We start from the raw sequence: 57,186 nt of genomic DNA, 5'->3' as shown, positions 1-57,186 counted from the left end.
AGCCCTTGATGACGTAACGCTGCAGCACCAGGAACACCAGGACGATCGGCAGCGCGCCCAGCACCAGGCCGGCGAAGACCAGGCCGTGCTGGGAGACGTACTGGCCGACGTAGGCGAAGACGCTGACCGGGACCGTCTCGAAGCCGGAGCCGCCGAGGTAGATGAGCGGCGTGAAGAAGTCGTTCCAGATGAAGACCGCGTTGAGGATCAGCACCGTGCCGGTGATGGGGCGCAGCAGCGGGAAGACGACCCGGGTGAACGCCACCAGGTGCGAGGCGCCGTCGATCTGGGCGGCGCTGGCGTACTCGCGGGGCAGCGCCCGGATGAAGCCGGTGTAGAGGAAGACCGTGAACGGCAGCTGGATGCCGGTGTAGAAGAGGATCATCCCGGCGTGCGTGCCGATCAGGCCGAGGTCGGTGACCAGCTGGTAGAGCGGGATCATGCCGAGCTGGAACGGCAGCACGATGCCTAGCAGGAAGAGGATGTAGAGCCCGTACCCGAGGCGCGTCTTCACCCGGGCCAGGAAGTACGACGCGAACGAGCCGAGCGCGATGAGCGCCAGCAGGCTGACGACCGTGATGACCGTGCTGTTCATCAGCGACGGGCCGAGCGCCGCGGCGGTCCACGCGCTGGCGAAGTTGTCGGATGTGGGCGGGTTCGGCAGGGCCAGCGGCGCCTGCGAGATCTGCGCCGGGTTCTTCAGCGACAGCGAGACCAGCGTGTAGACGGGGAACATGAAGGCGACCGCCACCGCGATCATGACGAGTTCGAGGAGGAAGGTCCTTCTCACACCGTCACCTCCCGGTTGCGCAGGTAGTAGACCTGGACGAGCGAGACGGCCGCCACGAACAGGGCGAGCACCAGCGCGATCGCGGTGCTGTAGCCGAACTTGCCGAACACGAACGCCTGCTTGTAGAGCACCGTGGAAAGCGTCTCCGTGGCGTAGCCGGGGCCGCCGTTGGTCGCGGCGAAGACCTGGTCGAACAGCTTGAGCCCGCCGATCGTCGACAGCATGAGGTTGATCGTCACGGCCGGGGCGAGCAGCGGCCAGGTGACGTACCGGAACCGCTGCCAGGTGCCCGCGCCGTCGATCATGGCGGCCTCGTGGAGCTCCTTGGGGACGCCCTCCAGCCCGGCCAGGAAGATGACCATGGAGTATCCGGCGTACTGCCACACGACCATGCCGGCGATCGACCAGAGCGCCACCGACGGGTCGCCGAGCCAGTCGACGCGCAGCCCGAGCAGGCCGTTGAGCCCGGCGGACGGGTCGGGGTTGTAGATGTACTTCCACAGGAACGCCACCATGACCGGGCTGACCACGACCGGCGCGAAGAAGATCACCCGGAGCAGCGCCCGGCTCTTCAGCTTCGCGTGCACGCCGAGGGCCAGCAGCAGGCCGACGACGTTCTGCACGACCACGATGGCCACGGTGAGCAGCAACGTGTTGCCGATGGAGCCGAGCGCCTGGTCGTCGCCGAGCAGGGCGCGGAAGTTGGCCAGGCCCACGAAGGACCTGTCCTGGCCGATCCCGCTCCAGTCGGTGAAGGCGTAGACCACGCCGCTCGCCGCCGGGTAGAGCACGACCAGCGCGTACACCACGAGCGCGGGCACGGCGAAGAGCCAGGGCGGGGCGTCGGCGCTGACCCGCCGCCCCGTGACGCGGGCGATCAGGGGGGTCACTTCCGGTACGCCTCGTCCATCTTCTTCAGCGCCTCGTCGATCGTCGACTTGCCGGCCAGCAGCTCCTGGATCACCGCGAAGTGCACCGGCTGCACCTCGGCGTTGGGCCAGCGCTGGTCCATGAACGGCACCGCGCGGTCCTTGGTGAACGGCAGGAACGACTCGACCGCCGGGTCGATCTTGGAGGAGGCGTCCTGGGTGAGCGGGATGGCGGCGATCGCCTCGGCCCAGGCGTTGATGTTCTCCTGCTTGCCGAGGAAGTCGATGAACGCCTTGGCCTGCTCGACGTTCCGGCCCTTGGCGCTCGCGCCGAGCCCGACCACGACCCCCGCCGGGATCCACACCTCGGCCGCCTGGTCGGCGCCCGGCAGCGGGAACATCGACAGGTCGTCGGGCGTCGAGGCGGCCTTGCGGAAGTCGGGCAGCACGGCCGACACCTGGATCGCCATGGCGGCCTTGCCCGAGGCGACCATGGAGGTCTGCTGCTCGAACGTGGTGCCGTTGGGGTTGTCGTTGAAGAAGCCGCGCTTCTGCAGCTCCAGGTACATCTCCATGGCCTGGCGCCAGCCGGAGTCGGCGAACGTGGCCTGCCCGGCGAGCTGCTTGTCGTCGAAGGTCGGGTCCTTGGCGTAGACGGTGGAGGGCACCAGCGCGTAGGTGATGAGCTGGGTGACCCACGGGGTCTGCGCGCCGAGCGCGATGGGCACCACGCCGGCCTTCTTCAGCTTGTCGCAGACCGACAGGAACTCACTCCAGGTGGTGGGCGGCTCCTCGACGCCGGCCTTCTGGAACGCCTTCTTGTTGTAGACCGCCCCGATGACCGACGAGCCCGCCGAGTAGATGTAGGTCTTGCCGTCGAGCTGCAAGGCGGGCTTGAAGCCGGTGGGGATGGTCTGCGTCCACGCCTGGGCCGACAGGTCGGCCAGCAGCCCGGCCTGGGCGATCTGGCTCATCGACATCGCGCTGCCGTTGCCGGGGTACACGACGTACAGGTCGGGCGCGTTCCCGGCGCCGAGCTGGGTGCGCACGGACGTCTGCACCTGGTCGGTGGGGGCGTACGAGGGAGTGATCCGGACCGACGGCTGGACCTTCTGGTAGGCGGCCACGAGCTTGTCCATGGGCGCCTTCTGGTCGGACACGCCGATGAACTTGAGCTCGGTGGTGCTCTGGCCGCCTGTCGTGACCGTGGTCTCGGGCCGCGTCGAGCAGGCGGTGGCGAGCGTGGCGGCGGCCAGGCCGCCCATCATGCGCAGGAACTGGCCCCGGCTCAGCCGGGCCTCGCGCAGCAGGTCGGTCATTGTCTCTCCTCGGTCGTGCGGAAGGTGTGATCCCCCGGGAGAATCCGGTCGTGCGGATGCGCGTTCCGGACGGATGGCGATGCGAACGTTTTAATGGCGGCGCTGACAAACCCGGAGGTCAGGGCCCCGACGACCTCCGCGCCGGCGGTCCGGACGGCACTCATCGCGCCACCTCCCAAGGAAGAGTTTGTTAACTTCGCAATCAAACTTGTTAAATTTGTGAGATGCCGGGAGACTACGAGTCGCCCAAGATGGGTGTCAAGAGTAGAATTCGCAGCCCTCCGAGCAGGTGGAGACTCAGGTGAAACCGCGGCCCCACACCTCCAGCAGGTCGGCGCGATGGCAGGGCATGGCCGAGCACATCGTGCGGCAGGGCTCCGTCTCCGTGACCGAGCTCGCCGAGAGCTTCGGCATCAGCGTGATGACCGTCCATCGCGACCTCGACGAGCTCGAGCGCCAGGGCATGGTGCGCAAGGTCCGCGGCGGGGCCACGGCCCAGGCGAGCAACGTGTGGGAGAGCAACATCGCCTACCGGCTCAAGGCCCACACGGCGGAGAAGGACGCCATCGCCCGCGTGGTGGCCGGCATGATCGAACCGGGCAGCTCGGTCATGCTCGACGACTCCACCACGGCGCTCGCGGTGGCCCGCCAGCTCCCCGAGCTGGCGCCGCTGACCGTGGTGACCAACTTCCTGGAGGCCATCAGGCGCCTGGCCGGCCACCCCGACATCCGGCTCATCGCGCTCGGCGGCGAATATCACGCGACCCATGACTCTTTTCTCGGTCTCGGCTGCGTCGACGCCGTGGCGGCGGTGAGCACCGACGTGGTGGTGGTCTCCACCTCGGCCATCTCCGAGAGCTACGCCTTCCACCAGGAGCAGGAGATCGTGCTGGTCAAGCGGGCGATGCTGCGCTCGGCCACCCGGCGCATCCTGGCCGTCGACGGCTCCAAGCTGGCCCGGGTCGCGCTCCACCGGGTGGCCCCGCTGGACGACTTCGACGTGGTCGTGGTCGACGCGAACGCCCCCGCCGACCTCCTCCAGCGGCTCCGCGACCACCATCCACGGGTCGAGGTGGCCCAGTTATAACGCGATGAGCTGTTACTTTTAACTCGCTCCTTGTTAAAACGTTTGCATCTTGCTACAAAGTGAGGGCGTTCGCCCCACCTCAGGAAGCAGGATGCACCGCCCCTCGCGACGTTCTTCCCCCGGGCCCGGCGGCTCCGCCCACATCGACGCCAAGGGCCTGAAGCCGGGCCGCGAGCACGGCTACCGCTTCCGCACCGGCGGCGAGGTCGAAGTCCGTCAACGAAGGAGGCTCGCATGAGCACGTTCACGCGCATCACCCCGCCGCGCGTCAAGGTGGGACTGGTCGCCGGAGGGCTGGGAGCCTACTGGCCGCAGTTCCCCGACCTCCTCCCCCAGCTCCAGCGCTCGGCCGCGCGCGTGTCGGAGCGGATGGGCGCGTTCGACGCCGAGATCGTCGACGTCGGCTTCATCTCGGACGCCCAGGAAGGCGCGGCCGCGGCCGAGAAACTCAGGGCCGCCGACTGTGACCTCATCGTCGGCTTCCTCACCACGTACATGACGGCCACCATGCTGGCCCCGATCGCGCAGCGCAGCGGCGCCCCGATGCTGCTGATCAACCTGCAGCCGACCGAGTCGATGGACCACGCCACCTTCGACACCGGCCAGTGGCTCGCCTACTGCGGCGCGTGCCCGCTGCCGGAGATGGCCAACGCGTTCACCCGGCTCGGCATCCCGTTCCGCTCGGTCTCGGGCTACCTGGAGGACGAGCGCGCATGGGAGAAGATCGGCCGCTGGGTGCGGGCGGCCGGGGTGCGCGCCGCGCTGCGCCGGGGCCGGCACGGCCTCATGGGCCACCTCTACCCCGGCATGCTGGACGTCGCCACCGACCTCACCCTGGTCACCGCGAACCTCGGCGGGCACGTCGAGGTGCTGGAGTTCGACGACCTGCGGGTCCGCGTCGAGAAGGTCACCGACGGCGAGGCGGAGGCCCGCGTCGAGCTCGCCCGCGAGGTGTTCGAGCTGGACGCCTCCGTCGACGGCGAGGACCTGGCGTGGGCGGCCCGCGTGTCCGTCGGCCTGGACCGGCTGGTCGACGACTTCGAGCTGGACAGCCTCGCCTACTACCACCGCGGCCTCGACGGCGAGATCCACGAACGGCTCGGCGCGGGCATGATCCTCGGCTCGTCCCTGCTCACCGCCCGCGGCGTCCCGGCCGCCGGCGAGTACGAGCTGCGCACCAGCCTGGCCATGCTCATCATGGACCGGCTCGGGGCCGGCGGCTCCTTCACCGAACTGCAGGCGCTCGACTTCCACCGCGGCCACGTCGAGATGGGCCACGACGGGCCCGCCCACCTGGCGATCAGCGCCCGCAAGCCGCTGCTGCGCGGGCTCGGCGTCTACCACGGCAAGCGGGGGTGGGGCGTGTCGGTCGAGTTCGACGTCCGGCACGGCCCGGTCACCGTCTTCGGGCTGCGCCAGGCGCGGGACGGCGGCTACGGGTTCGTCGTCTCGGAGGGCGAGGTCGTGGACGGGCCGCTGCTGCGGATCGGCAACACCACCTCCCGGGTGGACTTCGGCTGCGACCCCGGCGAATGGACGGACGCGTGGAGCGCCTCGGGCATCTCCCACCACTGGGCCCTCGGCACCGGCCACCGCGCCGCCGACCTCCGCGCCACCGCCGACCTCCTGGGCCTGGACCTGACCCACATCCAGCCCCCACGCGCCCTCGTCTGACCTTCTCGGGGGGAGAGACCCCCACCCCGCCGCTGGGGCGCCCGCTTCCGTACGATCGCCCCTTCGTGGGGCGGGCACCACCCATCGCCCCTTCGTAGAGCCCGCCTCGCGGCCCCCGTCCCCATGTCACCGGTCGCGGGCCGCCTTCGTACGGCCACACGCTCGTGACATATATCTCTTAATGTCCGTTTAATATGCCTTTGTCGGCTTTTGGTGACTAAAGTGCATCGACGTCACAGGGGACACCCCCGTCCCCGCGTTCCCCCGGCCGACGCACCCCCGCCACTCACCCGTACGGCCACCGATTCCGACGAGGACCGTGGTCGACCTTGGGCCAGCATTCCACCCCCACCCGCAAGAACTCCGGCAAGCGCCGCTGGACCGCCATCGCCGCGGGCGGCGTCACCATCGCCGTCGCCGCCACCGCCTGGGCGTTCTCGCAGCAGGACGCCGACGGAGGCACCGCCGCCCTGCTCGTCGCCGCACATCCGTCGACCTCCCCCACCGGGACCACGACGGAACCCCCACCCGAGACCACGACGGAACCCCAGCCCGAGACCACCCCGACACCCAAGGTCTCCACCACCCCGAAGCCCGCCACCAAGGCACCCGCGGCCACGCCCACGCCCACGCCCACGCCTACGCCGAAGAAGGCCAAGCCCAAGGTCCGCGTCGTCTCGTCGGGCTCGTGCGGCGCCTCGTATTACCACGAGAGCCAGATGACAGCCAGCGGCGAGCGCTTCAACCCGTCAGCCATGACCGCAGCGCACAAGACGCTCCGCCTCGGCAGCAAGGTACGGGTCACGAACCCGGTCACCGGGAAGTCGGTCACGGTCCGCATCAACGACCGCGGCCCGTACATCGGCGGCCGCTGCCTCGACCTCTCACGCGCCGCCTTCGCCAAAATCGGCAACCTGAACGCCGGGGTCATGAGGGTCAAGTACGAGGTCCTCGCCACCTGACGCACGATGGCCGAACATCAGCCCACTTCCCCGTACCTGACGCACGACATGCCGGGCGTCAGCCCACCTCCCACCTCACCTGACGCCCTCACAGCCGCGGGCGTCAGTCCACCTCCACGTCGTCGAGGAGCCGGAGAAGGCTGGACAGCACGCGGAGACAGGCGTCGACATCCTCACCGGTCACGTGACCGGTGACCGGCTCCAGCATCGCGCGCTCGCGATCGTTCACGGCGGTGATCGCGTCCCGGCCCGCCGCGGTCAACTGAACCAGCGAGGACCGCTTGTGCGCGGGGTTGGCGACGAACTCCACCAGCCCCCGCGCCGCCGCTTCATTGCTCATGCGCTGTACGAACTGCCGACTCAGCGCCTGCGCCCGACCCATCTGCGGGACGGTCATGGGCCCGTGTTCGCGCAGCATGTTGAGCACCGCCCGAACCCCGACCGACAGCCCCTCGATGGGCGCCTCCTGCTCCACCTTGCGATAGGCCCGCCGGTAGAGCGGCCCCACGAGGTCGAACACCTCGTTGAGCCGGTCGGCCAGGTCCCCGGAGGCGGAGTCGAGATCTGTGTCACCCACCCCCTCATGATGACACCTCAGTTGCCATGCTCACGTACGAAATTGACACCTCAGTTGCCATCCTGACGCGAGAATGACACCCTAGTTGTCATGAATGACCTGTTCTGGCTTGACATCGGCAGCGGCCGGCCCGTCGTACTGCTGCATGGCGGGTTCCTGGACCACCGGATGTGGGACGACCAGATCCCGGCCTTCGCCGCCGGACACCGCGTCATCGTGCCGGACGCACGCGGCCACGGCCGATCCGCCAACGCCACCGCGCCCTACCGGCTCACCGACGACCTCGCCGCCCTGCTGCGCCACCTCGACACCGGGCCAGCGATCCTGGTGGGCCTCTCGATGGGAGGAAGCCTCGCGATCGACACCGCGCTCGAACATCCCGACCTCGTCAGCGCGGTCGTCGTCAGCGGTGCGGGCACGAGCGAGCCGTACTTCACCGATCCCTGGACCACCCGTGCCACGGCCACATGGCACGCCGCGATGGGCGCCGGCGACCTCGACGCCTCGATCCAAGGCTTCATGCTCTTCGCGGCCGGCCCGCACCGCAGCCTGGACGACGTCGACCGCCAGGTCGCGAACCGCCTGCGCACCATGGCCAGGGACACCATGACCAAGCACCACGCCGGCGAACCCAACCATCTCATCCCCGTGACCGATACCTGGGAACGCCTCGCCTCGATCACCGTCCCCGTCCTGGCCGTCAACGGCGCCCTCGACTCACCGGACCACCTCGGCATGGCAGAACGCCTGACCAACGCGGTCCCCAACGGCCACACCACCTCCATCGACGGCACCGCCCACTACCCCAACATGGAACACCCGGAAACCTTCAACAAGATCGTCGAAGGCTTCCTCCACACCGTGTAAGCCCCGGCGCCCTCCCTCGAACGAGCCCCCGCGAACCCGGAAGCCCCGGGCACTCCCGAACTTCGGTGAACCCAGAAACCCCGGAACCCCCGGGACTGCAGGACCGGTACTCCGAGACAACGGGACCCCAAGACAACGGAACCCCGAGACAGAACCCCGAAACAGCGGCATCCCGAGGCAGCAGGACCCCGAGACGGCGAGACCGGAACTCCGGAAGCCTCAGGGACCCCGAGAACTACCCGAACACCTCACGGCCCTGAACGCCCCCAGGAACCCAGACCCAGGAAAACCCTGGAACTCCAGCCGGAATCGCCGACATGTCCGGTAACTCCAGCAGAACCGATAACTCCCCAGGAGCTCCGCAAGATCCATCGAGCTTCAGCCCGCTCCAGCGGCGCAAGAGGTTCCGAACCGGCGTCCACCCCGACGTGCATGTGACGACGGCGGCACGACAGTTCACCAGGGTCAACGAGAAGAAGAAGCCTCGCACGACGATAACCCGCCTTCATATGAAGGCGGGTCACTCCCCGGGCGACACTCTGCGTCCAGGACGAGAGTCACCCGGTGCGTGGCTACTTCACCAGACGAAGCGTCATCGGGTAGCGGTAGTCGTCACCGCCCGACAGGGCCGAGACACCCGCCACCACGGACAGGACGACAGCGACCACCCAGATGACCGGCACCAGCACCACACCGATGAGCGTAAACGGAAGCAGGATGGACGCGCCCATGACCGTGAGCTGGAAGTTCAGCGCCTCCACCGAGTGACGGCGGATGTGGGGAGAGGTCTTGCCGGCCGTCAGCATCAGGATGAGCGGCCCGATGATCGGAAAACCGAGCAGGGTGAGCAGGTGAGCGGCGGAGGCACCGAGACGCTCGTTGCTCTCCGGCTCGGCCCGGAAGCGGGGCGCGGTGGCCTGCGGCGCCGCCAGACGCGGCACGGCATCCGGGCCGTAGAGCTCCGTCATGATCGGCATGAGATCACCGTGCGTGCGCGCCGTCATCGCGCGCTCCAGCCTGTCGTCGAACTCCAACTTGTCGAAGCGGCCCTCGGCATAGGCGGCTTTGACATGCTCGACGACGTGCTCGCGGTCCTGGTTGGTGACGCGCAGCCCAGCCGGCGGCTGACCTTGTCTCAAAGGTGTGGGTACTCCGGCCATCATGGTCGCGCGGAGGAGACCGTCAGCCGACGGGTAGATCCGCGCTCCCTCCCTCCGCATCCTGTCGGCATCCGCCGATACTGTGGTGAATTCATTACTTTCCGTACGTGGAGGCGAAGGCACTCCGGTCGTCCCCATCCCTGCCATCCCTTACCAGCGAGCACCCCACCCCGCCACACCCCACCATCGCCCCGGCACCCCGACAGACGACCGCCCCCCACATCCCTGCCGAGCCCAGTCTCACAACGAAGTCCCGCATCCCGGCCAAGCCCAGCTTCCCGACCGAGCCCCACGACACTGCCAGACCGGGGAGCAACGAGCGTCGTGGCCCCTCCCGCCCGCACATCCAGTACGAGCACCCCACGCCCGAGGGCCCCATCAGCCTGGCAGACCTCGCCCACACGACCTACTGCGCTGGTAGACCTGCCCTCACCCGCATAGCTTGCTTCGCTGGCACACCTACCCCCACCCGAGCCAAGCGTGCCGCCAGAACGGCCGGCGTCACGGGCATGGCCTGTCCGGACTTCGCTCGCTTCGACATGAACGCCCCCGTCGACACCCTGGAGGCAAGGCTCGTCCTCCGCGGCGCTGCGCAAGCGGCTCGGCGTGCTGCCACCACCTGCAGGGAGCGAAGGAATCACAGCGGCCAAGCCTCTTCCCTGGTGAGACGAACGGTCTTTACCCATACTGCGCGACAGGAGCCCACAGTGGGCATCCGGAGAATCCCGGAGGTATCCCCGAGATCTTCCCCGACGCGCCGGAGCGTTTGACGGTATAAAAAGGACTCATGAGATGGCGAGACCGCTACGGCCTCCGGCGGCTGCGTGGCAACAAAATCGCGAAGTTCGATCGCGAGGCCACCGACGCCGACATCGAAGCGCTCATCGCCTTCGCCAAATCCCGGCGCGGCGTTGAGTTCTACGTCGAGCCCGAGACTTTCGCGACCGACACCACCGCGGTCGCCGTCGCCGACGACGGCGAGTGGACGCGCCGCCGTGTCGGGTCACCCGCAGTGATCCACAAAGTGGCCCGCGACCTGGCATTACCGGTATACGACGTGCAACTGACGGGCTACCCGCCCCGCATGCGCGCCTACAACGAACGCCGCCGCCGCGAAGGCGGCGAGCAACTCTAGACCACTCTAGACCTGCGGCAACACCACCCAACACGGCCAACGCCACCCAACGCGACGGTCAACCCACACCGCCGGCCGGGGCGAACACGGTCAACCCTCACCGCCAGCCGCGAACGTGGGTAGCAGGAGGTTGCGTCCACGGACGTGACCTGGCAGAAGCACCGCTGTCACCGGCCCGCACGGACCCCGTCACCCGACACTGTCACCAGCACCGCACGTCCGGCGCGACAAGGCGGAGGTACTCAAGGGTGGCGGCGCGGCATTTACAGGGCGCCTCCTGACGCCGGGTGACATGGGGCCATGACGCTCGGCGGGAGGGTACGCGAACCGTTCGTAACCAGCTCCGAGGCTGACGGCTGCCTCACCCCTCCGCACAACGGGCGTCCGGCGAGGGCCTCCACGGTGACCCTCAAGGCCAGTAGCCAGCATGCGCGCCGCAACGCTGATCGCACCGGGGGCGGCCGTAGGTGACACGCTGACCGGCTCTGGTGAGGGCCGGGTGAGGGCCTCATGGTGCCTCGCCAAGGGGCCGATTGGGGTCGAGGTCGTGGTCGATCAGGGGGCGGAGGGGTGTGAGCCAGGAGGACTGTGGTTTGCCCATGGCGGCGTCGAGTTCGTCGGGTGAGGGCATGCGGTCCTTGAGCACGGCCGGAGGCAGCAGGTGCTGCAGGGCGTGCATGAGCAGGTTGCCCATCGAGTAGTGGGGGTCGAGCGCGAGGGCTCGCTCCAGGGCGATCGTGGCCAGGATGCTGTCACCCGCCCGCCAACTCGCCATGGCCAGGAGGGACGCCACCGGGGGGACGAAGGCGGGCTCCAGGCGGCGGGTGAGGTCCTTCCAGAGGGCGATGTGGGAGTCGTCCATCAAGGTCCAGGCTTCGTCGCGGATCCTGATGACCGACAGGTCGAGGCCCAGCTGGGCGGCTTCGGCGTCGTCCAGCCGGTCGCCGGTGGCCGCGCGCGTCAGGACTGCCCGGACCCGGGCGAGACCGCGTGTGACGAAGGCCCCGGCGAAGGCGTCGGGATCGGAGGCGCCGGCCAGGGCCGTACGCAGGTCGTGGACCGCCTCGGCCGTCGCCCGGCGCATCGCCAGGCGTACGGGGCCGGTGAGCGGGGCGATCGTGCGCTGGAGGGCCTGGCGGTCGGGCAGGGCGACGAGGCCGCGCACGGTCGCCTCGGCGGCCACGCGGCTGCTCAGCGGGTCGTACGGGGTGCCGTCGGGGGGACAGCAGGTGCCGCTGTCGCACACGTAGGACCAGTAGCGGCCGTCGTGGGCGCGGAGCGCTTCGGCCACCTCCACGCTCGCTCGGGAGGCCATGGCGGTGGCCTCGTCGACGGCAGGGGTGACGGCCTCCCCCGGGCCGTAGCCGACGATGACGACCTGGGTCACCGCCTCCCGTTCGAACAGCGGGACCAGAGGCGCGAGGGTGCCTGGCGGCATGGGGACGTCCCATCTGGCGGCCACCTTGGCCTGGCTCCCGGTGAGGCCGACCACGATGAGGCTGTCGGACGGGTGGAAGCCGACGAGGTAGGGCACGGCGGCGAGGATGTCGGCCGGGCTGGTGAGGGTGAGGCAGGAGGCGGAGATGTCGGTCGTCATGGGCAGCGAGATTGCCGTGTGGCTGGTCCCGTACGAGGGCCCGAAAGCGGTTCTGTGGACGAGCGACGCGCGAACTGCGCCCCCTGTGGAGAACTCGACCGAACACATGCCTGCGATGGACGGCGCCCTCAGAAACAGGTCTGCCCGGAAGCAGATCCGCTCAGGAACACACCCGCTCAGGAACAGGTTCGCTCAGAAGCAAATCTGCTCAGGAACAGGTCCGCTCAAGAACAGGTCCGCTCAAGAACAGGCCCGCTCAGAAGCAGGCCCGCTCAGAAGCAGGCCCGCGCAGGCAGAGGCCAGCGCATGAGGCCAGCAACGGGAAGGCCAGCGCAGGAAAGCCAGCACAGCGCAGAGGCATGTCAGGAGAGGGGGCCGCCGCGCCAGGTTGGTGGCCCCTGGTGACCGACCGCCACCTCGAAAGCCGCACGGGCCAGCAAGCGCGTCGAGTCGAGCGTCGGCAGCGGCGACACGTCGGGCGTCACCAGCAGCGGGATCTCCGTGCACACCAGCGCCACCGCGTCGCACCCGCGCTCCGCCAGCCCGCCGATGATCCGCGCGTACTCCTGTCGGGCCCGTTCGGTGAAGACGCCGTTGACCAGTTCCTCGAAGATGACGCGGTTGACGATCTCGCGGTCCGCCGGCTCGGGGACCTCGAAGCCCATCCCGCGCGCGGCCAGCACCCGGGGGTAGACGGGGCCGTCCATGAGGTAGCGGGTGCCGAGGACGCCGACCCGTTCGCGCTCGTCGCGGGCGGCCCGGTCGGCGACGACCTCGGCGATGTGCAGGCCCGGCAGTTCCAGGTCCTCGCCCGGCAGCTCCAGGGCCAGGTGGGCGGTGTTGTCGGGGCAGACGAAGAAGTCGGCGCCCGCCCGTGCCAGCCGCCGCACCGACTCGGCGAGGATGGCGCGGATGGCCTCGTGGTCGCCGGTGTCCCAGGCGGGCATGCTGCGCGCCAGCGGGATGCAGTCGAGCGTGACGTCGGGATGGTCGTCGGGGCCGATGTTGCGGAAGCCCTCCTGGCAGAAGGCGCGGAAGCACAGCGCAACCCCTTCGGCGCTGTGCGCGAGGATCCCCAGATGCCGCATGCCCCATTATGACGCGAGGCGTTCACGCACCGTCAGCGCGGCGCCTCAGGTCGCCAGGCGTTCACGCACCATCAGCGCGGCGCCCGCCACCGCCGCCGGCATCGCCACGACCGCCACCAGCGGCACCATGAACAGCAGGAACACCGCCACGCCGAAGCCCAGCGCCACCGGCAGGTGGCGGCGGAGCAGGCGGAAGCGGTCCTTGCGGGCCATCCCGCGCCGCTCCAGCCCGAGGGTGCTCAGCTCGACCGTGAGGAAGAAGCCGGACACGGCCGCCCCGATCACCGGCACCACCGTCTGCCCGAAGATCGGCACGAAGCCGAGGAAGAACAGCGGGACGGTGAACAGCAGCACGTAGCCCAGCGTGACCAGGCTGTCCTTGATGGACCGGGGCAGGGTGCGCCACCAGGGCTGCCCGTCGACCTCTTCGACGCCGTCGACCGCGGCCGACAGCTTCTCGTAGAACGGCTCCCCGATGGTGAGGGTGAGGGCCGCGAAGGTGAGCACCGCCAGGGCGAGCCCGCCGAGGAACAGCGCGAGCGCGACCGTCACCCGGAACGCCTCGCTCCAGGACCAGGAGTCGGCGAACGGGGTCAGGAACTCGGCCAGGGACAGCGCGTTGGTGCCCAGCAGGATCAGCACCACCACGTACACGGCGAACGCGATCACTGCCGGGATGAGCCCGAACAGCCACCACCGGCCGTTTCTGGCCACCCAGCCGACACCCCGCAGGAAGAATCCGACTCCGGTGCCGAAGTCGCGAAGTGATCGCATGTCCGGCAGGCTAGCGCCAGAACGAGGTGACCGTGTAGCCCAGCTCCTCGAAAAGGTCGCGCAGCAGCGGCAGCGAGAGGCCCAGCACGTTGCCGTGGTCGCCTTCGATGCCTTCGACGAACCAGCCGCCGCGGCCTTCGATGCTGAACGCCCCGGCCAGGCTCAGCGGCTCGCCGGTGCCGGCGTAGGCGGCGATCTCCTCCTCGGAGGGGCGGCCGAAGTGGACGACGGTGGTCGCCGTCTCGGCGACCTGCCGGCCCGCCTTGACGTCGATCACGCAGTGGCCGGTGACGAGCCTGCCGGTGCGGCCGCGCATGATCCGCCAGCGTTCGACGGCCTCTTCGGCGGTGGCGGGCTTGCCGTAGGGGCGGCCGTCGAGCTCCAGGATGGAGTCGCAGCCGATGACCAGGCCTTCGCCCAGCCCGGCGGCGACCGCTTCGGCCTTGGCCTTGGCCAGGACGAGGCTGAGCGCGGCGGGCGAGTAGGCGTTGAACGCGTCCTCGTCGACGCCGCTGACGATCACCTTGGGGTCGAGGCCCGCGCTGCGCAGGAGGGCCAGGCGGGCGGCGGAGGCGGAGGCCAGAACGATCACCTGGTCAGCTTACCCGTCACCAGGGGGCGCCCCACGCGTCGCGGGTGGTGTGCGGCTCGGGCAGGTCGCCGAAGGCGTCGGCGAGGAGGGCGCCCAGCTCACGGGGCAGCCCGGCGCGCTCGCGTCCGAGCTCGGCGGCCATCTCCTCCGTGGACATGTCCGCGTCGCCCGCCTGGACGGCGAGCAGGGACATCACCATGGGCGCGAGCAGCGCCAGCAGCCGCATCACCGCGCCCGGGTCGAGGCCGGACAGCCGGGCCAGTCCGTACGCGACGGTCTCGGTGCCCTGGCCGCCGAGGACGTGCGCGAGGATGTTCTGGCCGTCGCGGATCAGGGCGGCGACGTCGCCGTTGAACGGGTCGGCGTCGGTGTGCTCGTCGAGGGCGGCGCGCAGCGCCTCGGCTCCGTCGGGGTGCTCGGCGTCGCGGGCCATGCCGCCGACGATCATCGCGGTCGCGGCGGCGATCGCGTCGCGGGCCCGGCCGGGGTCGGTCGCGAGCATGCCGCCGATCTGCTCCAGCCCGGGATCGCCGAGTTCGGCGAGAAGCCGGTCAGTCAGTCTCACGGCGGTCCCCCGATCTTCGTCCCGGGTGAAGTGCCCCGGAAGGGACCGCCGTAAGTCCGCGGCCTGCCTAACTTTTGGCCAACTCCTCCGGCAGCGCCTCGGGGGTGCCACGGAGGCCGGCGGCGGTGTAGGCGCTCTCCTCGTCGAGGGTCTCGTGCTCCAGCAGGGCGGCCACGATGCCTTCGAGCTTGCTCCGGTTCTCGCCCAGGATGCGGACGGCGTCGGCGTAGCACTCGTCGACGATGCGGCGCGCCTCCTCGTCGACGATGGCGAGCGTGGCGGGCGAGGCCTGCGGCTGCTGGCCGTCGTTGGACAGGATGGTGAGCGGGCCGACCTTCTGCGACATGCCCCAGCGGCCCACCATGCCACGGGCGATCATGGTGACCTGTTCGAGGTCGCTCTCGGCGCCGGTGGTGATGACGCCGTAGATCACGTCCTCGGCCGCCATGCCGCCGAGCGCGCCGGTGATGCGGCCGCGCAGGTAGCGCTCGTCGTAGGCGTAGCGGTCGGTCTCGGGCGTGGAGAGGGTGACGCCGAGCGCGCGGCCGCGCGGGATGATGGAAATCTTCCTGACCGGGTCGGCGCCCGGCAGCAGCATGCCCAGCAGGGCGTGGCCGGCCTCGTGGTAGGCGGTCCTGACCCGCTCCTCCTCCGGCATGACGATGCTGCGGGCGGCGCCGAGCTGGAGCTTCTCCAGCGCGTCGGCGAAGTCGGACGTGCCGACCTTCTCCTTGCCGCGCTTGGCGGCCAGCAGCGCCCCCTCGTTGACGAGGTTGGCCAGGTCGGCGCCGGTCATGCCGGGGGTGGTCTTGGCGAGCTGGTCGAGGCTGACGGCGGGGTCGAGCGGCACGCCGCGGGTGTGAACGCCGAGGATGGCGGCGCGGCCGGCCGCGTCGGGCAGCCCGACCTGCACGGTCCGGTCGAACCGGCCGGGGCGCAGCAGCGCCTGGTCGAGGACCTCGGGCCGGTTGGTGGCGCCGATGACGATGACGCCCTCCGCGCCGGAGAAGCCGTCCATCTCGGTGAGGATCTGGTTGAGCGTCTGCTCGCGCTCGTCGTGGCCGCCGATGCCGCCCGCGCCGCCGCGGGCGCGGCCGATGGCGTCGATCTCGTCGATGAACACGATGGACGGCGCGACCTTGCGCGCCTCCTCGAACAGGTCCCGTACGCGGGAGGCGCCGACACCGACGATCATCTCGATGAACTCGGACGCGCTGGCCGAGAAGAACGGCACCTTGGCCTCACCGGCGACGGCCCTGGCCAGCAGGGTCTTGCCGGTGCCGGGAGGGCCGGCGAGCAGCACGCCCTTGGGCAGCTTGGCGCCGAGCCTGCGGTACTTGCCGGGGTCCTTGAGGTAGTCGACGATCTCGACGAGCTCGTTCTCCACCTCGTCGATGCCGGCCACGTCGTCGAACGTGACGCGCACCTGACCGGCTTCGACCGGCTTGGCGGCCTTCGACTTGCCGATGCCGCCGAGCCCGCCGCCGCCCATCATGCTGGCGCCGCGCCGCATGATCCAGATCCACAGCCCGGCCAGGAGCAGCACGGGGAAGAGAGACAGGAGCAGGTTGAGGAAGAAGCCGCGGCCCGAGTTGAGCGGCTCTGCTCGGATCTCCACCGCGGCCGTCTGCAGCTGCTGGGAGAGCTGGTCGGTGTTGGCGAAGGTGGGGATCTCGGTGCGGAACTCGGTGTAGGACTCGTTGCCGCTGTCGGGGTCGTTGGCGGCCGACTTGAGCTTGCCCTCCACGGACAGGCCGGTGGCGTAGATCTCCTGGACGTTCTTGGCGTTCACCTGCTTGGTGAACTCGGAGTAGGAGATGGTCTCCACCTGGCCGCTGTCGAAGAACGACGACACCAGGAAGAACACCGCGTAGACGGCCAGCAGTGTGGCGGCGAACCGCCACCAGTTGATCTTGGGGCGACCGCCGGGGGTGCCGGGAAGTCCCTCGGCCCGCCACGGTCGCTTGGTCTTGCCGTTCTCCGACGGTCGCGGCGGACCTGAGCGCTCCACGGCGTCGTCACTCCCCACAGTGCCGCCCTTTCATGATCTCAACGTAGGACGCGCACTCCGGCGATCACTCGAGGGATGTCGCGCCACCTGCCGCGTTGCGTGTCCGGCACAGTGATGAACACCAGGCCGGGCTTGCTCATTCCGTTGTCCACGATCATGACGGCCGCGCGGGAGCTGCGCTTGCCGTAGGTCACCTGGTACAGCAGGGTCCAGCCGTCCTTGATCCGCTGTGAGCCGAGCCAGCGGACCTTGGCGCCCTCCGGGTGGTGGTTGAGCGTCCAGCGGGCGGCCAGCAGGGCGGTGTCGCGGTCGGACTTCTGCGCCTCGATCGGGACCGGGCAGCTCACCAGCATGCCGCGCGGGCCGCTGCGCGGCGCGGGCAGCACCTGCCGGCTGGTGAACGGGGCGGGTCCGTACGACTTCCAGGGCTTGGGCAGGTTGGGCAGGATCAGGCGGGTGCGCCTGTCCCGGATGACGCTCTTGCTCGCGCGGGGCAGTGACAGCCGCTTGAGCTTGGCGGGGAGGCGGGGCAGGCGCGCGTCCGCGTACAGGGCCTCCATGGCGGTGTAGCCGGGCGCGAGCGACGTGCCGGGGGTGGGGGTGGGGCGCGGCGCCGGCGTGGTCGCCGCCGTGGTCGCCGGCTCGGCGGGGCCGGAGGCGGGCTCCACGGTGGAGTCTGCGGCGGCGGTGGGGGCGGCGGAGGCTGCGGAGTCGCTCGTGGGCGGACCGGACGAGACGGGCACGGCCGATGGCGCGGCGACCGGCCGTGCGCCGGTCTCGTCCGATCGCGAAGGGAGCGCCAGGGCGACCCCGACGGCGGCGACCGCCACCACCGTGATCACGGCGAGTCCCCGGTAGATCGCTCCCATCCGGATGTCTCCGATGCGGGAGCGTCTGGGCGGCGAGGCAGGTATTCCCGGTCGGTCTTCGGTTCTCACACGGGAACCTCTGGTCTCATCAACCCCATCGAGCACGACCGGAGCGTACGACAAAACCGGCCCATCTGAGGCCGATTGCTACCGAAGTGTCATCATGAGATCCGGAACACAGCGGCCCCGGCAGCCTGGTCACGATCTGGTGACCCGGTCGCGCAGCCAGGGCGCGTCGGCCACGAACGTGCACGAGCCCGGCTCGATCTCGGTGAACCCGGCGTCGCGCACCACCGGCAGCCCTGCCTCCACCGAGGCCGCGAAGGCGTCGGGGCGGGCGGTGCGCACCGACACGGTCAGGCCCCGGGCCCGCCAGGCGGCGCGCCCGGCGGCGTCACTGGCCCACCAGGCGAGCTGGGCGGCGTGGCCCGCCTGCGCCATGGCCTTGCCCGCGGACATGCGCAGGGCGGGGTTCTCCCACAGGATCGGCGGGACGGCCGGGCCGGGCTCGGCCGTGTCGGCCAGCTCGGTGCCCGACACCTGCAGCCTCGCCAGGTCCCTGGGCCAGGCGTCGAGCGGGACGGGCGGGTGCACGCGCACCTCGGCGGTGCGGTGCTCGGTCGTGCGGCCGGGCAGCGCGACGGCCCGCCGCCACTCCGCGCCCCTGGCCCGGCGCACCACCTTGCGGATCCGGCCCGCCTGCCAGGCGGCCAGCTCGCCCGCCCACTCCCCCGGGTCGTCGAGCAGGCCGAGCACCGCCATGGCGGCGGCCTCCAGCGCGTCGGTGCGCTCGGGCGGCGTCGCGCGCTCGATCCGCACCACGAGGGGCAGGACCATCTCATCGGAGTCGTTCATCGGTTCCTAGCATGACGGATCGCCAGCGACATGGCGGCGGCGGCCAGGCACAGCGCCCCGGCCCCGTACCAGGCGGCGTCGTAGTGGCCGAGCTGGTCGCGGGCCAGGCCGGCGCCGACGGCGGCGATGGCGGCGCCCACCTGGTGGGAGCCGAACACCCAGCCGAACACGACGGCCCCGTCGGCGCCGTACAGGGTGCGGCACAGCGCCACGGTGGGCGGCACGGTCGCCACCCAGTCGAGCCCGTAGAAGACGATGAACACGAGCATGCTGGGCTCGGGGGTGGCGGCGAACAGGCCGGGCAGCACCATCAGCGCTAGCCCGCGCAGCGCGTAGTAGGCGCCGAGCAGGATGCGGGGGTCGACCCGGTCGCTCAGCCAGCCAGACATGACGGTCCCGGCGATGTCGAAGATGCCGATCACGGCGAGCAGGCCCGCGGCGGTCGGCTCGGCCATCCCGTGGTCGTGCGCGGCAGGGATGAAGTGGGTGCTGACCAGGCCGTTCGTGCTGGCCCCGCAGATGGCGAACCCGCCGGCGAGATACCAGAAGGGGCGGGTGCGCGCCGCCGACCGCAGCACGGTCAGCGCGCGCACCGCCGCGTTCACGGCAGGGGCCGGCGTACGGGGCGCGTCCGGGTCGGCGCCGAGCGCCGTGGTGCCGACCTCCTCGGGACGGTCGCGCAGCAGCCACCAGACGAACGGCACCACGGCCAGCGCGGACCCGGACACGGCCAGCGAGGCCACCCGCCACCCCGGCCCCTGGGCGATCTGGGCGAGCACCGGCAGGAAGATGAGCTGCCCGGTCGCCCCCGCCGCGGTCAGCAGGCCGGTGACCAGGCCGCGGTGGCGCACGAACCACCGGTCGACCAGCGTGGCCGCGAAGACCAGGGCCATCGACCCGGTGCCGAGCCCGACGAACACCCCCCAGAGCAGCAGCAGGTGCCAGCTCGCGGTCATCCACACGGTGAGGCCGCTGCCCACCGCCACCAGCAGCAGGGCGAGCGCGACCACCCGGCGCATGCCGAAGCGGTCCATGAGCGCGGCGGCGAACGGCGCGGTCAGGCCGTAGAGCACGAGGTTGACGGAGACGGCCAGGGAGATCGTGCTCTTGCTCCAGCCGAACTCCGCCTGGAGCGGGTTGATCAGAACGCCGGGGGTGGCCCGGAAGCCGGCGGCGCCCAGGATCGCCACGAAGGCGACGGCCGCGACGAACCAGGCCCGGTGCACGCGGAAGCGCCGGGCGGGGGTGGTCAAGGTCATGCCGCCAATCCTGATTTATCGCCTTTACTGGCACGAGTGGCCGGATAGCCAATATGTGAAAGAATCCGGCCATGCCGCACAGGATCGCCGTCGTGGTGCTCGACCAGTTCGCCCCGCTCGACCTCGGGGTGCCCGGCCAGGTGTTCAGGACCGCCGAGTCGTCGTCGGGCGAGCCCTTGTACGAGGTGGTGACCTGCTCGCCCGGCCGCGCCGCCGTACGCTGCTCGGCCGGCTACAGCGTGCAGCCCGACCACGACCTGGACGTGCTCGACACCGCCGACACGGTGCTGCTGCCCGGCGTGCACGGCGGGCCCGCGCTGCGGGAGGGCGTCATCGACGACAGGCTGCGCGAGGCCCTGCAGGGGCGGCCGCGTACGGTGTCGATCTGCACGGGCGCGTTCGCGCTGGCCGCCGCCGGACTGCTCGACGGCCGTCCGGCCACCACCCACTGGCGCAACGCGGCGCACTTCGCCCGGCTGTTCCCGCGGGTGAAGCTCGATCCCGACGTGCTCTTCATCGACGACGGCGACGTGCTCACCTCGGCCGGCGTCGCGGCCGGGCTCGACCTGTGCCTGCACATCATCCGGCGCGACCACGGCAGTGAGGTCGCCAACCGGGCGGCCCGCCGCTGCGTGATGCCGCCCTGGCGGGAGGGCGGTCAGGCGCAGTACATCGAGCGCCCGCTGCCGCCCCCCACCGGCAACGGCACCGCCGCCACCCGCACCTGGATGCTGGCCAACCTGCAGGCGCCGCTCGACCTGGAGGCGCTGGCGGCGCACGCCAGCATGAGCGTGCGCACGTTCACCAGGCGCTTCCGCGAGGAGACCGGCATGAGTCCGGCACGCTGGCTGTCCAGGCAGCGGGTCGAGCACGCCCGCCACCTGCTGGAGACCACGGACCTCGGCGTGGAGGAGGTGGCCAGGCGGGCCGGCTTCGGCACGGCCGTCTCACTCCGCCAGCACCTGCACGCGGCGGTCGGCGTGGCACCCCTGGCCTACCGGCACACCTTCCGCCGTACGTGAAGCCCGCCGTACGTGAAGCCCGCCGTACGTGAAGCCCGCCGTACGTGAAACCCGCCGCGCATGAAACCCGCCGCGCATGAAGCCCGCCGTGCATGAAGCCCGCCGTGCACGAAGCGCGTCAGAGCCGGGCGAGCCAGTCGGAGACGGCGGCGTAGTCGGCGGCGGTGAGGCCGTGGCGCGGGTCGACGCGGTGCAGGAGCGCCGGTCCTGGGTGGTGCCGGGACACCCAGGCGCGGTCCGCGCCGGTGATCTCGTCGTCGACCCAGGCGAACGGCCGCCCGGCGGCCCAGCCGACCAGGCCGCGGGTCTTCCAGTGGAGCGGGCCGTCCTCCTCCTCGTCCGGCCAGTCGACCACGGGCAGCTCGGGCAGGCCGAGCAGGGGCGCGATCACCTCGTTGGCGTCGGCCATCCACGTCGTCGCCCACACCAGCTCGCACGGCAGCGCCGCCAGCCTCGGGCCGTGCCCGGGGTCGATCCTGGCCAGCAGCGGGTTCGCGCCAGGCGGGCCGAAGGAGCGCGGCTCCGGCGCGCCGAACGGGATCAGCGGGCCGTCCACGTCGAGGAAGAGCAGCGGGCGGTGCGGCACGGGATCATGGTGTCAGTTTCTCCTCCCCCTTGCGCACCGGGTCCGTGACGCCGCCGGGGCAGGCGACGGCCTCGGTGTCCCAGCCCGCGAGCCGGGCTCCGGCTTCGTAGGCGCTCTGGTAGAAGGCCAGGACGGCCTCGCGCGGCGACTGCTCGGCCCGGGCGTCGGCGTAACGCAGGACGGCCAGGTGGCTCCCCCGCTGCGGCGCCCACTGCGCGGCGGCGGGCGCCAGGGGCTCGTCGGGCAGCCCCGGCGGCTCGGGCGCGGTGTAGGAGTAGAACGCGGGCTCCGGGAAGGTGTCGTCGCCGAACCAGAAGCCGGAGCTGATCACCTCTCGCGAGTACGCCTCCCGCGTCACCGGGTCGACGCTGGATGGCTGGTCGACCACCCGGTCGGAGAACCTCGTGCAGGCGATGTCGAAGGTGTGCCAGAAGTGGTGCACCGGGCTGATCTTGCCCGAGTAGCCGGCGGCGAACTCCTCCAGCAGCAGGTTCACCTGGCTGAGCACCTGCCAGTAGCGGGTGACGCAGGCGGGGTCGTAGGCCGCGTGCTCGGTGTCGTCGGCGAACGGCCGGCCGGAGTCGGGCAGGTCGAACGGCTGCGGCAGCTCCATCTCGACGGACACGCCCAGGGCGTCCAGCGCCCGCATGGTCTCCCGGTGGAACGACGCCACGGACTGCCCGTACAGCGGGAACGCGATCTGCCTGCCGTCGATCGTCGCGACGATCAGCCGGTGGGCGACGAAGTCGAAGTCGACGGTGAAGACGGGCCCGCCGTCGGCCCGTCCGATCGGGCGGGTGGTGATGCCCCGGCCGGTGAGGTGGAACGGCACGTGCCACCAGTGGTTACGCCGGATCCCTCCCGCGAGCCGGAGCTTGCCGATGATCTGGGTGAAGCGGTGCAGCGTGGCCTTGGTGTCCTGCCAGGCGGCCAGCGGCATCGCGGGGAACAGTTCCATACCCCTCACCCTCCCCACCCTGGTCGGATGCATGAGGGACTGTGACAAAGTGGGGCGGTGACGCTCACCAACTGGGCGGGGAACACCCCCTTCACGGCATCCAGGCTGCACCGTCCCACGTCCCTCGACGAGCTCCGGCGGCTGGTGTCCGCCGCCCGGCGGGTGCGCGCGCTGGGCAGCGGCCACTCCTTCAACGACGTCGCCGACTCCCCCGGCGAGCTGGTGCGGCTGGACCGCATGCCGCCCCTGATCGAGGTCGACGCCGCGGCGGCGCGGGTGCGGGTCGGCGCGGCCACCACCTACGCGCGGCTCGCCCCCGAGCTGCACGCGCGCGGCTTCGCGCTGGCCAACCTGGCGTCGTTGCCGCACATCTCGGTGGCGGGCTCGGTGGCCACCGGCACGCACGGCTCCGGGGTGGCGAACGCGAGCCTGTCGGCCGCCGTCCGCGGCCTGGAGCTGGTCACCGCCGACGGCTCGGCGGTCACCCTGGAGCGCGGCCACGACGACTTCCCCGGCGCGGTGGTCGCGCTCGGCGCGCTCGGCGTCGTGACGGCGCTCACGCTGGACCTGGTCCCGGCGTTCGAGCTGCGCCAGTACGTGCGCGAGTGCGTGCCGGACGACGCCCCGTTCGACGAGGTCATGGCCGACGGCTACAGCGTCAGCCTGTTCACCGACTACCGCGACACCCGCGCCTGGATCAAGCGCCGCACCGAGCTGTCCGGCGGCGAGTGGCACGGCGCCCGGCCTGCGGACGGCCCGCGGCATCCCGTGCCGGGCATGCCCGCCGGGAGCTGCACCGAGCAGCTCGGCGTGCCGGGGCCGTGGCACGAGCGGCTGCCGCACTTCCGCCCGGACGCCCCGCCCAGCAGCGCCGGTGACGAGCTGCAGTCGGAGTGGCTGCTGGACCGGGCGCACGCCGCCGACGCGCTGCGCGAGCTGCGCGCCGCGGGCGACCGGATCCGGCCGGTGCTGCAGATCTCGGAGGTGCGCACGATCGCGGCCGACGACCTGTGGCTGAGTCCCTCGTACGGGCGAGACAGCGTGGCCTTCCACTTCACCTGGGTGAAGGATCCCGCGGCGGTGCTGCCGGTGATCAAACTGGTGGAGGACGTGCTGGCGCCGTTCGATCCCAGGCCGCACTGGGGCAAGCTGTTCGTCCGCCGCCCGGCCGTGCCGGACCGGTTCCGCGAGCTGGTGCGCCGCTACGATCCCGACGACACGTTCGGCAACGCGTTCACGCAGGCGCTGCCGCATACCTGACGAGAACTGGCAGGTATGCGCGGGACAATGAGACCATGATTGTCAAAGGGCCTTTCGACACCGCCAACTGGACCGCCGAGCCGCCGTTCGAGGAGCGCGACGGCGTATCCCTGAGCCGCGTCACCATGGACAAGACCTTCCACGGCGATCTCGACGCCACCAGCACCGTCCATCTCACCGTGGTGACCACGCCGGTGGAGGAGTCGAAGGCCTACGTGGCCGTGGAGCGCGTCGAGGGCACGCTGAACGGCCGGGCGGGCAGTTTCGTGCTGCAGCACAACGCGGTCAGCGAAAGCGACGGGCAGTCGCTGCGGGTCACGGTCGTGCCCGACTCCGCCACCGGCGAGCTGCGCGGCCTGCGCGGCGAGATGGACATCCAGGTCGCCCCGGACGGCTCGCACTCCTACGTGTTCGACTACACGCTGGAGGGTTGACGTCCCGCCCACTACCCTACCGACCAGCCGGTACGGAGGAGGGCATCGTGTGGGACCCGGAGCTCGCGGAGCTGGAACACCGCAAGGATCTGGCCGAGCGGATGGGCGGCGAGGAGCGCGTCGCCCGCCAGCACGCCACCGGCCGGCTGACCGTACGGGAACGGCTGGCCGCTCTCACCGACTCCTGGCAGGAGGTGGGGGCGCTCGCCGGGCGCGCCGCGTACGACGGGGACCGGCTGGAGAGCTTCACCCCGTCCAACGTGATCATCGGCAGGGCCGCGATCGACGGCCGCCGGGTCGTGGTGTCCGGTGACGACTTCACCGTGCGCGGCGGCGCGGCGGACGCCGCCATCCACGAGAAGCAGATCCTCGCCGAACGGATGGCGGGCGAGATGCGGGTGCCGCTCGTCAGGCTGATCGACGGCACGGGCGGTGGCGGCAGCGTCAAGCAGCTGGAGGAGTTCGGCCGCACGTACGTCCCGTACAACCCGGGCTGGGACCAGGTGGTGGCCAACCTGGGCCGGATCCCGGTGATCGCGCTCGCCCTCGGCCCGGTGGCCGGGCTGGGCCCCGCCCGGCTGGTCACCTCGCACGTCTCGATCATGGTCAAGGAGCTGTCCCAGGTGTTCGTGGCCGGGCCGGCCGTGGTCGAGGCCGGCATGGGCGAGAGCCTGGGCAAGGAGGAGCTGGGCGGCTGGCGCACCGTGGCCGCCGCGGGCACCGTCGACCTGGTGGCCGGATCCGAGCAGGAGGCGTTCGCGCTGACCCGGCGGGTGCTCGGCTACCTGCCGCGCAGCGCCTGGCGGCTGCCGCCGGTCGCCGACTGCGCCGACGACCCCGGCCGCGTCTCGCCGGAGCTGCGCGCCGCGGTCCCGCGCGACCGGCGCAAACCGTACGACATGCGCGTGATCCTGGACACCGTGTTCGACGAGGGCAGCGTGCTGGAGCTGGGCAGCCGCCACGCCCGCTCCACGATCACCGCGCTGGCCCGGCTCGCCGGGCACCCGGTGGCGGTGCTGGCCGGCGACCCGCGCTTCTACGGCGGCGGGATGACCGCGCAGGGCGCCGACAAGACGACCCGGTTCCTGGACTTCGCCGAGACCTTCCACCTGCCGGTCGTGCACCTGGTCGACCAGCCGGGGTTCGTGATCGGCGGCGCCGCCGAGCGGGCCGCCACGATCAGGCACGGCGCCCGCGCGCTGGCCGCCGTCTACCAGTCGACGGTGCCGTGGGCGTCGGTGCTGGTGCGGCGGGTGTTCGGGGTGGCGGGAGCAGCGCACCGGCCGCACCACCGCTACGGGCTGCGGATCGCCTGGCCGTCGGGCGACTGGGGCTCGCTGCCGATCGAGGGCGGGCTGGAGGTGGCGTTCAAGCGGCTGCTGGCCGAGGCCGGGCCGGACGCGGAGGCCATGAAGGCCGAGATCGCGGCCCGGCTGGAGGCGGTCAGGTCGCCGTTCCGCACCGCCGAGGCGTTCCTGGTGGAGGACATCGTGGACCCCGCGCACACGCGCCCCCGGCTCACCGACTGGGTGCGCGACGCGTACGAGGTGCTGGAGCCAGGACCGAGGGCGACCACCCGGCCGTGAGGCGGCCCGCCGATGTTAGCCACAGCCTCTGAGCGGCAGAAACCAGACATGTACATCTGGGGGGTACGGACCGTTCTGCCTGATCACCGGTACGAGCAGGAGGAGATCACCGAGGCGTTCGCCCGGCTCACGGCGGCGGACGAGGGGTTGCTCAAACGCTTCCACACCGCGACCGGCGTCACCGGCCGCAACCTGGCCCTGCCGCTGGACGAGTACGCCAAGCTCGACTCGTTCGGCCGGGCCAACGACGTGTACGCCGACGTGGCGCTCGACCTGGGGGAACGGGCGATCACCGGGGCGCTGGAGAAGGCCGGGCTGCCTCCGGAGAAGGTCGACCATCTGGTGTTCTGCTCCACCACGGGGATGGCCACGCCGTCGCTCGACGCCCGGCTGGCGCAGCGGGCGGGGCTGCGTGACGACGTGAAACGGGTGCCGGTGTTCGGGCTGGGCTGCGCCGCCGGGGCCGCCGGGCTGGCGCGGCTGCACGACTACCTGCGCGGCTGGCCGGACCAGGTGGCGCTGCTGGTGTGCGTCGAGCTGTGCTCGCTCACCGTGCAGCGCGACGACACCTCGATCGCCAACCTGATCGCCAGCGGCCTGTTCGCCGACGGGGCCGCGGCCGTGGTGGCCACCGGGCGCGGCACCGGCCGCGAGGTGGTGGCCACCCGGAGCAAGCTGTATCCCGGCACCGAGCACCTGATGGGCTGGCGGGTCGGCGAGCACGGCTTCCGCGTGGTGCTCGACGCCGCGCTGCCCGACTTCGTGGACGGGGTGCTGGCCGCCGACGTCACGGCCTTCCTCGCCGACAACGGCCTCACCCCCGGCCAGGTCGGCACCTGGATCTGCCATCCCGGCGGCCCCAAGGTGATCGACCGGCTGGCCGGGGCGCTGGAGCTGTCGCCGGAGGCGCTGGAGGTGACCTGGCGGTCGCTGCACGAGCACGGCAACCTGTCATCGGTGTCGGTGCTGCACGTGCTGCAGGAGACGCGCGGGCGCAAGGACCAGCCCGCCGTGCTGATGGCCTTCGGGCCGGGGTTCTCCGCCGAGCTGCTCCTGCTGCACTGGTAGCGGGTCAGGACACCGGCTTCGACACCGCGATCCGCTCCAGGCCCTCCGGCCGTTTGCCCGGGTAGACGCCGGTCAGCAGGGAGCTCACCGTGTACAGGTGCCAGGCCAGGGCCGGCTTCCTGACCACCGGGTCGGCGAACAGGGCGCGGACCTCGTCCGGGTTCACGATCGGGGCCAGCGCGTCCAGGCTGCCCAGCACCTGCTGCCGCAGCACGTCCGTCAGCACAGGGCCGGGGCTGGTCCGCCAGCTCCAGCCGCCCCCCGTGCGCAGCGTCGGCATGTGCGCCGGGGGCCGCGGCGCGCGCCGCCACCAGTGCGACGGCCGCTCCTCCAGCGCCTGGGCGAACCGCCACGGCTTGCCCTCGATCGGCACGTCACGTAGCTGCGGCGCGAACCGCAGGATGAGCGCGTAGATCACCTCTTCGGACAGCCGCCAGGCCTGGTCCAGCCCGAGCGCGGCCCGTACCACGCGGTTGTCCAGGAACGGCCGGACCGGGTCGCCCCGGCGCAGCGACCCCGCGCGGGCGCTGGCCTGCCAGCGGCCCACCTTGTACCAGATGTAGATGTGGTCCAGCGCCTCCAGCCGGTCCTTCCTGGCGAGCCAGGGCCGGGCCAGCTCGCGGGCGTGCTCGTTCGCCTCCTCGGTGAACAGCTTGTCGTCCTTGCCGAACGTCGTGGTGATGCGCCGCTGCAGCGCCTTGTCGCCGAGGTCCGTCTGCAGCAGGTTCAGGCTGCCGGCCCGGAGCGTCTCGCCGCTCTGGCCCGACATGGTCGGCTTGCCGGAGTAGGGCAGGTAACCCACGATCGACTCGTACGCGGAGGTCATGCCCTCGCAGGTGCGCAGCGTCTCCCAGACCCGGTCCAGCGGGTGCTCCACGAGCACCGCCTCCTGCCCGGCGGTCTGCGCCGGCGCGATCACCGTGTGCTCCACGTCGAGCCGGCCGGCGATCTGCCGGGCCAGGATGACGTCCGGGTGCGTGTCGAGCCCGTTCGTCGTCACCCGGAACGGCACCTTGGCCGCGTGCAGCAGCGCCGCCAGGATGCGGGTGTCGCGCCCGCCGGTCAGCGCCAGGTTCACCGGCTCGTCCAGGCCGCGCAGCGGGGCGACGGTGGCCAGCAGCGCCTCGGCCAGCTCGCCGATCGCCTTCCGCTTGCCCCGCTCCGACGTCGGCGCGGGCGCCGCCGCCGGCAGCGGCGTCTCGGTGATGACGCGCCGCCCGTCGCGCACGGCCAGCCGGGTGCTCGGGCGCAGCGCCGTCACTCCCCGGTACGGGGTCTCGTCGGAGAGGAAGAAGCCCTGGCGGACCATCGTCTGCAGGGCGAGCACGTCGTGCTCCACCCGGTCGTCCTCCTGGGCCGCCAGGTGCACCAGCAGGGCCCGGCTGCCGACGATGTGCAGCTCCGGCGTCTCGGCGTAGAACACCGGGCAGACCCGGTTGATCGCGGTCGCCGCGGAGAGCTCGCCGTCGCCCGCCACCCAGGCGGAGAAGCAGCCGCCCACCCCCTCGCCCAGGGGGTCGTCGAGCAGCCGGCCGGCGTCGCCGGGGTCGGCCAGGTGGCCGTTGAGCCCGAGCACCCGCCGGCCCGACTCCGACAGCAGCGGCGGCTGCCGGGTGTCGTCGGGCTCGTTCGTCCACCCGAGCAGGGACACGCCGCGGCCGTGCCACTCGCGACCGCGGATCACTTCCGGCGGGACCGGGAAAACGGTCTCGGCGACGGCTCGGACCTTCTCCAGGATCCGGGGCGGCACCTCCCGGCCCTTCGCGGCCAGACCCACATATATGCGCACGGCACTCATGCCTACAGGAAACGACCACTATCTGACAATCGATCACGTAAGAGTCGCGGTTTGCGCTCGCTTGCGTCACCGGCCAGGCGTCCCACCGTCCGGGCCCGTCATAGGGCGTGGAGGTGACGCACATGAAACCACGCTTGCTCGCGGCCGCCGGCGTCGCGGCGCTGCTGACACTCACCGCGTGCGGGGGCTCGGCCGGTGATTCGGCCGGCGCCCCCCAGGACCGGCGCCCGGTGCCGATGCGGCCGGAGGAGTCGGCCACCACCAGTGCCCGGGTCTCCACCTTCGCGCTGGACGTCGACACCGCCTCGTACTCCTACGCCCGCCGCACCCTCCAGGAGGGCCGCCGGCCGGAATCCGGCCAGATCCGGCCCGAGGAGTTCGTCAACTCCTTCCGGCAGGACTACGCCGAGCCACCGGACAACGGCTTCACCGTGCACACCGACGGCGCCCGGCTGCCCGGCGGTGAGGCCGTGCTCCGGGTCGGCCTGCAGACGCGCGGCTCCAGCAGCGAGGCCCGCCGGCCGGCCAACCTGACCTTCGTCGTCGACGTCTCCGGCTCCATGGCCGAGCCCGGCCGGCTCGACCTGGTGCAGCAGTCGTTGCGCACGCTGATCGACCAGCTCACCCCCGGCGACCAGGTCGCCATCGTGGCCTTCAGCGACGAGGCCCAGCTGCTCGCCCCCATGACGCCGCTCGCCGCCCGGCAGGACCTGCACGCCGCCGTCGACCGGCTCGTCACCCAGGGCGGCACCAACCTGGAGGCCGGGATCGTGCTCGGGTACGACGAGGCCTCCCGCGCCTTCCGCCCGGCCGCCACCAACCGGGTCATCGTGCTCTCCGACGGCCTGGCCAACCAGGGCGACACCGCCTGGCAGGGCATCCTCGACCGGGTCAAGGAACGCGCCGCCGAGCAGATCACGCTGCTCACCGTCGGCGTCGGCCGCGAGTACGGCGACGAGCTGATGGAGCAGCTGGCCGACAACGGCGACGGCGCGGCGATCTACGTGTCGAGCGTCGAGGAGGCTCAGAAGGCGTTCGTCACCCGGCTGCCCGCCACGGTCGAGCTGCGTGCCCGCGACGCCAAGGCCCAGGTCGAGTTCAACCCGGCCGTGGTCGAGGAGTACCACCTCGTCGGGTACGAGAACCGCGCCCTGGAGACCGAGGACTTCCGCGACGACAGCGCCGACGGCGGCGAGGTCGGGCCCGGCCACTCCGTCACCGCGCTGTACGCGCTCAAGCTCAAGCCCGGAGCCAGGGGCCACCTCGCCACCGCCACCGTGCGCTGGCAGGACCCCGACACCCGCCAGCCCACCGAGGCCGCCGGCTCGGTCGACGTGGACGCCCTGTCCGGCGAGCTGTGGTCCGGCGCGCCGCTCCGGCTCCAGGTGGACGTGGTCGCCGCGGCCTTCGCCCTGCACATGCGCGACGGGAAGGCGTTCGGTCTGGACCTGCCCGCCCTGGCCGAGCACGCCGCCCGCCTGGCCGCCGCAGCCGAGGACCCGATGGTCACCGAGTTGTCCGACCTCATCGGCAAGGCAAGCGAAGCGGGTTAAGCGATTGCGCCGAATGTCACCGTTTGGGCATCTTGAGAGGGTGAGCGTGAAAGTCGAATCGCCTGCCCGGCTCGGGCAGGCCACCCTCCCCGACGGCCGGCGGCTCGGCTGGGCCGAATGGGGGCCGCCGGAAGGCCGGCCCGTGCTCCTCTGCCCCGGTGCCGGGACCAGCCGCACGCTCGGCTTCGGCGCCGGGACGGTCGACCGGCTCGGCATCCGGCTCGTCTCCCTGGACCGCCCCGGGCTCGGCGCCTCCGACCCCGACCCGGGGCGCACCCTGACGGACTGGCCCGCCGACGTGCGGGGCTTCGGGCTCGACGGGATCCCGGTCGTCGGGTTCTCCCAGGGCGGGCCGTTCGCGCTGGCCTGCGCCGCCGCCGGGGTCGCCTCCCGGGTCACGATCGTGTCCGGCTCCGACGAGGTGGCCGCGCCCGAGTTCCGCGACGGGCTGCCGGCCGAGCTGCGCGGCCTCGTCGACTCCGTGGCCGGCGACCCCGCCGCCGCCGAGGAGTTCTTCTCCCGGTTCACCCCCGACGCGCTGTGGGACATGATCGTGCCCGGCAGCCCCGCCGAGGACCGGGCCGTCTACGAGGACCCGGCCTTCGAACGGGCCTACCGCAGGGCCATGGCGGAGGCGTTCCAGCAGGGCCCCGGCGGGTACGCCCGCGACACGCTGCTGGCGATGGGACGCTGGCCGTTCGACCTCGGGCGCGTCTCCGTACCGGTCGACCTCTGGTACGGGGAGCTCGACCACGGGCACTCGCCGGACCGGGGCGCGACGCTGGCCGGGCGCATCCCTGGGGCGCGCCACCACGTGGTGCCCGGCGCGGGCGGCGCGGTGCTGTGGACCCACGCCGAGAGGATCCTCGAGACCTTGGCAGAGGGATAAAGCGGTACGAGAGAGGTCGCGGGGTCCGATACACTGGGCACGCAGCGATGCGAGGGGCTATGGCGCAGTTGGTAGCGCGCTTCCATGGCATGGAAGAGGTCTGGGGTTCGAATCCCCATAGCTCCACCTCTTGATATTCAGGGCACCCGCTTTTTCACGGGTGCCCTTTTTTGATCAGGCAGGCCATGGTCACATCGCCCCGGACCTGGGCCTCTCCGTCATGACGATCACCAGGCGGTCAAGAGCACGCCTGACTGAAAGTTGTCTTCATGGTTGCAGCGATTATGAGGATATGTTACAGAGCTTTTAGACGCATTTACGCGGAAAAAACATGAGGAGGGCACAAATGTCCGACCTGATGACGCTGGAACCGCGAGAAGCCGACGCGGTCGTGCGGGAGCCGGAGGTCGGCTTCGCCCGTGGAGCCGACGTCGACGCCCTGCACGGCAAGCTCTGCCCGTGCATCGACGTCTGGTCCAGGAACACGACCTACCTCTGACCGCCCGACCCACCATGGGATCTAACCCCCACCGAGCCCCCGGACCCGATGGCCAGGGGGCTCGGCCATGACCGAGGGCGCCGCCGGCGTGGAGATCGAGGCGCAGGTGCGTGTCCTGGCCCGCGCCGGCGGGCACCGGGTCCTGCGCGACGATCCGTGGCTCGTGATCATCCCGCCGGACGACGAGATGCCCGACCACGGCTGGAAGCTGCACGTCTCGACGCGCGCCGTCACCTTCCCCGCGCTGGTCCGCCGCCTCCTTCCCGTCCTGCTCGACGAGGGCTGCGGGTTCAAGCTCGCCTGCTCCACCGCCGTGCTCGCCGAACTGAACGACGGGATCACCGCGCCCGCCTCCGTCGGCAAGGCGGTCACCGTCTACCCCCGCCCCGACCGGGTCCGCGACCTCGGCCTCGCCCTGGTCGCCCTGCTCCGCGGGCACGAAGGTCCGCGGGTGGCCAGCGATCGGCGGATCGACGGCGCCGCGCCCGTCTACTACCGGTACGGACCCTTCGCCGCGGAATGGCGCACCGACCCTTCCGGCCACACCGGCCTGGTCATCCGCGGTCCGGACGGAGAGGTGTTCGACGGCGAGGCCGACGCGCGCGGCTACCGGCAGCCGTCCTGGGTGACCGACCCGTTCCCGGACGCGACCGGCCCGCTGCCGGACACCGGCCTGCTGCTGGGCGGCCGATACGAGGTGATCGAGGGCATCCGCGAATCCGCCCGGGGCAACGTCTACCGCGGCGTGGACCGCGAAACGGACCGGCAGGTCGTCATCAAGCAGGCCCGCGCCCTGGTCGCCGAGTCCGAGGACGAGGCGGACACCCGGATGCGGCTGCGCAACGAGCGCCGGATCCTGCACGCGCTCGACGGCCTGCCCGGCGTGCCGCGGTTCCTCGACCACTTCAGGCACGCCGACGACGAGTTCCTCGTGATCACCGACGAGGGGCCCGTCGACCTGGGCGACGACCTGGAACGCGACGGCCCCTACCCGCTCGGCGACGGGCCGAGGTCGCTGCGGCGGCTGGCCGGCGAGCTCGCCGGCATCCTGGCCGAGGTGCACGACCGGGGCGTGGTGATGCGGGACGTGAAGCCGAGGAACATCATCGTCCGGGAGGCGGGCGCGCCCCGGGTGAGTCTCGTCGACTTCGGGATCGCCGCCCTCGACGGGCTCCACCTGCCGGGCGGCACCCCCGGGTACGCACCCGACCGGCAGCGCGTCGACGCCCCGCCCCGGCCCGCCGACGACCTGTACGCCCTGGGCATGACCTTGCTGGAGGCGGCCACCGGCCTGCCCCCGGTGTACGGGGTGGGTTCCGGCCAGGCGAGGACCAGGGCGCTGGAGACGGTCCGGGCCCGCTGGGGCGCCGCACCGGACGGCGTGATCGGCGCGCTGGCCGACCTGGTGCACGACGACGTCGCGGTCGCCGAGGCCGCCGTGCTGCGCCTGCGCACGGGCGGCGACCGCCCGGCCACGTCCCTGCTGCCGCCCCCGCCGGTGGCCGACGCCGGCTCGGCCGCCGGGCTGGCCGCCGCCCTGCTGGACCTGCTGACGACGAAGGTCGACGCGGCACTGGCCGAACCCCACGGACGGCGCCGGCCGAACCCGACGCTCTACAGCGGCCCCGCGGGCATCGGCCTGGAACTGCTCCGGCACGGCGACCACCCGGGGGCCCGCGACCGGATCAGCCGGCTCCTGGCGCGGGTGACCGCCGACGCCGACACCTCCGACCTGGGACCCGCCCTGCTCGCCGGCCGCACCGGCGTCGACGTCTTCGTCCGGGAGGCACGGGAGTGGCTCGGCCTGCCCGCCGCGGAACGGCGCCGGCCGGACCCGCTCACCGGGCCCGACGCGTTCGACCTGGTGTCCGGGACGGCCGGGATCGGTCTCGGCCACCTGTGGTTCTTCCGGCGCGACGGAGACCCCAGGGACCTGGACGTGGGCCGCCGCTGCGCCGAGACGCTCGCCGCGGCCGTACCGGAGAGACCCGGGCTGGCGCACGGGCTGGCGGGCGTCGTCGCGTTCGACCTGTTCGCGGCGGACCACGTGGACGTCGGCCGCGCCGGCGACCGGCTCGCCGCGTTGATCGACGCGGCGGTGCCGCTGATCGAGCGCGCGGCGGCGGGGGCCGGCGACCCGCTGGCCACGGCGTCGTGGTGCAACGGCCTCACCGGCGTGGCCCGCGTGCTCGCCGAGGCGGGGCGGCGCGGGAACCGCCCCGACTGCACCCGGCTGGCCCTGACCGCCGGGGACGCGCTCACCGGCTGGATCCCCCGCTCGGTACACCTCGGCCAGTGTTGCGGCGTCGCGGGGATCGGTGACCTCATGCTCGACCTGTCCTTTCTCCCGGGCGGCGAGCGGTTCACCGACCACGCGTACGCCGCCGCACGGCAGATCGTGCTGCGCAGCGCGGGCACCCACAGCCGCCCGGAACCGGTGTCGTTCTCCACCACCGACCGGGACGGCGTCTCCTGGGCGATCGGCCTGGCCGGCATCCTCGGCTTCGTCCGCCGCCTCCGAGACCGGGGCGGACCCCGCCTCCTCCCGGAAACCGGCCCCGACCGCCCGTGAGCCGGCCGTACGATCACTCACCCCGGTGTCTTGGGCAGGCGGAGGAAGATCGCGACGAGGATCCCCGCCATGACGGCAGCGGCGGCGTTCACCCCGATCGCGAACCGCAGTCCCGGCAGCAGCGTGGCGGCCCAGCCGGTGGCCAGCGCCGACATCACCGGGGTGCCGAGGGCGATGCCCACCTGCTGGCTCATCGTGACCAGTCCCGTGGCCAGCCCCTGCTGCTCCGCGGGGACGCCCGCCGTGGACGTCACGGCGTAGCCGACGATCGCCACGAGGTTGGCCACGCCGCCGACGAAGGTGACGATCAGCAGCGGGACGAGCCAGCCGCGGCTGTCGCTGACGAAGGCGAGCGGGAGCGTGGCGGCGGCCTGCACGAGGAAACCGGCGACGATCGCCGTCCGCGCGTCGGTCCTGCCGATGATCCTCGGGGCGAGAAGGCCGCCGAGTACGGTGCCGACGCCGAGGACGGCGAGGATCAGCCCGGCGGTGACGGCGGTGTAGCCGAGGATCTCCTGCAGGTAGAGGGTCAGCAGGAACACCAGCGAGGTCTCGGTCGCGAAGGCCAGGAGCCCCGCGACGTTGCCCCAGCCGACGTTGCGCCGCCTGAGCAGCTTCGGGGCGACCAGGGGCTCGGCGACGCGGGACTCAACGGCGTAGAAGATCACGAACAGCGCGGCCGCCGCGAGGATCGGACCCCAGGCACCGACGTGCGTCCAGCCTGCGTGGCCCGCCGTGTCGATGCCGAGGACGAGCGCGACCAGGGCCAGCGTGACGGTGACCGCGCCGGGGGCGTCGAGCTTCGGGCGGCGTCCCGCGGGCGTCTCGCGCAGCACGAACGGGGCCACGACGAGCACCGCCACGGCGACCACGACGTTGATGAAGAACGCCCACCGCCAGCTCACCGCGCCGGTGAGGACCCCGCCCAGGACGGCGCCGGTGGTGAACCCCGCCGCCATGAGGGCGCCGTTGAGTCCGAGCGCACGTGAGCGGGCCGGGCCTTCAGGAAGCATCGTGGTCATCAGCGACAGCGCGGCCGGGGTGACCATCGCGGTGGCGACGCCCTGGCCGACCCGCGCGGCCAGCATCAGGCCCGGCTCCTGGGCGAGCCCGCCCGCGAGCGAGGAGACGCCGAGCAGCACGACGCCGGCGAGGAAGAGCCGCTTGCGCCCGAACAGGTCGGCGACCCGGCCGAAGAACAGGGTGAACCCGGCGGCGCAGAGCGCGAAGGAGGTCACGATCCACTGCAGGGCCGCCGTGGCGAACCCGAGGTCGTGGCCGATGTGGGGCAGGGCGACGTTCAGGATGGAGAAGTCCACCGCGAGCGTGAAGTTCGCGGTGAGCAGCACGGCCAGCGCGATCCGCTGCGGGCCGCTGAAGCGCTCCGCGCCGGTCGCCGGTGACGGTGCCGAGGTGTCGATGGTGGTCATGCCGTCCAGGCTCGGCCGCCGCGCCCCCGGCGGGCCAGCACCCCCGATTGCCTAGCACTGGCAGGGTCAGGATCGGCCCGGCCGCGTGCGGGAGAATGGGTACGTGAACAGACTGCCTCTCGACCCGGCGGAACGGCCCGTGACGGAACTCGGCGAGTTCCTGCGCTCACGCCGTGACCGGCTCACCCCCGAAGAGGTCGGGGTGCGCACCTACGGCAGACGCCGGGTGCCCGGCCTCCGCCGCGAGGAGCTGGCGCAGCTCGCCGGGGTGTCGATGACCTACCTGACCCGGCTCGAACAGGGGCAGTCGCAGAACGCCTCCGACGCGGTCGTCGAGGCCCTCGCGCGGGCGCTGCGGCTCGACGCCGACGAACGGGCCCACCTGTTCGCCCTCGCCCGGCCCCGGCCCGTCAAGCGCCGCCGTGCCGCCAAGCCCGAAGCCGCCAAGCCGGGCGCCGCGCAACTCCTGCGGGCGATGGACGACGTGCCCGCGGTGCTGCTCGGCCGGTTCAACGACATCCTCGCCTGGAACCGCGCCGGCCACCTGCTGCTGGCCGGCCACCTCGACGTCGACGCCCCCGGCAGGGCGGCGGACCGGCCCAACCAGATCAAGATGCTGTTCCTGGACGAGCACACCCGCGACCTGTACGCCGACTGGCAGGCCGAGGCGGCGCTCGCCGTCGCCTCGCTCCGCTACGTCGCCGCGCAGTACGCCGACGACCTGCGCCTGGCCGGGCTGGTGGGCGAGCTGTCCATGAACAGCCCCGCCTTCGCCTCGCTCTGGGCCGGTCACGCCGTGAAGCTCTGCACCAGCGGCGTCAAGCGGTTCCGGCACCCCGCCGTCGGTGAGCTGACCCTGGCCTACGAGGTCCTCCACCTGCCGGAAGGCAACGGCCAGCGCATCCTCACCCACACCGCTGAGCCGGGCAGCGCCTCGGCCGCGGCCCTGCGCCTCCTCACCACGACCTGAGCCGCCCCGGGTCCCCTTAGCAAGGGCCCCGGCCCCGCTGCTGAGGGGGCCGACCCGTTGGTGAGTGGCCAGCCCATGGATAAGGGGTCGGCCCGTTGGTGGGGAGCCCGCCGCCAGCGCGGGCCCCTCCCCGCGCTACTGCGGATCCGTACTCTTCCGGCTCTTCCGGCTCGCGGCCAGCCGGGCGGCCACGATGACGGCCACGCCGAGGGTGGTGAGCGCGGCGCCGGTGACGGCCGGGCTGCGCAGCCCGTGACCGGAGGCGATCGCCGCCCCGGCCAGGCTGACCCCGGCGGTGTTGCCGAGGTTGAAGGCGGCGATGTTCGTCGCCGACGCCAGCGTCGCCGCGCCCGTCGCGTGCCGGAGCACCCGAGCCTGCAACCCCGGCACCGTCGCGAACCCGACCAGCCCCAGGAGCGCCAGGGCGACGGCCGTCGGCACCGGCAGCGACGCGACCGCGCCCAGCGCCAGGATCACGACCGGCAGCAGGATCGACAGGAACAGAACCGCGTCGTCCGCGTTCCAGTCCGCCGCCCTCCCGCCCACGAGGTTCCCCGCGAACAGGCCGACGCCGAACAGCACCAGCAGCCACGGTACGGCCGACGGCGCATATCCGGTGACCTCGCGGAGCAACGGCTGGATGTACGTGAACTCCCCGAACATGCCGCCGAACACGAGCGCGGTCGTCAGCAGCGAGGCCAGCACCTGCGGCCGGGCCAGCGCCCGGAACTGCCGCCCGATCGGCAGCTGGTCCGGCTCCGGCTCGGTCCTCGGGACCAGCGCGGCGACCCCCGCCAGGGCGAGGACGCCGATCAGGCCGATGATCCAGAACACGGTGCGCCAGCCGGTCTGCTGACCGACGAACGCCCCGGCCGGGACGCCGAGCACGTTCGCCACGGTCAGCCCGGCGAACAGGGCGGCCACCGCCGAGGCCCGTTTCGCGGGCGGCACGAGCGAACTGGCGAGCACCGCCCCGATGCCGAAATATCCCCCATGGGCGAGCGCGGCCACGATCCGCCCCGCGAACATCACCCCGTAGTCCGGCGCCCACGCCGACAGCACGTTCCCTGCCACGAAGAACGCCAGCAGCAGGACCAACGCGTCCTTCGGCGACCGCCGCATCAGGAAGGGCGTGATGACGATCGCCCCCGGGACCACCGCGAGCGCGTAGACGCCCACCAGGTGCCCCGCCGTGGTGATCGTCACCCCCAGGCCGCCGGCCACCTCGCTCAACAACCCTGCGATGACGAACTCGGTCAGCCCGATCCCGAACCCGCCGAGGCTGAGCGCGGCCAACGCCGCCGCTCTTCGGCGATCGGGCGGCCCTCCGGCGTCCGTACTGGTCGGGGTCCGGGTATCGATGGTCATCAGGCCTCACCGCCGTCGAACGGTCCGGTCACCCGAGCGTGATCCGGCTGCCCGTCCACCCTCGGCCCCGAGGCGATCCGGCAACCAGCACCCCTCGTTGACTAGCATCGGCAGTGATACCTACAAGGCCGCGGCGATCGGAGGGCGGGGATATCATCACTGCATGTCATCCCCCCAGCACCGTGTGCATCTGGTTGATCGCGTCGAGAGATTGGAATCGTGCGCATTCGCCATCAGTGCGGACATCGCCAACCTCAGAACCGTCGTCGAGCTTCTCGACTACACCGCGCCCGTCTTCGGCGACATCATGGCCGGCCGCGCCAACCTCGCCACGCGCGAGGACCTGCAGAAGCTCGAACAGCGGCTGACCGACAAGTTCGAGGACCGCTTCTCCGGCGTCGATGCCCGTCTCGACGGCATCGACTCCCGCCTCGACAGCATGGACGCCCGGTTCGACACCATGGACGCCCGGTTCGATCGGATGGATTCGCGGCTCGATCAGATCCTGCTCGCCATCGGCAGGACCCAGAGCGGCGCGTCGCAGAACTGATCAGGGCGTCCCGGCGGCCATCGCCTCCGTGCGGTGGTGGCCGCCGGGATGCTGTCAGAAGCCCTGGGCCAGGCGGTAGTAGGCCTGGTTCCAGCGGAGTTCTTTGGCGAACTGGCGCGGGGTGGTGTCGGCGTCGATGACGAGCAGTTCGACGCCGAGCATCTCGGACAGGTCCGTCAGTTCCTCGACGCCCACGGCGGTGGACAGCACCGTGTGGTGCGGGGCGCCGGCGGTGAGCCAGGCCTCGGCGGAGGTGCGCAGGTTGGGGCGAGGTTGCCAGACCGCACGGGCGACGGGCAGCGCGGGCAGCGGCTGCGGCGGCGCCACCAGGTCGATCTCGTTGGCCACCAGCCTGAACCGGTCGCCCATGTCGGCGAGGCCGACCACGATGCCCGGCCCGGGTGTGGCGTCGAAGACCAGCCGGACGGGGTCCTCCCGGCCGCCGATGCCCAGCGGGTGGATCTCGCACGACGGGGTGCCGGAGGCGATCGTCGGGCACACTTCCAGCATGTGGGCGCCGAGGATGAGCTCCTCCCCCGGCGTCAGGTGGTAGGTGTAGTCCTCCATGAACGAGGTGCCGCCGGGCGCCATCGCCTTGAGCGTGCGCAGCAGCACCGACGTCTTCCAGTCGCCCTCGCCGCCGAAGCCGTAGCCGTCGGCCATGAGCCGCTGCACCGCCAGGCCGGGGAGCTGGCGCAGGCCGCCGAGGTCCTCGAAGTTGGTGGTGAACGCCTTGAAGCCGCCGCTCTCCAGGAAGTGGCGCAGGCCCAGCTCGATCCTGGCGGCGTAGCGCAGCGACTCGCGCCGTTCGCCGAGCAGTTCGGGCGCCACCCGGTAGAGCTCCTCGTACTCCTTGACCAGCTCGTCCACGTCCGCGTCGGTGGCCGCGTCGACGGCCTCGACCAGGTCATTGACCCCGTAGGTGTTGACGGAGACGCCGAAGCGGAGCTGGGCCTCGACCTTGTCGCCCTCGGTGACGGCCACGTCCCGCATGTTGTCGCCGAACCTGGCCAGCCGGAGGGTGCGCAGTTCGGCCAGGCCGGAGGCGGCGCGGGCCCAGGCCAGGACGCGTTCGGCCACGGCCGGGTCGCTGACGTGGCCGGCCACGGTCTTGCGGGCGACCCCGAGCCGGGTCTGGGCGTACCCGAACTCGCGGTCGCCGTGCGCGGCCTGGTTGAGGTTCATGAAGTCCATGTCGATGGAGGCCCACGGCAGCTCCACGTTGGCCTGCGTGTGCAGGTGGAGCAGCGGCTTGCGGAGCGCGTCCAGGCCGGCGATCCACATCTTCGCCGGGGAGAAGGTGTGCATCCACGCGATCACGCCGGCGCAGGTGTCGTCGGCGTTGGCCTCGAGCATCACCCGCCGGATGGCGGCCGCGTCGGTCAGGACCGGCTTCCACTGCACGGGCAGCGGCAGCGCCCCGGCGATGCGCTGCGACTGCTCGGCCACCTGCCGCAGCGTGTCCTCCCCGTACAGCCCCTGGCTGCCGGTCAGAAACCAGATGTTCAACGCGGGCTCCTCTGTCCGTAGACGTTCTGGTAGCGGTCGTACAGGCGATCGACGTGCTCCGGCTTGATCGGCAGGGGCTCGCCGAGCTGCCTGGCGACGTGGACGGTGCGGGCGACGTCCTCGCACATGACGGCGGCCTTCACGGCCGCCTTCGGGTCCTTGCCGATGGTGAAGACGCCGTGGTTCTGCATGAGCACGGCGGGCGAGCGGTGGCCGGCGAGCGTGGCCACGATGCCCTGGCCGATGGAGTCGTCGCCGATGAGCGCGAAGGGGCCGACGGGGATCTCCCCGCCGAACTCGTCCGCCATCGCGGTGAGCACGCACGGGATCGGCTCGCCCCGGGCCGCCCACGCCGAGGCGTAGGTGGAGTGGGTGTGCACGACGCCGCCCACCTCGGGCATGTGGCGGTAGACGTACGCGTGCGCGGCGGTGTCGCTGGACGGGGCGTGGGCGCCTTCGACGAGGTTGCCGTCGAGGTCGCAGACGACCATGTTCTCCGGTGTCAGCTCGTCGTAGGAGACGCCGGAGGGCTTGATGACGAACAGGTCCTCGCCGGGAACGCGGCCGGAGACGTTCCCGGCCGTCCAGGCGACGAGGTCGTAGCGGACCAGCTCCGCGTGCAGGGCGGCGACCGTGGTCCTCATGAGGTCGCCTCGTTCCTGATGGCGCGCAGGGTGTGCAGCATGCGTCCGTCTCCGAAGTGGTCGTGCAGGGTGCGGTACTCGGCGTACAGCCGGTCGTAGGCGTCGGCCCTGGCCGGGTCGGGCACGTACGCGGCTTCGGCGCGCTTGCCCATGGCGGCGGCCGCCTTCTCGATGTCGGCGTAGGCGCCGGCGGCGACGGCGGCGTGGATGGCGGAGCCGAGCGCCGGGCCCTGGTCGGAGCCGATGACCGACAGCGGGCGGCGCAGCACGTCGGCGTAGACCTGCATGAGGAAGCGGTTCTTGAGCAGGCCGCCGGCCACGACGAACTCCTCGACCGGGACGCCGGCTCGTTCGAAGGTCTCCACGATCATGCGGGCGCCGAACGCGGTGGACTCGATGAGCGCGCGGTAGACGTCCTCGGGCCGGGTGGCGAGGGTCTGGCCGACGATGACGCCGGACAGGTTGTGGTCGACGAGGACGGAGCGGTTGCCGCCGAACCAGTCGAGGGCGACCAGGCCGTGCCGGCCGACCGCCTGCTTCTCGGCGAGCGAGGTGAGGTACTCGTGCGCGTTCATGCCCTGGGCGGCGGCCGCCTCGGCGTACTCGGCGGGGACGTGGGCGTCGACGAACCAGGCGAAGATGTCGCCCACCGCGGACTGGCCGGCCTCGTACCCCCACAGGCCGGGCACGATGCCGTCGCGTACCACGCCGCACATGCCGGGCACCTCGGCGAGCTGGTCGCTCGGCATGATGTGGCAGGTGGAGGTGCCCATGATGGCGACCATCTGGCCGGGCCTGACGGCGTCGGCGGCGGCGGCGGTGACGTGCGCGTCGACGTTGCCGACGGCGACGGCGATGCCCTCGGGCAGGCCGGTCCAGGCGGCCGCCTCGGCGGACAGGGCGCCGGCGAGGCCGCCGAGCGGGGCGAGGGTGACGCCCGCGGTCTTGTCGCCGACCTGGCCGGTGGCGAGCTTGGCGGTGAAGCCGGAGAAGCCGGGGTTCAGCTCGGCGAGGAACGCCTCGGACGGGTAGCCGTCCTCCTGAAATATCCCTTTGTATCCGGCGGTGCAGATGTTGCGGCTCTCCACGCCGGTGAGCTGCCAGATGATCCAGTCGGCGGCCTCGATCCACCGGTCGGCGGCGGCGTACGACTCCGGGTCCTCCTCCAGGACCTGCAGCCCCTTGGCGAACTCCCACTCCGAGGAGATCTTGCCGCCGTAACGGGGCAGCCAGCTCTCACCGCGCCGGGCCGCCAGCTCGTTGATCCGGTCGGCGTGCGGCTGGGCCGCGTGGTGCTTCCACAGCTTGGGCCAGGCGTGCGGCCGCTCGGGGGTCAGGAAGGAGAGCGGGGTGCCGTCGGCCGTGGTCGGCAGCACGGTGCACGCGGTGAAGTCGGTGCCGATGCCGATCACCTCGCCGGCCGGGACGCCGGCCGCGGCGACGGCGGCGGGCACGGCCACGCGCAGCACGTCGATCCAGTCCTGCGCCGACTGCAGCGCCCAGTCGGGGCCGAGCCGCACGCCGGAGCCGGGCAGCTCCCGCTCGATGACGCCGTGCGCGTACTCGTGGACGGCGCTGCCCAGCTCCGCGCCGTCGGACACGCGGACGACGACGGCACGCCCGGACAGCGTGCCGAAGTCCACTCCGACCACGAACTTGTTAGCGTTCACACTGATCTCCAGGGGATTCGTACGGGGCCTTGCCCTGCATATATCACGGCACCCGCGCAGCGGCAGCCGTGCTGGACCTGACGACGAAACCGGGCGGCACGACCAGGCGCTCGCATCTGCCCGCCCCCGACTCGATCTGCCGGAGCAGCACCTCGATGCAGTGCCTGCCCACCTGGTCGAAGTCCTGCCTGACCGTGGTGAGCGGCGGCGAGAAGAACGCCGACTCGGGGATGTCGTCGAAGCCCACGACGCTGATCTGGTCGGGTACCTTCACTCCTTCCTCGGAGAGCGCGCGCAGCACGCCCAGCGCCATCTGGTCGTTGGCCGCGAAGACGGCGGTGACGCCGGCCATCGCCGCCAGGCTCCTGCCCGCCTCGTAGCCGGCGCGCGGGCTCCAGTCGCCGGCCAGCGGCTCGGGCACCGGACGGCCCGCCTCCTCCAGCGCGGACCGCCAGCCCTCCAGCCGCCCCTCGGTCTCCAGCCAGTCGGGCGGGCCGGTGACGTGGTGGACGGTCTCGTGCCCCAGTTCCAGCAGATGCCGGGTGGCGAGCCTGGCGCCCTCGGCCTGGTCGATGCAGACCACCGAGACGTCGGTCCGGTGGACGCCCTCGACCGCGACCGCCGGGGTGCCCGACGGCAGGCTCTCCAGCGCCGGACCGGCCGAGCGCCGCGGGGCCACCACGACGATCCCGTCCACGCCCTGCTCGGACAGGTAGTCGATGGCGTCGCGGACGCTGTCGACGTCGAGCGTCTTGAGGCTCACGATGCTCACGAAGTAGCCGGCCGTCCTGGCCGCCTGCTCGATGCCGTAGATCGTGCTGGCCGGGCCGTAGAGCGTGGTGTCGAAGCTGACCACGCCGAGCATCCGGGACCGCTTGGTGACCAGCGCGCGGGCGGCCAGGTTGCGCCGGTAGCCCAGCCTGGTGATCGCCTCCTCCACCCGGGCCCGGGTGTCGGGCCGGACGTTGGGGTGATCGTTCAGCACCCGGGAGACCGTCTGGTGCGACACGCCGGCTTCCCTGGCCACGTCGGCCATCACGGGCGGGCGGCGCTTGAGCGGCGCTACCACGGTCTCTCCTTCCTGCTGGTACGAGCTCTGCTGGTACGGGTTCTGCTGGTACGGGTTCTGCTGGTACGGGTTCTGCGGGGCGATCAGGCGGCGGCGCCCGCGCGGCGCTTGGTCCACACGTCGAAGGCGACGGCGGCCAGCAGGACCAGGCCCTTGACGAGCATGACCCGCTCACTCGGCGAGCCGATCAGGGACATGCCGTTGTTGATCACGGCCATGATCAGGCCACCGGTGATGGCCCCGACCACCTTGCCGACGCCGCCCTGGACGGCCGCGCCACCGATGAAGGCCGCGGCGATCGCGTCCAGCTCGAACGAGTTGCCCGCCGTCGGGCCCGCCTGGTTGAGCCGCCCGGCGAAGATGATGCCGGCGATGGCCGACAGCACGCCCATGTTGACGAAGATCCAGAAGACGACCTTCTTGACCTTGACGCCGGACATCACCGCGGCGTGCAGGTTGCCGCCGATGGCGTAGATCTGCCGGCCGAACACGGTCTTGTTGGCCAGCAGCGAGTAGCCCAGCACCAGCACCGCGAGGAGCACCAGCACCCAGGGCAGGTTCTTGAACCGGGCCAGCTGCACCACCAGGAACAGGATGAGCGCGGCCCCGGCGGCCATCTTCAGCACGAACACCGCGAACGGCTCGACGGACTGCCCGTAGCCGGCCCTGGCGGCCCGGGTGCGCCACTGGGCGACGACCATGCCGGCGATGGCGACCAGCCCGATCAGCAGGCTGAACAGGTCGGCGCCGCCCAGCGGGCCGAGCCCGACGTTGCCGAGGTAGCCGCTGGTGAACCCGTTGGCCAGGGTGCGCACCTGGTCGGGGAACGGGCCGATGCCCTGGTTGCCGAGCACGGTCAGGGTGAGCGCGCGGAACAGCAGCATGCCCGCGAGCGTCACGATGAACGCCGGGATGCCGAAGTAGGCCACCCAGTAGCCCTGCCAGGCGCCGATGAGGGCGCCGGCCGCGATGGTGACCAGCAGGGCCAGCGGCCACGGCATGCCCATGTTGACCATGAGCACCGCGGCGAGTCCTCCGGTGACCGCGACCACCGAGCCGACCGACAGGTCGATGTGCCCTGCGATGATCACCAGGATCATCCCGATCGCGAGGATCAGGACGTAGGAGTTCTGGACGATGATGTTCGAGATGTTCTGCGGTGTGAGGAGAGCGCCGTCGGTGAGGACCGAGAAGAGCACGACGATCAGCGCGAACGCGATGTAGATGCCGCTCGACCGCAGGTTGAGCGACATGCCGCCGAGCGAGACCCGGCCTGGCCGCTTGGGCTCTTCCGGTCCGCCGCCCTTGGCGCCGGCCGTCACGACGGCGGGCGTGGTGCTGCTCATGTGGAGCTACTCCTGTCCCTTGGTCATCAGTTGCATGAGGCGTTCCTGCGTGGCTTCGTGCCGTGGCAGCTCACCGGTGACGCGCCCTTCGGAGAGCGTGTAGACGCGGTCGCACAGGCCCAGCAGCTCGGGCAGTTCGGAGGAGATCACCAGCACCGCCTTGCCCTCGTCGGCCAGCCGGTTGATGATCGTGTAGATCTCGTACTTGGCGCCGACGTCGATGCCGCGGGTAGGCTCGTCGAGGATGAGCACGTCGGGCTCGGTGAGGATCCACTTGGAGAGCACGACCTTCTGCTGGTTGCCGCCGCTCAGCTTGCCGACGACGCTGGACACGCTCGGCGCCTTGATGTTCATGCTCTTGTGGAAGCGCTCGGCGACGGCGTACTCCTCGTGCTCGTTCACCCAGCCGCGCTTGGCCAGCCCGCTCAGGCCGGCGGCGGAGATGTTGCGCTTGATGTCCTCGATGAGGTTGAGCCCGTACCGCTTGCGGTCCTCGGTGGCGTAGGCCAGGCCGTGCCTGATGGCGTCCTGGACGGTGCGGATCTCGACGGGCTTGCCGTCCTTGAAGATCTTGCCGGAGATGTTGACCCCGTACGTCCGGCCGAAGACGCTCATCGCCAGCTCGGTGCGGCCGGCGCCCATGAGGCCGGCCAGCCCGACGATCTCCCCCCGGCGCAGTGTGAGCGAGGCGCCGTCGACCACCTTGCGGCCGGGCTGGCTGGGACTGTGGACGGTCCAGTCCTCGATGCGCAGCGCCTCTTCGCCGACCTTGGACTCGTGCGGCGGGAAGCGGTTGTCGAGGGCGCGGCCGACCATCCCGGAGATGATCCGGTCCTCGGTCACCTCGTCGGTCGCCATGTCGAGCGTCTCGATGGTGCGGCCGTCGCGGATGATCGTGACGGCGTCGGAGATCGCGATGACCTCGTTCAGCTTGTGGGAGATGATCACGCAGGTGATGCCCTCGTCGCGCAGCCCGCGCAGCAGGTCGAGCAGGTGCGCGGAGTCGTCGTCGTTGAGCGCCGCGGTGGGCTCGTCGAGGATGAGCAGCTTCACCTCCTTCGACAGCGCCTTGGCGATCTCCACGAGCTGCTGCTTGCCGACGCCGAGGTCGGAGACGACGGTCGTCGGGTTCTCACGCAGGCCCACCCGCTTCATCAGCAGGTCGGCCTCGTAGTTGGTGCGGTTCCAGTCGATCATCCCGCGCTTGGCGCGCTCGTTGCCGAGGAAGATGTTCTCCGCGATCGACAGCTGCGGGCTGAGCGCCAGCTCCTGGTGGATGATGACGATGCCGGCGTGCTCGCTGTCGCGGATGCCGGCGAACGCGCACTGCTGTCCGTCGAAGTGGATCTCGCCTTCGTACGTGCCGTGCGGGTAGACCCCGGACAGCACCTTCATCAGCGTCGACTTGCCGGCGCCGTTCTCGCCGCAGACGGCGTGGATCTCACCGCGCCGCACGGACAGGTTGACGTCCTGCAGCGCCTTGACGCCCGGGAACGTCTTGGTGATCCCGGTCATCCGCAGAATGTGGTCGGTCATGTGTCGAAGCCCCTCGGTCAGGGGCTCCGGGGGACGGGCCGTCCCCCGGAGCACGGCCCTACTTGAGCTGGTCCTCGGTGTAGTAGTCGCCGCCGATGATGATTTCCTCGTAGTTCGTCTTGTCGACGATCACCGGGTCGAGCAGGTACGAGGGAACGACCTTGTTGCCGTTGTCGTAGTCCTTCTCGTTGTTCACCTCGGGCTTCTGGCCCTTGAGCACGGCGTCGGCCATCTTGACGGTGGTCTCGGCGAGCTTGCGGGTGTCCTTGAAGATCGTCGAGTACTGCTCGTCGGCGATGATCGACTTGACTGAGGCGAGCTCGGCGTCCTGGCCGGTCACGACCGGGTACGGCTGGCCGCTGGTGCCGTAGCCGCTGCTCTTGAGCGCCGACAGGATGCCGATGGACAGGCCGTCGTACGGGGACAGCACGCCGTCGACCTTGGTGTCGCCGGTGTAGGTCTTGGTGAGGATGTCTTCCATGCGCCGCTGCGCGGTGGCCGGGTCCCAGCGGAGGATCGCGGCGGTCTTGAAGTCGGTCTGGCCGCTCTTGACGACGAGCGTGCCGTCGTCGATCTTCGGCTGGAGCACCGACATGGCGCCGTTCCAGAAGAACGTGGCGTTGTTGTCGTCAGGCGAGCCGCCGAACAGCTCGATGTTGAACGGGCCCTTCTCGCCCTTGTCCACACCGAGGCCCTGGAGCAGGGAGGTGGCCTGCTGGACGCCGACCTTGAAGTTGTCGAAGGTCGCGTAGTAGTCGACGTTCGGGCTGTTGCGGATCAGCCGGTCGTAGGCGATGACCGGGATCTTGTTGTCCGCCGCCTGCTGGAGCTGGGAGGTGAGCGCGGTGCCGTCGATCGAGGCGACGATCAGCAGCTTGGCGCCCTTGGTGATCTGGTTCTCGATCTGGTTGGCCTGCGTGGGGATGTCGTTCTCCGCGTATTGGAGGTCGACCTGGTAGCCGAGCGCCTCCAGCTGCTTCTTGACGTTGTCGCCGTCGTGGATCCACCGCTCGGACGACTTCGTCGGCATCGTGACGCCGACCAGGCCGCCGCTGTTGCCTCCCTCCGCCGCCGAGGACGCCTCGGCGTCGACCGTCTTCTGGCTGGAGCCGCAGGCCGTCATGGTGGCGGCGAGCGCGATCGCGGTGACCACGCCCCCGATCCGTCCCAACCTCATCGTGTGGTTCTCCTTGCATGAAAGATCACGGCAGCGCGCGAGCTGACCGTGAGAGGAAACGGTTCACCACAAGGGGGATGAACCAGAACAAAACTCTCGTCCGTTGGTCGTGATTGTTATCGCTAACAACCAGCATGTCAATGGATCCGGGTAACCTCCTGGTAACGTTCACATGGTATCTCCTCGCAGGTCAGAGGCGTGAACGCGCCGAGAACAGCCGCTGCAGCAGGATGAAGGCGAACAGCAGGAGGCCGATGACGATCTTCGTCCACCAGGAGCTCAGCGTGCCCTCGAAACTGAGGATGGTCTGGATCAGACCGAGCACGAGCACGCCCAGCACGGTGCCCAGGAGGAAGCCGGTCCCGCCGGTGAGCAGGGTGCCGCCGATGACCACCGCCGCGATCGCGTCCAGCTCCATGCCGACGGCGTGCAGACCGTACCCGGAGAGCATGTAGAACGACAGCACCACGCCGCCGAGCGCCGAGCAGAAGCCGGAGATCGTGTAGACGGCCACCTTCGTGCGGCCCACGGGCAGGCCCATGAGCAGCGCCGACTGCTCGCTGCCGCCGGTCGCGTAGACCGCCCGGCCGAGCCGCGTGTAGTGCAGCACGTACGCGGCCACCAGCACGACGACCGCCGCGATGATCACGCTGGGCGAGATCCACATGTCCGCGATCAGGTCGATCCTGGTCTGCGCGAACGCGGTGAACGTGGGATCGGTGATCGGGATGGACTCGGTCCCGATCGTGTAGCACAGCCCCCTGGCCAGGAACATGCCGGCCAGCGTGACGATGAACGGCTGGATGTCGAAGGCGTGGATCAGATAGCCCATCACCAGCCCCAGCCCCGAGCCGACCAGCAGCACCAGCGGCACCACCAGGTACGGCGGCCAGCCCGGCCCGGTCATCAGGCTCGCGGCGATCATCGTGGACAGCGCCACCACCGAGCCCACCGACAGGTCGATGCCGCCGGTGAGGATCACGAACGTCATCCCGACGGCCACGATCAGCAGGAACGCGTTGTCGATGAAGACGTTCAGCACGATCTGCCCGGTGGCGAACCCCTCGTAGCGGACGCCGCCGGCCACGAACATGGCGACGAACAGGCAGGCCGTCACCAGCACCGGCACGTACTTGGCGGGGAGCGTCCTGCCCCCGCCGAGGCTGAGCGTGGTCACGTGCTCACCCGTACCTTCTCCTCACTCACCGGACGGGGCGGGGCGGTCCCGCCGCGGCGGTGGAACACCTTGTCGCGGAAGGCCTGCGACTGGATCAGGCAGACCGCGGTCACGACGAGCGCCTTGAACAGCAGCGTGGTCTCCGGCGGCACCCCGACGGAGTAGATCGTGGTGGTCAGCGTCTGGATGATCAGCGCGCCGATCACCGTGCCGCCGAGCGAGAACCGGCCGCCGGCCAGCGACGTGCCGCCGATCACCACGGCCAGGATGGCGTCCAGCTCGATCCACAGGCCGGCGTTGTTGCCGTCGGCGCTGGACACGTTCGAGCTGATCATCAGCCCGGCCACGCCCGCGCAGAGGGCGGCGAACGCGTACACCATGACGATGATCCCGCGCGCCCTGATGCCGGCCAGCCGGCTCGCCTCGGCGTTGCCGCCGACCGACTCGATGAGCATGCCGAGGGCCAGCCGCCGGGTCAGGAAGGCGGTGATCGCCAGCACGGCGAGCACGATGAGGATGCCGAACGGCACGGTCAGCAGGTAACCGCCACCGATGATCTTGTACGCGGGCTCGTTGATGGTGATGATCTGGCCGTCGGTGATGAGCTGGGCCAGGCCGCGCCCGGCCACCATGAGGATCAGCGTGGCGATGATCGGCTGGATGCCGACCGCCGCGACCAGGAACCCGTTCCAGGCGCCGAGCAGCGTGCTCAGCCCGAGAGCCAGCACGATCGCGGCGGCCACGCCCTGGTCCTGGCTGATCTGCAGGCAGGCGAGCGCCCCGGCGATGGCCACCACCGAGCCGACGGACAGGTCGATGCCGCCGGTCGCGATGACCAGCGTCATGCCCAGCGACACCAGGATCAGCGGCGCGCCGAACCGCAGGATGTCGATCAGGCTCCCGTACAGGTGGCCCTCGCGGAGCTGGATGGAGAAGAACCCGGGCGTGAAGATCAGGTTGACCAGGAGCAGCACGGCCAGGATCAGGATCGGCCAGAGCAGGCGGCGCATCAGGTCCGGCCTCCGCTCGCGATGGTCTCCATGATCACGTCCTTGGTGAGGTCGTCGTCGTTGGGCAGCTCGGCGATCAACCGGCGGTCGCGCAGCACGGCCACCTTGTGGCTGAGCCGCAGCACCTCCTCCAGTTCGGCGGAGATGAACAGCACCGCCATGCCGCCGTCGGACAGCTCGGCGACCAGCCGCTGGATCTCGGTCTTGGCGCCCACGTCGATGCCGCGGGTGGGCTCGTCGAGGATGAGCAGCCGCGGCTGCAGGATCAGCCAGCGAGCCAGCAGCACCTTCTGCTGGTTGCCGCCGCTGAGGTTGCGCACCGGGATCTCCGGGTTGGGCGGGCTGATCCGCAGCGCCTTGACGTACTTGCCGACCAGTTCCTCCTGCTGCTCGCGCGGGACCGGCCTGGCCCAGCCGCGGGTGGCCTGGAGGGCGAGGATGATGTTCTCGCGCACGGTCAGGTCCTCGACGAGGCCGTCGCGCTTGCGGTTCTCCGAGCAGAACGCGATCTTGTGGTTCATCGCGATCCGCGGCGTGCGCAGCGAGACCTGCTCGCCTTCGACCGCGACCTGACCGGCGCCGGCGTGGTCGGCGCCGAACAGCAGCCGGGCCACTTCGGTGCGGCCCGAGCCGAGCAGGCCGGCGAGCCCGACGACCTGGCCTTCGTGGATGGTCAGCGTGAACGGCTCGATCGCGCCCTGCCGGCCCAGCCCGCGGGCCTCGACCAGCGGCGTGGCGAAGCTCCTGGCCTCACCGTGCAGCTTGTCCAGCGCCTCCAGCTCCTGGCCGATCATCTTGGCGACCAGCTCGACCTGGCTGAGCTCGCGGGTGAGGTACTCCCCCACCAGCCGCCCGTTGCGCAGGATCGTCATCCGGTCGGAGATCTCGTACACCTGGTCCAGGAAGTGCGTGACGAACAGGATCGCGATGCCCTCGTCCTTGAGCCTGCGCATCACCCGGAAGAGCTGGCCCACCTCGTCGGCGTCGAGGCTGGAGGTGGGCTCGTCCAGGATGAGCACCCGGGCCTCGACGTCGAGCGCGCGGGCGATGGCCACCATCTGCTGGATGGCCAGCGAGTACGACGACAGCGGCGCGGAGACGTCCAGGTCGAGCTCCATCCGCGCCAGCAGTTCCCTGGCGCGGGACCGCATCCGCGGCCAGTCGATGCGGCCGAAGCGGCGCGGCTCACGGCCGATGAGGATGTTCTCGGCCACCGACAGGTTGGTGCAGAGGTTGACCTCCTGGTAGACGGTGCTGATCCCGGCCTGGCGGGCCTCCAGCGGGCTGCCGAAGGCGACGGGCTGCCCCGCCAGTTCGACGGAGCCCTCGTCGGCCGTGTGCACCCCGGTCAGCACCTTGATCAGGGTCGACTTGCCGGCGCCGTTCTCGCCCATGAGCGCGTGCACCTCACCGGGCAGCAGCCGCAGGTCCACGCCGTCGAGGGCGCGCACGCCCGGGAACTCTTTGCCGATCCCGCTCATCCGCAGGATCGGCGGGGGTGCGTCCATCCGGCGCCCCCTCCTTCCCGACCGGGCCGGCCGCGCGGCCGGCCCGGTCGTCCTCGATCAGTACTGGCGGCTGGGCAGGGCTTCCTTGGCCTGCTCCTGCGTGAACGTGGTCTCCTCGGTCACCACGCGGGCAGGCACGCTCTCGCCGGCGACGACCTTCTTGGCCAGGTCCATCAGCTGCGGGCCGAGGAGCGGGGAGCACTCCACGATGTAGTTGATCTTTCCGTCGGCGAGCGCCTGCATCCCGTCCTTGACGGCGTCCACCGTGATGATCTTGATGTCCTTGCCGGGCACCTTGCCCGCACCTTCGATCGCCTCGATCGCGCCCAGGCCCATGTCGTCATTGTGCGCGTAAAGAACGTCGATGTCCGGGTGTGCCTTCAGGAAGGCCTCCATGACCTCCTTGCCCTTGGCCCGGGTGAAGTCGCCGGTCTGCGAGGCGATGACCTTGAACTTCTGGTCGGCGCCGATGACCTCGGCGAAGCCCGCCTTGCGGTCGTTGGCCGGGGCCGAACCGGTCGTGCCCTGCAGTTCGACGATGTTGACGGTGTCGGTGGCGTCCTTGTACTCCTCCACCAGCCACTGGCCGGCCTTCTTGCCCTCCTCGACGAAGTCCGAGCCGAGGAAGGTCTTGTAGAGGGAGGTGTCCGGGTCGTCGACGGCCCGGTCGGTCAGGATGACCGGGATCCCGGCGTCCTTGGCCTCCTTGAGCACCGTGCCCCAGCCGGATTCGACGACCGGCGAGAACGCGATGACGTCCACCTTCTGCTGGATGAACGAGCGGATCGCCTTGATCTGGTTCTCCTGCCGCTGCTGGGCGTCGGAGAAGCGCAGCGTGATGCCGGCCTCCTTGGCCGACTCCTGGACGGACTTGGTGTTCGCGGTGCGCCAGCCGCTTTCCGCGCCGACCTGGGAGAAACCCATGACGATCGCGTCGTCGTTGCCGCCCTCGCCGCCGGTTCCGGCGGTGGTGGTGCCGCCACCGCCGCCACCGCAGGCCGCCAGCGACAAGGCGGTGAGGCCGGCTACCGCCAGCATCGAGATCCTCTTCAACACGTGGGGGGTGTCCTTTCTGGGGTTGTGAGCGCTAACACGAGGGATGTGTCAACGCCGTCCTGCCGGCGGCCGGCTCAGCGTCCGGCCGTGCTGACGCGGGTGACGAACATGGGAGGGACGACGAGCCGCTCGCTTGCCTGCGGCCCGCCGGCCTCGATCTGCCGCAGCAGCACCCCGATGCTGTGCCGCCCGACCGCGCCGAAATCCTGTCTGATGGTGGTGAGCGGCGGCGAGAAGTACGCCGACTCCGGGATGTCGTCGAAACCGACGACGCTCACCTGGCCGGGCACCCTCACCCCCTTCTCGGTGAAGGCCCGCAGCACGCCCAGCGCCATCTGGTCGTTGGCCACGAAGACCGCCGTGACGCCCGCCATGCTGGCCAGGCTGCGCCCGGCCTCGTAGCCGGAACGCGGGCTCCAGTCGCCGGCCAGCGGCTCGGGGACATCCCGGCCCGCCTGCTCCAGCGCGGACCGCCAGCCGGTGACCCGGCCTTCGGCCTCCAGCCAGTCGCCGGGCCCGCGCACGTGCCAGACCGTCTCGTGGCCCAGGCTCAGCAGGTGCTCGGTGGCGAGCCGGCCGCCCTCGACCTGGTCCACGCAGACGACCGGCACGTCACCGGCCTCGCCGCCCTCGACCGCGACCGCCGGGATGTCGAGCGGCAGGTCGGCCAGCGCCTGGGCGGCCGACCGCTGCGGCGCGACCACCACGATGCCGTCGACGCCCTGGTCCGCCAGGTAGTCGAGGGCGTCGCGGACGCCGGTCCTGTCGATGGACTTGAGGCTGACGATGCTGATGAAGTAACCGGCCGCCCTGGCCGCCTGCTCGATGCCGTACACCGTGCTGGCCGGACCGTAGAGCGTGGTGTCGAAGCTGACCACGCCCAGGGTCCTGGAGTGCTTGGTGACCAGCGCGCGGGCGACGAGGTTGCGGCGGTAGCCCAGCTTGTCGATCGCCTCCAGCACCCGGGTCCGGGTCTCGACGCGCACGTTGGGATGGTCGTTGAGGACGCGGGAAACCGTCTGATGGGACACGCCGGCCTCCTTGGCCACATCCGCCATCACCGGCGGACGGCGTCCTCGGACAGTTCCCACGGTCGTGCTCCTTTCGGGCTTGGCACGACTGTGAACGTTAACAAGCACGTCCGTCAAGGGTCGCTTTGATTACGGTCGCGTTACGCGGCGGACTCTTGACGGCGCATCACGGGCCCCCTTAACTAGGCGCTGTCGCTCGGTGTTAGCGCTAAACCTCCCTTGTTAGCGCTAACACCACCTCACGCCCCGAGGAGCTCCCGCATGACCCGATTAGCGTTGGCCATCCTGCTCGTGGCGGGGCTTATCACCGCGCCCGCGCAGGCGCGCGCCGCGGAACCGATCCCCGACGGGGCGGCCGTCGACCAGTTCGACGCGACCACGCTCGGCCCCGACTGGGCCGTGCTGGCCCGTGACGACACGCGGTGGTCGCTCACCGAGCAGCCCGGCGCGCTGCGCGTGCACGCCCTGCCCGGCGACACCTACCAAGGCGTCAACACGGCCAGGAACCTCTTCCTCATGGACATCCCGGCCGGCGACTTCGAGGTGGTCACCAGCGTCCGTGCCCCGGTCACGCTGGACTTCCAGAGCGCCGGCATCCTGGCCTGGCAGGACTGGGACAACTACGTCCGTGCGGGCCTGGCCCACGTGGGCTCCGCCGGCGGCCAGGTGATCGAGACCGACACCGAGGTCGGCGCGGCCTTCACCGCGTCCTTCGCCGCCCGGCCCGGCTCCTCCGCCGAGGTCGTCAAGCTGACCAGGACCGGCGACCAGTTCGTCTCCTCCACCTGGGACGGCTCCTCCTGGGTTGAGGCCTCCCGGGTGACGGCGGACATCGACGTCAGGCAGGTCGGCCTGTTCGCGCTGGCCGCCCAGAACGGCATGTCCATGGCGGCCGACTTCGACTACGTCGCGGTCAAGACCGCGCCGGGGCAGCCGGTGACGCCCGAGGGCCTGTTCACGCTCCGGCACGTGGGCGAGGATCCGTACCTGACGGCGGAGCGCGGCGTCGTGCGGGCGGCCGGGAAACCTCCGATGACCAGCCTGGCGCTGACCGCCGAGGCGGACAGCAGGCTGAAGGACGCGGCCTCCGGCAAGTATCTGGAGCTGGCCGGCGACCGGGTCCGGCTGGGCGGCGCCGGGTCGGCGTTCCAGCTCACCGACGCGGGCGGCGGCAAGGTCACCGTCAGCTCCGGCGAGCGCCGCCTCGCCGTGAGCCGGGGCGCGCTCGTGGCCGGGACCGAGGCGGGCAAGTTCCGCGTCGAGGGCTACACCACCGGCGAGCTGACCGTCGACACCGCGGCCAAGGGCACGAAGGTCGGCCCCGACCTGTACGGGGTGTTCTACGAGGACATCAACCATGCCGCCGACGGCGGGCTCTACGCCGAGCTGGTGCAGAACCGCTCGTTCGAGTTCGACCGGGTGGACGAGCCGAGCTACCACGGCCTGACCGCGTGGAGCGAGGTCGAACGCGGCGGCACGGCCACCGCGACCGTCACCGGCGACCGGCCGCTCAACCCGAACAACCGCAACTACCTGCGCCTGGAGGTGGCCGGCGGTCCGGCGGGCGTGCAGAACGCGGGCTTCAACAGCGGCCTGCCGCTGAAGCGGGGCGAGCGCTACGACCTGTCGTTCTGGGCCAGGCGCGACACTCCCGGCACGGTGACGGTGGCCGTCGAGAGCGGCTCGACCTCGTACGGGAAGGCGAGCGTGCGGGTGAAGGCGGGCGGCTGGACCAGGTACGAGGCGTCGTTCCGGGCGACCGGCACCACGGACGCCGGGCGGCTCGTGCTGCTGGCCCCCGAGGGCGGGACCGACCTGGACATGATCTCGCTGTTCCCGCGCGCCACCTTCAAGAACCGGCCGAACGGCATGCGGGCCGACCTGGCCGGGCTGATCGCCGACCTGAAGCCGCGCTTCCTGCGCTTCCCCGGCGGCTGCGTGACCAACGTCGGCACGTACGACCCGTACAGCGAGAACCAGGACCGGCGGCGCATCTACCAGTGGAAGGAGACGATCGGCCCGGTCGAGGAGCGGCCGACGAACTTCAACTTCTGGGGCTACAACCAGAGCTACGGGATCGGCTTCTACGAGTACTTCCAGTTCGCGGAGGACCTCGGGGCCGAGGCGCTGCCGGTGCTGTCGGTGGGCGTGAACGGCTGCGGCGAGAACCGGCCGCTGACGGAGGAGGCGAAGCTGGCCCGCTGGGTCCAGGACACGCTTGACCTGATCGAGTTCGCCAACGGGCCGGTGACCTCCACCTGGGGGAAGAAGCGGGCCCAGCTGGGGCATCCCAAGCCGTTCGGGCTGGACTACATCGGGCTCGGCAACGAGGAGATCTATCCGGAGTTCTTCGCCAACTACCCGAAGTTCGCGGACGCGATAAGGGCGAAATATCCGAATATTAAGATCATCAGCAACTCGGGCCAGACCTCACAGGGCGCCTGGTTCGACCGGATGTGGCAGTTCGCCCGCGACCAGAAGGCCGACCTGGTCGACGAGCACTACTACAACAACCCCGACTGGTTCCTGACCAACAACAAGCGCTACGACTCCTACGACCGCGAGGGCCCGAAGGTGTTCGTCGGCGAGTACGCCTCGCGCGGCAACACGTTCTTCAACGCGCTGTCCGAGGCGTCGTACCTGACCGGCATCGAGCGCAACGCCGACGTGGTGGAACTGGCCGCGTACGCGCCGCTGCTGGCCAACGTCGACTACGTGGACTGGACGCCGGACCTGATCTGGTTCGACAACGACGAGGCCTACGGGTCGCCGAGCTATCACGTGCAGAAGCTGTTCTCCAGGAACGTCGGCGACACCGTGCTGCCGAGCTCCTTCCAGGGCGCGAACCGCCCTGTCGAGGACATCGCCGGCGCGGTGGGGCTGGCCTCCTGGAACACCTCCGTCCGGTACGACGACGTCAAGGTGACGGCCGCCGACGGGACCGTCCTGCTTCAGGACGACTTCGCGGCGGGCGCCGATCAGTGGCGTCCCGGCACCGGCACCTGGGCGGTCCGTGACGGCGGGTACGAGCAGACGGCGCTGGTGGAGGACGCCCGGTCCACCGCCGGATCGGCGGACTGGTCGAACTACACGCTGGAGCTGACCGCCCGCAAGCTCGGCGGGGCCGAGGGCTTCCTGGTGATGTTCGGGGCCCGCGACAGCGGAAACTACTACTGGTGGAACCTCGGCGGCTGGAACAACACCCAGTCGGCGGTGGAGAAGGCGGTCAACGGCGCCAAGGCGTCGATCGCGACCTCCGCCACCACGATCGAGACCGGCCGCGACTACCGGGTGAAGGTGCAGGTGTCCGGCCGGAAGATCACGCTCTGGCTGGACGGGCAGAAGGTGAACGAGTTCACCGACCACGCCGTGGTGGAGCCGCTCTACCAGGTGGTGTCCAAGGACGCCAGGACCGGCGACCTGGTGATCAAGGCCGTCAACGCGCAGGACACCTCCGTGCGCGGCACGGTGGACCTGGGCCGGGCGCGGATCGGGGCGACGGCGACGGTCACCTCGCTGACGGGCGACCCCGCCGACGTCAACTCCATCGCCGCCCCTGACCGGATCGCGCCGGTGGAGCACCGGGTGACGGGCTTCTCCCGCTCGTTCACCTACGACTTCCCCGCCCACTCCGTCACCTTCATCAGGCTGAGAGGAGACCGGTGAGCCGGGCGGCCCGGGCAGGGGCACCCGCCCGGGCCGCCCTCTCACATCCGGGCGGTGGAGTCCCTGATGACGAGCCGGCAGTCCATCTTGTGGACGCCCGGCGTGGCCTTGCCGCCGATCGCCGCGAACAGGTGCTGGGCCGCCGTGCGCCCCAGCCGCTCCAGGCTGGGGTCGACGGTGGTCAGCGGCGGCCG

At 71.0% G+C, this 57,186-nt stretch carries 49 protein-coding genes and 1 tRNA gene (2 of these 50 cut by a window edge); 18 read left to right on the top strand and 32 right to left on the bottom strand.

Annotation, left to right across the window (positions count from 1 at the left end):
• The 3 genes in view from ACGFI7_RS06290 to ACGFI7_RS06280 are tightly spaced (each overlapping or abutting the next) and all read right to left on the bottom strand, a layout consistent with a single transcriptional unit that may run on beyond the window.
• Positions 1-790 carry the 5' portion of a carbohydrate ABC transporter permease gene (locus ACGFI7_RS06290; protein WP_393399853.1) on the bottom strand. 23 nt of this gene lie to the left of the window's left edge, so the window shows 790 of its 813 coding nt (coding positions 1-790); its start codon is at positions 788-790; the stop codon falls past the left edge of the window.
• Entirely contained in the window at positions 787-1,680 is an 894-nt protein-coding gene (locus ACGFI7_RS06285) for a carbohydrate ABC transporter permease (RefSeq protein ID WP_393399851.1), read from the bottom strand. The genes ACGFI7_RS06290 and ACGFI7_RS06285 overlap by 4 nt, the downstream gene beginning before the upstream one ends.
• A complete protein-coding gene (locus ACGFI7_RS06280) occupies positions 1,677-2,978 on the bottom strand; it encodes an extracellular solute-binding protein (protein ID WP_393399849.1) in 1,302 nt (433 codons plus the stop codon). The genes ACGFI7_RS06285 and ACGFI7_RS06280 overlap by 4 nt, the downstream gene beginning before the upstream one ends.
• Before the next feature lie 301 nt (positions 2,979-3,279).
• Between ACGFI7_RS06280 and ACGFI7_RS06275 the strand changes: the two genes are divergently transcribed.
• The 3 genes from ACGFI7_RS06275 (at position 3,280) to ACGFI7_RS06265 (ending at position 6,701) form a co-directional block, all read left to right on the top strand.
• Positions 3,280-4,065, top strand: coding sequence for a DeoR/GlpR family DNA-binding transcription regulator (locus tag ACGFI7_RS06275; protein ID WP_393399846.1), 786 nt, complete (start codon positions 3,280-3,282; stop codon positions 4,063-4,065).
• A 234-nt stretch (positions 4,066-4,299) separates the two neighbouring features.
• Positions 4,300-5,739 (top strand): arabinose isomerase, encoded by a 1,440-nt coding sequence (locus ACGFI7_RS06270; RefSeq protein WP_393399843.1) that lies wholly within the window; start codon positions 4,300-4,302, stop codon positions 5,737-5,739.
• Between the two features lie 329 nt (positions 5,740-6,068).
• Entirely contained in the window at positions 6,069-6,701 is a 633-nt protein-coding gene (locus tag ACGFI7_RS06265; protein ID WP_393399841.1) for a septal ring lytic transglycosylase RlpA family protein, read from the top strand.
• A 103-nt stretch (positions 6,702-6,804) separates the two neighbouring features.
• Here the strand turns inward: ACGFI7_RS06265 and ACGFI7_RS06260 are convergent, their stop codons facing one another.
• Positions 6,805-7,278, bottom strand: coding sequence for a MarR family winged helix-turn-helix transcriptional regulator (locus ACGFI7_RS06260; RefSeq protein WP_393399839.1), 474 nt, complete (start codon positions 7,276-7,278; stop codon positions 6,805-6,807).
• A gap of 90 nt (positions 7,279-7,368) precedes the next feature.
• On the opposite strand from ACGFI7_RS06260, the gene ACGFI7_RS06255 reads away from it, so the two are divergent.
• Positions 7,369-8,145, top strand: a complete 777-nt coding sequence (locus tag ACGFI7_RS06255; protein WP_393399836.1) for an alpha/beta fold hydrolase — start codon at positions 7,369-7,371, stop codon at positions 8,143-8,145.
• Between the two features lie 572 nt (positions 8,146-8,717).
• Here the strand turns inward: ACGFI7_RS06255 and ACGFI7_RS06250 are convergent.
• Positions 8,718-9,308: a DUF1707 and DUF4870 domain-containing protein gene (locus tag ACGFI7_RS06250; protein ID WP_393399834.1), complete on the bottom strand. Its 591-nt coding sequence runs from the start codon at positions 9,306-9,308 to the stop codon at positions 8,718-8,720.
• A 784-nt stretch (positions 9,309-10,092) separates the two neighbouring features.
• Here ACGFI7_RS06250 and ACGFI7_RS06245 point away from each other — a divergent pair.
• Entirely contained in the window at positions 10,093-10,440 is a 348-nt protein-coding gene (locus ACGFI7_RS06245) for a hypothetical protein (RefSeq protein WP_393399831.1), read from the top strand.
• A gap of 508 nt (positions 10,441-10,948) precedes the next feature.
• Here the strand turns inward: ACGFI7_RS06245 and ACGFI7_RS06240 are convergent.
• The 9 genes from ACGFI7_RS06240 to ACGFI7_RS06200 form a co-directional block, all read right to left on the bottom strand.
• Positions 10,949-12,037 (bottom strand): DUF4192 domain-containing protein, encoded by a 1,089-nt coding sequence (locus ACGFI7_RS06240; RefSeq protein WP_393399829.1) that lies wholly within the window; start codon positions 12,035-12,037, stop codon positions 10,949-10,951.
• Positions 12,038-12,399: 362 nt separating this feature from the next.
• Positions 12,400-13,125 (bottom strand): aspartate/glutamate racemase family protein, encoded by a 726-nt coding sequence (locus ACGFI7_RS06235; RefSeq protein WP_393399827.1) that lies wholly within the window; start codon positions 13,123-13,125, stop codon positions 12,400-12,402.
• Positions 13,126-13,170: 45 nt separating this feature from the next.
• Positions 13,171-13,899 (bottom strand): EI24 domain-containing protein, encoded by a 729-nt coding sequence (locus ACGFI7_RS06230; protein ID WP_393399825.1) that lies wholly within the window; start codon positions 13,897-13,899, stop codon positions 13,171-13,173.
• Positions 13,900-13,909: 10 nt separating this feature from the next.
• Positions 13,910-14,491 (bottom strand): Maf family protein, encoded by a 582-nt coding sequence (locus ACGFI7_RS06225; protein WP_393399823.1) that lies wholly within the window; start codon positions 14,489-14,491, stop codon positions 13,910-13,912.
• Between the two features lie 16 nt (positions 14,492-14,507).
• Complete coding sequence (locus tag ACGFI7_RS06220; protein ID WP_393399820.1) at positions 14,508-15,056, bottom strand: DUF937 domain-containing protein; 549 nt, start codon at positions 15,054-15,056, stop codon at positions 14,508-14,510.
• A gap of 67 nt (positions 15,057-15,123) precedes the next feature.
• Complete coding sequence (gene ftsH, locus ACGFI7_RS06215) at positions 15,124-17,067, bottom strand: ATP-dependent zinc metalloprotease FtsH (protein WP_393399817.1); 1,944 nt, start codon at positions 17,065-17,067, stop codon at positions 15,124-15,126.
• Between the two features lie 38 nt (positions 17,068-17,105).
• Entirely contained in the window at positions 17,106-17,936 is an 831-nt protein-coding gene (locus ACGFI7_RS06210; RefSeq protein WP_393399814.1) for a hypothetical protein, read from the bottom strand.
• Positions 17,937-18,134: 198 nt separating this feature from the next.
• On the bottom strand, positions 18,135-18,791 hold the full coding sequence (locus ACGFI7_RS06205; protein WP_393399812.1) for a peptidyl-tRNA hydrolase: 657 nt from the start codon (positions 18,789-18,791) through the stop codon (positions 18,135-18,137).
• Complete coding sequence (locus ACGFI7_RS06200) at positions 18,788-20,050, bottom strand: MFS transporter (RefSeq protein WP_393399810.1); 1,263 nt, start codon at positions 20,048-20,050, stop codon at positions 18,788-18,790. The genes ACGFI7_RS06205 and ACGFI7_RS06200 overlap by 4 nt, the downstream gene beginning before the upstream one ends.
• Positions 20,051-20,121: 71 nt before the next feature.
• Between ACGFI7_RS06200 and ACGFI7_RS06195 the strand changes: the two genes are divergently transcribed.
• Complete coding sequence (locus tag ACGFI7_RS06195; protein ID WP_393399807.1) at positions 20,122-21,072, top strand: GlxA family transcriptional regulator; 951 nt, start codon at positions 20,122-20,124, stop codon at positions 21,070-21,072.
• Between the two features lie 118 nt (positions 21,073-21,190).
• Here the strand turns inward: ACGFI7_RS06195 and ACGFI7_RS06190 are convergent, their stop codons facing one another.
• Complete coding sequence (locus tag ACGFI7_RS06190; RefSeq protein ID WP_393399804.1) at positions 21,191-21,658, bottom strand: HAD domain-containing protein; 468 nt, start codon at positions 21,656-21,658, stop codon at positions 21,191-21,193.
• A gap of 4 nt (positions 21,659-21,662) precedes the next feature.
• On the bottom strand, positions 21,663-22,616 hold the full coding sequence (locus tag ACGFI7_RS06185; protein ID WP_393399802.1) for a DUF5996 family protein: 954 nt from the start codon (positions 22,614-22,616) through the stop codon (positions 21,663-21,665).
• Between the two features lie 57 nt (positions 22,617-22,673).
• Here ACGFI7_RS06185 and ACGFI7_RS06180 point away from each other — a divergent pair, with 57 nt between their 5' ends.
• From ACGFI7_RS06180 to ACGFI7_RS06165, 4 genes are read left to right on the top strand one after another with little or no spacing between them, the layout of a single operon-like run.
• Entirely contained in the window at positions 22,674-23,876 is a 1,203-nt protein-coding gene (locus ACGFI7_RS06180; RefSeq protein ID WP_393399800.1) for an FAD-binding protein, read from the top strand.
• Between the two features lie 35 nt (positions 23,877-23,911).
• Positions 23,912-24,310 (top strand): DUF3224 domain-containing protein, encoded by a 399-nt coding sequence (locus ACGFI7_RS06175; protein ID WP_393399797.1) that lies wholly within the window; start codon positions 23,912-23,914, stop codon positions 24,308-24,310.
• A gap of 47 nt (positions 24,311-24,357) precedes the next feature.
• The gene (locus tag ACGFI7_RS06170) at positions 24,358-25,896 is read left to right on the top strand and encodes an acyl-CoA carboxylase subunit beta (RefSeq protein ID WP_393399795.1); all 1,539 of its coding nucleotides are present in this window, start codon (positions 24,358-24,360) and stop codon (positions 25,894-25,896) included.
• Positions 25,897-25,944: 48 nt separating this feature from the next.
• Positions 25,945-26,964 carry a type III polyketide synthase gene (locus tag ACGFI7_RS06165; protein WP_393399792.1) on the top strand — a complete coding sequence of 340 codons (1,020 nt, stop codon included), beginning with the start codon at positions 25,945-25,947 and terminating at the stop codon, positions 26,962-26,964.
• Between the two features lie 4 nt (positions 26,965-26,968).
• Here ACGFI7_RS06165 and ACGFI7_RS06160 read toward each other — a convergent pair whose 3' ends face one another.
• A complete protein-coding gene (locus ACGFI7_RS06160) occupies positions 26,969-28,762 on the bottom strand; it encodes an asparagine synthase-related protein (protein ID WP_393399790.1) in 1,794 nt (597 codons plus the stop codon).
• A 122-nt stretch (positions 28,763-28,884) separates the two neighbouring features.
• Between ACGFI7_RS06160 and ACGFI7_RS06155 the strand changes: the two genes are divergently transcribed.
• The 5 genes from ACGFI7_RS06155 (at position 28,885) to ACGFI7_RS06135 (ending at position 34,275) form a co-directional block, all read left to right on the top strand.
• Positions 28,885-30,315 (top strand): von Willebrand factor type A domain-containing protein, encoded by a 1,431-nt coding sequence (locus ACGFI7_RS06155; RefSeq protein WP_393399788.1) that lies wholly within the window; start codon positions 28,885-28,887, stop codon positions 30,313-30,315.
• Between the two features lie 46 nt (positions 30,316-30,361).
• Positions 30,362-31,204: an alpha/beta fold hydrolase gene (locus ACGFI7_RS06150; protein WP_393399785.1), complete on the top strand. Its 843-nt coding sequence runs from the start codon at positions 30,362-30,364 to the stop codon at positions 31,202-31,204.
• 53 nt (positions 31,205-31,257) lie between these two features.
• Positions 31,258-31,330, top strand: a tRNA-Ala gene (locus ACGFI7_RS06145).
• A 220-nt stretch (positions 31,331-31,550) separates the two neighbouring features.
• Complete coding sequence (locus ACGFI7_RS06140; protein ID WP_393399782.1) at positions 31,551-31,703, top strand: hypothetical protein; 153 nt, start codon at positions 31,551-31,553, stop codon at positions 31,701-31,703.
• 67 nt (positions 31,704-31,770) lie between these two features.
• Positions 31,771-34,275, top strand: a complete 2,505-nt coding sequence (locus ACGFI7_RS06135) for a lanthionine synthetase LanC family protein (RefSeq protein ID WP_393399780.1) — start codon at positions 31,771-31,773, stop codon at positions 34,273-34,275.
• Positions 34,276-34,292: 17 nt separating this feature from the next.
• Here the strand turns inward: ACGFI7_RS06135 and ACGFI7_RS06130 are convergent, their stop codons facing one another.
• Positions 34,293-35,705 carry an MFS transporter gene (locus ACGFI7_RS06130; RefSeq protein ID WP_393399777.1) on the bottom strand — a complete coding sequence of 471 codons (1,413 nt, stop codon included), beginning with the start codon at positions 35,703-35,705 and terminating at the stop codon, positions 34,293-34,295.
• A gap of 103 nt (positions 35,706-35,808) precedes the next feature.
• On the opposite strand from ACGFI7_RS06130, the gene ACGFI7_RS06125 reads away from it, so the two are divergent.
• Complete coding sequence (locus ACGFI7_RS06125) at positions 35,809-36,675, top strand: helix-turn-helix transcriptional regulator (protein ID WP_393399774.1); 867 nt, start codon at positions 35,809-35,811, stop codon at positions 36,673-36,675.
• A gap of 135 nt (positions 36,676-36,810) precedes the next feature.
• On the opposite strand, the gene ACGFI7_RS06120 is transcribed toward ACGFI7_RS06125, so the two are convergent.
• A complete protein-coding gene (locus ACGFI7_RS06120) occupies positions 36,811-38,043 on the bottom strand; it encodes an MFS transporter (protein WP_393399771.1) in 1,233 nt (410 codons plus the stop codon).
• A gap of 163 nt (positions 38,044-38,206) precedes the next feature.
• Here ACGFI7_RS06120 and ACGFI7_RS06115 point away from each other — a divergent pair, with 163 nt between their 5' ends.
• Entirely contained in the window at positions 38,207-38,593 is a 387-nt protein-coding gene (locus ACGFI7_RS06115; RefSeq protein ID WP_393399769.1) for a hypothetical protein, read from the top strand.
• Positions 38,594-38,647: 54 nt separating this feature from the next.
• Here ACGFI7_RS06115 and araA read toward each other — a convergent pair whose 3' ends face one another.
• The 12 genes from araA to ACGFI7_RS06055 form a co-directional block, all read right to left on the bottom strand.
• Positions 38,648-40,102 carry an L-arabinose isomerase gene (gene araA / locus ACGFI7_RS06110; RefSeq protein WP_393399766.1) on the bottom strand — a complete coding sequence of 485 codons (1,455 nt, stop codon included), beginning with the start codon at positions 40,100-40,102 and terminating at the stop codon, positions 38,648-38,650.
• Positions 40,099-40,746: an L-ribulose-5-phosphate 4-epimerase gene (locus ACGFI7_RS06105; protein WP_393399763.1), complete on the bottom strand. Its 648-nt coding sequence runs from the start codon at positions 40,744-40,746 to the stop codon at positions 40,099-40,101. The genes araA and ACGFI7_RS06105 overlap by 4 nt, the downstream gene beginning before the upstream one ends.
• Positions 40,743-42,398, bottom strand: a complete 1,656-nt coding sequence (araB, locus tag ACGFI7_RS06100; protein WP_393401860.1) for a ribulokinase — start codon at positions 42,396-42,398, stop codon at positions 40,743-40,745. The genes ACGFI7_RS06105 and araB overlap by 4 nt, the downstream gene beginning before the upstream one ends.
• A gap of 61 nt (positions 42,399-42,459) precedes the next feature.
• The gene (locus tag ACGFI7_RS06095; RefSeq protein ID WP_393401858.1) at positions 42,460-43,452 is read right to left on the bottom strand and encodes a LacI family DNA-binding transcriptional regulator; all 993 of its coding nucleotides are present in this window, start codon (positions 43,450-43,452) and stop codon (positions 42,460-42,462) included.
• A gap of 116 nt (positions 43,453-43,568) precedes the next feature.
• Positions 43,569-44,831, bottom strand: coding sequence for a multiple monosaccharide ABC transporter permease (mmsB, locus tag ACGFI7_RS06090; protein ID WP_393399761.1), 1,263 nt, complete (start codon positions 44,829-44,831; stop codon positions 43,569-43,571).
• A gap of 6 nt (positions 44,832-44,837) precedes the next feature.
• Positions 44,838-46,367 (bottom strand): multiple monosaccharide ABC transporter ATP-binding protein, encoded by a 1,530-nt coding sequence (gene mmsA / locus ACGFI7_RS06085; RefSeq protein ID WP_393399758.1) that lies wholly within the window; start codon positions 46,365-46,367, stop codon positions 44,838-44,840.
• Positions 46,368-46,425: 58 nt separating this feature from the next.
• Positions 46,426-47,544, bottom strand: coding sequence for a multiple monosaccharide ABC transporter substrate-binding protein (chvE, locus tag ACGFI7_RS06080; RefSeq protein ID WP_393399756.1), 1,119 nt, complete (start codon positions 47,542-47,544; stop codon positions 46,426-46,428).
• Positions 47,545-47,734: 190 nt separating this feature from the next.
• Entirely contained in the window at positions 47,735-48,721 is a 987-nt protein-coding gene (gene yjfF, locus ACGFI7_RS06075; RefSeq protein ID WP_393399754.1) for a galactofuranose ABC transporter, permease protein YjfF, read from the bottom strand.
• Positions 48,718-49,731: an ABC transporter permease gene (locus ACGFI7_RS06070; RefSeq protein ID WP_393399752.1), complete on the bottom strand. Its 1,014-nt coding sequence runs from the start codon at positions 49,729-49,731 to the stop codon at positions 48,718-48,720. The genes yjfF and ACGFI7_RS06070 overlap by 4 nt, the downstream gene beginning before the upstream one ends.
• On the bottom strand, positions 49,731-51,239 hold the full coding sequence (locus tag ACGFI7_RS06065; protein WP_393399750.1) for a sugar ABC transporter ATP-binding protein: 1,509 nt from the start codon (positions 51,237-51,239) through the stop codon (positions 49,731-49,733). The genes ACGFI7_RS06070 and ACGFI7_RS06065 overlap by 1 nt, the downstream gene beginning before the upstream one ends.
• Positions 51,240-51,296: 57 nt before the next feature.
• Complete coding sequence (locus ACGFI7_RS06060; RefSeq protein WP_393399748.1) at positions 51,297-52,295, bottom strand: ABC transporter substrate-binding protein; 999 nt, start codon at positions 52,293-52,295, stop codon at positions 51,297-51,299.
• 74 nt (positions 52,296-52,369) lie between these two features.
• Positions 52,370-53,353: a LacI family DNA-binding transcriptional regulator gene (locus ACGFI7_RS06055; protein WP_393401856.1), complete on the bottom strand. Its 984-nt coding sequence runs from the start codon at positions 53,351-53,353 to the stop codon at positions 52,370-52,372.
• A 234-nt stretch (positions 53,354-53,587) separates the two neighbouring features.
• Here ACGFI7_RS06055 and ACGFI7_RS06050 point away from each other — a divergent pair, with 234 nt between their 5' ends.
• The gene (locus ACGFI7_RS06050; protein ID WP_393399746.1) at positions 53,588-56,992 is read left to right on the top strand and encodes an alpha-L-arabinofuranosidase C-terminal domain-containing protein; all 3,405 of its coding nucleotides are present in this window, start codon (positions 53,588-53,590) and stop codon (positions 56,990-56,992) included.
• Positions 56,993-57,033: 41 nt separating this feature from the next.
• Here ACGFI7_RS06050 and ACGFI7_RS06045 read toward each other — a convergent pair whose 3' ends face one another.
• A protein-coding gene (locus ACGFI7_RS06045; RefSeq protein WP_393399744.1) for a LacI family DNA-binding transcriptional regulator crosses the window boundary here: on the bottom strand, positions 57,034-57,186 show its final stretch. Its footprint extends 852 nt past the window's final position; 153 of the gene's 1,005 nt are visible here — the last part of the coding sequence; its start codon lies off the right edge, out of view — the gene reads right to left on this strand; it ends in the stop codon at positions 57,034-57,036.

Origin of the sequence: Nonomuraea sp. NPDC048826 (assembly GCF_043198225.1) — a bacterium.
In the GTDB taxonomy this organism is placed as follows: Bacteria; Actinomycetota; Actinomycetes; order Streptosporangiales; family Streptosporangiaceae; genus Nonomuraea.
This window is presented reverse-complemented; position numbering and strand designations above follow the sequence as displayed.

Coding starts and splice junctions, on each gene's coding strand:
- ACGFI7_RS06210 (WP_393399814.1), bottom strand. CDS start 17,936: ATGGGAGCGATCTACCGGGGACTCGCCGTGATCACGGTGGTGGCGGTC.
- ACGFI7_RS06115 (WP_393399769.1), top strand. CDS start 38,207: ATGTCATCCCCCCAGCACCGTGTGCATCTGGTTGATCGCGTCGAGAGA.
- ACGFI7_RS06130 (WP_393399777.1), bottom strand. CDS start 35,705: ATGACCACCATCGACACCTCGGCACCGTCACCGGCGACCGGCGCGGAG.
- ACGFI7_RS06140 (WP_393399782.1), top strand. CDS start 31,551: ATGTCCGACCTGATGACGCTGGAACCGCGAGAAGCCGACGCGGTCGTG.
- ACGFI7_RS06105 (WP_393399763.1), bottom strand. CDS start 40,746: ATGAGGACCACGGTCGCCGCCCTGCACGCGGAGCTGGTCCGCTACGAC.
- ACGFI7_RS06255 (WP_393399836.1), top strand. CDS start 7,369: ATGAATGACCTGTTCTGGCTTGACATCGGCAGCGGCCGGCCCGTCGTA.
- ACGFI7_RS06250 (WP_393399834.1), bottom strand. CDS start 9,308: ATGATGGCCGGAGTACCCACACCTTTGAGACAAGGTCAGCCGCCGGCT.
- ACGFI7_RS06195 (WP_393399807.1), top strand. CDS start 20,122: ATGCCGCACAGGATCGCCGTCGTGGTGCTCGACCAGTTCGCCCCGCTC.
- ACGFI7_RS06185 (WP_393399802.1), bottom strand. CDS start 22,616: ATGGAACTGTTCCCCGCGATGCCGCTGGCCGCCTGGCAGGACACCAAG.
- ACGFI7_RS06065 (WP_393399750.1), bottom strand. CDS start 51,239: ATGGACGCACCCCCGCCGATCCTGCGGATGAGCGGGATCGGCAAAGAG.
- ACGFI7_RS06165 (WP_393399792.1), top strand. CDS start 25,945: ATGTACATCTGGGGGGTACGGACCGTTCTGCCTGATCACCGGTACGAG.
- mmsB (WP_393399761.1), bottom strand. CDS start 44,831: ATGAGCAGCACCACGCCCGCCGTCGTGACGGCCGGCGCCAAGGGCGGC.
- ACGFI7_RS06070 (WP_393399752.1), bottom strand. CDS start 49,731: ATGCGCCGCCTGCTCTGGCCGATCCTGATCCTGGCCGTGCTGCTCCTG.
- ACGFI7_RS06280 (WP_393399849.1), bottom strand. CDS start 2,978: ATGACCGACCTGCTGCGCGAGGCCCGGCTGAGCCGGGGCCAGTTCCTG.
- ACGFI7_RS06055 (WP_393401856.1), bottom strand. CDS start 53,353: ATGGCGGATGTGGCCAAGGAGGCCGGCGTGTCCCATCAGACGGTTTCC.
- chvE (WP_393399756.1), bottom strand. CDS start 47,544: ATGAGGTTGGGACGGATCGGGGGCGTGGTCACCGCGATCGCGCTCGCC.
- ACGFI7_RS06245 (WP_393399831.1), top strand. CDS start 10,093: ATGAGATGGCGAGACCGCTACGGCCTCCGGCGGCTGCGTGGCAACAAA.
- ACGFI7_RS06155 (WP_393399788.1), top strand. CDS start 28,885: ATGAAACCACGCTTGCTCGCGGCCGCCGGCGTCGCGGCGCTGCTGACA.
- ACGFI7_RS06120 (WP_393399771.1), bottom strand. CDS start 38,043: ATGACCATCGATACCCGGACCCCGACCAGTACGGACGCCGGAGGGCCG.
- ACGFI7_RS06200 (WP_393399810.1), bottom strand. CDS start 20,050: ATGACCTTGACCACCCCCGCCCGGCGCTTCCGCGTGCACCGGGCCTGG.
- ACGFI7_RS06230 (WP_393399825.1), bottom strand. CDS start 13,899: ATGCGATCACTTCGCGACTTCGGCACCGGAGTCGGATTCTTCCTGCGG.
- ACGFI7_RS06050 (WP_393399746.1), top strand. CDS start 53,588: ATGACCCGATTAGCGTTGGCCATCCTGCTCGTGGCGGGGCTTATCACC.
- ACGFI7_RS06160 (WP_393399790.1), bottom strand. CDS start 28,762: ATGAGTGCCGTGCGCATATATGTGGGTCTGGCCGCGAAGGGCCGGGAG.
- ACGFI7_RS06235 (WP_393399827.1), bottom strand. CDS start 13,125: ATGCGGCATCTGGGGATCCTCGCGCACAGCGCCGAAGGGGTTGCGCTG.
- mmsA (WP_393399758.1), bottom strand. CDS start 46,367: ATGACCGACCACATTCTGCGGATGACCGGGATCACCAAGACGTTCCCG.
- ACGFI7_RS06135 (WP_393399780.1), top strand. CDS start 31,771: ATGACCGAGGGCGCCGCCGGCGTGGAGATCGAGGCGCAGGTGCGTGTC.
- ACGFI7_RS06205 (WP_393399812.1), bottom strand. CDS start 18,791: ATGAACGACTCCGATGAGATGGTCCTGCCCCTCGTGGTGCGGATCGAG.
- ACGFI7_RS06175 (WP_393399797.1), top strand. CDS start 23,912: ATGATTGTCAAAGGGCCTTTCGACACCGCCAACTGGACCGCCGAGCCG.
- ACGFI7_RS06240 (WP_393399829.1), bottom strand. CDS start 12,037: ATGACGACCGACATCTCCGCCTCCTGCCTCACCCTCACCAGCCCGGCC.
- ACGFI7_RS06095 (WP_393401858.1), bottom strand. CDS start 43,452: ATGGCCGACGTGGCCAGGGAAGCCGGCGTGTCGCACCAGACGGTCTCC.
- ACGFI7_RS06270 (WP_393399843.1), top strand. CDS start 4,300: ATGAGCACGTTCACGCGCATCACCCCGCCGCGCGTCAAGGTGGGACTG.